The sequence below is a fragment of the Candidatus Nanopelagicales bacterium genome (genome assembly GCA_037045355.1).
Taxonomy (GTDB): domain Bacteria; phylum Actinomycetota; class Actinomycetes; order S36-B12.
The window spans coordinates 57,672-115,342 of the sequence record JBAOHO010000026.1; the positions used below are offsets into that span (position 1 = coordinate 57,672).

Genomic DNA, 57,671 nt, shown 5'->3' on the forward strand with positions numbered 1-57,671 from the left:
ATGCCTTGGGGTTGCGAATCGGATCGAACGCCCCCGGTTGCTGCACCGTGCCGGCCAGGGTGGCGGACTCGAGGAGGGTGAGGTCCTTCGCGTGCTTGCGGAAGTAGGTCTGGGCGGCGACCTCGACGCCGTAGGCACCGGATCCGAAGTAGGCGATGTTCAGGTACCCGTTGAGGATCTCCTGCTTGGTCTTCTTCTTCTCCATGGCGATCGCAAACCGTGCCTCGCGCAGCTTGCGCTCAGGACTGCGTTCGGTGGCCGCCAGCTGTTGGGCCTCGGTCTTGGCGTTGTTGAGCAGGATCATCTTCACGTACTGCTGCGTGATGGTCGATCCGCCCTGTTGGATCTCGCCCGAGCCCTGGTTGGTGAAGAACGCGCGGGCGGTACCGCGGACATCGACGCCGTTGTGCTCGTAGAAGCGCGAGTCCTCGATCGAGACGATGGCCTCTTGCATCCGTTTGGAGATCTTGTCGAGCGGCACGCTGACTCGGTTCTGCTCCCACAGATAGGCGATGGTGTCGCCCTTGGAGTCAGTGATGGTGGAGCGCTGCGGCAGGACCGGGTCGCCCAACTTGGTGGGGTAGGACTCGAAACTGTCGATGGCCGTATTGGTCAGTGCGGCCACACTGCCGATGGCGGGCATGGCCACGCCCGCAGCGACGACGCCGGCGACCAGCGCTGTGCCGGTGAAGGCAGCAAGCAGAGTCGTCTTGCCGCTCGGCGTGGAGTGCTTCGGAGCGGGCGGATCGGTGGGGTCAGAATGTGGCACAGACATACGACTCCAAGAGTACGTGCTGCGGTTCCATGCTCGGTGCACCATCGACTACAGCTCGGTCACAGTGCGTGGCCGCCAGGAGTCGTCGGCTGCCCATCTTTCGCGCCCTGTCGGTGCGTCCAAGGTCGCCCCCGAGGCATTGTCCACATGGTCAAATGGGGTCTAATCACCCGACTCTGCGGATCCAAATAGTCTTAATGGACTACGAGAGTTGGTCCCGATGGACCTGTGAGACTCATCACGCTCTGCGTATCGTCCGCTACATCCCGCGCTGCGGGCTTCGGTTCCGTATCCCACGGGATCGGGCTCCAGCGCCCGGCGGAAGGACCTGGACGGGCATGGTCTGGAGCAATGATTGGGCGTCCCACGCTGCCTGTAATGGGACGGATCCCGACGAGCTGTTCGTGCAGGGGGCCGCGCAGAACCGCGCGAAGCTCATCTGCATGGGGTGCGAGGTGCGCACCGAATGCCTTGCCGATGCGTTGGACAACCGCGTCGAGTTCGGCGTGTGGGGCGGAATGACGGAGCGCGAGCGTCGGGCCCTCCTGCGCCGGCGTCCCGAGGTGACGTCGTGGCGCCGCCTGCTGCAGACCGCCCGCGAAGAGCATCAGCGCGTCGCCGGGATCGACATGGAGCCGCTGGTTCCCCCGCAGTCCGAGCGCGCCTCGCTCGGCAATCTCACCTGACCTGCTGTATCTGACTTCCTGGCCCCCTCACCTGAGCGAGGCCAGCAGCCCTCCGATCTCACGGAGACCCTCGAGGTCGTGCACATCATCGGCGAGTGCCGGCACCACAGCCTGCGGCACCGTCGGATGGGCGGCCGTGAAGCGCTGTGCGATGTGTTGTTGGCGCGCTGCCGTGTGCATCGTGTCCGCATGCAGCCGGAGCAGAGCAGCCGTCGGCTCGTGTACGCCTTCGCGGTCCAACCGCTCCGCACCCACGATCGCCTCTTCGGCCGACAATGCGTGTTCCGGCGCGAGTGTCACGCGATTGAGGACCAACCCCGCCAGCGGCATACGTTCCGTCGTGAGCCGGTCCACGAAGTACGTCGCCTCACGGATCGCATCGGGTTCCGGAGCGGCCACCACCACGAATGACGTGCCGGGCTGCTGCAGGATCCGATAGGTCTCTTCGGCGCGAGCGCGAAAGCCTCCGAAGATGCTGTCCAGCGCTTGGACGAATGTGGACAGGTCGGTGAGTAGTTGGTTGCCGAGGACCTTCTTGATCGCCCCAGATGCCAGTCCGAGACCCGCCCCGAGCACCTTGCCGATTCCCCGTCCCGCGCCTCTGGCTCCACCTCCGAGGATGCGGATGAAACGACCGTCGAGGAACGACCCGAGGCGTTCCGGGGCATCGAGGAAGTCCAGCGCCGATCGGGACGGAGGCGTATCGACCACGATGAGGTCCCAGGTGTTCGACGTTTCCGCGGCGCGGGACAACTGGCCGAGTTTCTCCATGGCCATGTACTCCTGGGTGCCGGCGAAGGAACTCGACAGGGCCTGGTAGAAGGGATTGTTCAGTACCTGCTCAGCGCGGTCGGGATCGGAGTGAGCCTCGACCAGTTCGTCGAAGGTGCGCTTCATGTCGAGCATCATCGCGTCCAGCGAGCCACTGCCCTCGACACCGACCACCGCACGCGGTGTGTTGTCCAGTTCCGTGAGCCCCATCGACTGGGCGAGCCGGCGCGCGGGGTCGATGGTGAGCACCACGACTCGGCGTCCCTGCTCAGCTGCCCGCAGGGCCATCGCTGCTGCTGTTGTGGTCTTGCCGACTCCTCCGGAGCCGCAGCACACGATGATGCGAGATTCCGGGGCCTGAAGCAGGCCGTCGACATCGAAGTGGGCGGCGGTCATCGCGGAGCCCGATCGCTGATCGCGCCTGCCAGTTCGTAGAGGGATCCGAGGTCCACTCCACCGACATCGGGTAGTTCGATGAGAGTCCGGTCGGTGGCGACCAGACGGTCTCGCTCCCGTCGCTGCAGATGGACCCGGACGGCGTGGTCGACTGCCTCCTTGTGTAGGGCCGCGACCAGTCCGCGTTTGCGCTCGGGGATCCCCGCCGCGACCAGCCCTTCGCGGATCTCCTTCGTCGGAACCGGATCGGCGGAGTCCAGAGCCTCATCCGACAGTTCCTCGTGCTGGATCATGTTGACGAACACCGACCCGATGGGCAGTCCGGCCGACTCGAGTTCGGCCAACCCGTCGATGGTCTCCTGGACCGGCATCTCCTCGAGCAAGGTGACCATGTGCACGACCGTTTCGGACGAGCGGATCACGCGCATGACCGAGTCCGCCTGGTTCTTGATAGGACCGACGCGCGTGAGGCTGCTGACCTCGGTGTTGACGTTGAGGAATCGCGTGATGCGCCCGGTCGGAGGAGCATCCATCACGACGGCATCCCACAGGAACTTGTTGTGGCGGTCGCGTCGTCGGACTTGTTCGCCCGTCTTGCCTGTCAGCAGCACATCGCGCAGTCCCGGCGCGATGGTGGTCGCGAAGTCGATGGCGCCCACCTTCTTGAGCGCGATGCCCCCGCGTTTGATGTTGTAGAACATCTGCAGGTACTCCAGGACAGCCGCCTCGGGGTCGATGGCCTGGGCCACGATGTCCCCCCCGCCGCGTGCCACGGCGATCCGGGTCTCGGTATAGGGCAGCGGTGGTACGTCGAACAGTTGGGCGATCCCTTGGCGCCCCTCGACCTCTACGAGCAGAATCCGTCGGCCACCTGCCGCGAGTGCGAGCGCGAGGGCTCCTGCCACGGTGGTCTTGCCGGTGCCCCCCTTGCCGGTGACGACGTGCAGGCGCACGCCGGGCCAGAGTTCGGTCGCCATGATGTCCGAGCGTAGTGTCCCGCGCTGAGCCCTGACCCACCGGTCCTCGGTGTAGCGAGCGTCACCAGTGGGGTGTGATGGCAAGGCGCGGTCGCGAAGGCAGTGTGGGCTACTGGGGAGCGACTGCAACGCCGCCAGGGCACCCCGATGGTGGCGCGCAGTAGCCGAAGGATCGGTGGATCAGGGGTTAGCGGTGCTTGCCGGGCTGGGGTGATCTGGGACGCGTTCCCTCGGCAATGGCGCCCGGCTCGTCGAGAGACACGAACTCCTGACCTCCCAACCGCCGGATCAGGGCGGCGAGGGCGACCCGCAAGGCTCCCGCTTCGGGAAGGTCACGGAGCACCTCTTCGGCCAGATCGTGGCGCGTTGCGGCCCGGAAGGTGGACCGCCCATGCGCCGTGACCGTCACCAGGAAGCGGCGCCGGTCATGCGGGTCGTGCTCGCGGGTGACCATGCCCAGTCGTTGCAGCCGATCCACAGTTCTGCTGATGGTCTGCTCCTCGACCCGGGTGGCCGCCGCGATGTCTCGCTGAGCCAGGGGTGAGCGTTGGACGAGCGCCAGGACACCGAATCCGGCGTGGGTCAGCTCGTGCGGCCGCAACTGATCCGAGATGTCGTGTTCCACCAGGCGGGACGCGGTCACCAGGAGGCGGCTGAGCGCCCACTGCTCGACCGGATCTCGTTCGACCGGGTTCTCTTCGACGGGGTCGGGTTCGACCCGGTTATCGCGCGGCCGGGAGGTCATGGGATCACTGTAAGGACGGATAGTCAGTTTGCGGATTATCAGTAGGCGAATCATTATTGCCACATGCTTGCTCATCCCAGCGTGAAGCCGATCCCTCGGCCGCGCATCTCGGTGGCCCGGATGCAGGACGGCGCGATCCGTCCGGACGGGGAGATCCGATGAACCTGGCTCTGACCGAGATGCGGCGATCCAAGCTCAAGTTCGGGCTGTTGTGTGGTGCCGTGGCGCTTCTCGTCTTCCTCGTCTTGTTCCTCACAACCCTGTCCACCGCGCTGGTGTCCTCGATCACCGGCGCCCTCAGTGGAGTGCGGGGAGAGGTCCTCGTGTACTCGGAATCAGCGCGCGACAATCTGCAAGGGTCACGCCTGGAGCCGACCGTTGTCGACAAGGTGGCCAAAGTCGACGGCGTGGCCGAAGCGGGCAGCATCTCCTTGACCACCACATCAGCGGAACTGAAAGACGGTTCGTCGGATCTGCAACTGTTCGGCATGACCGCGGAAGCACCCGGGGCCCCCACTGGACTGGTCTCCGGGCGGTTGCCGGAGACACGCGATGAGATCGCCATGGACGGTGGGGGTTACTCCATCGGTGACGTCGTGACTCTGTCGGACACCGAGCAAGACCTCGAGGTCGTGGGGCTTCTCAAGGGAGCTCAGTTCAACGCATCTCCGACCGGTTACGTCGACGCCGCCACGTTCGAGAATGTCGTCAGAGCGGCCAACCCGAATGTGCCGTTCGTCCCCATCAACGGCGTGGCCGTGACGGTCGCCCCGGGCGCCGAGCCGAGCGCCGTGGCTGCGGCGGTCGCGGATGAGGTCAGCGGGACGACCGGCTACACCAAGGAAGATGCGGTTTCCAAGATCCCCGGTGTGGGGTCGATCTCCCAGACCTTCGGCATCCTCGTCGGGCTTACCTTCATCATCGGCATCGTGGTGATCGGCTTCTTCTTCCTGATTCTCACCGTGCAGAAGATGCGGGCATTCACGTTGCTCCGGGCCATCGGGTCGTCAACAGCCCAACTGTCCGGTGTGGTGGCAGTCCAGATCACCGCAGTGGTCGTGATCGCCGGCCTCATCGCCGTGCTCCTGACCTACGGGGCGGTGACGGGGCTGAGCACCGGAATCCCGGTCGCGTTGTCGCCGGTCCTGGTCGGCGGCACCCTCCTGGCGGTGCTGGCCTTCTCACTCATCGCCGGGCTGCTCAGTATCCGGCGCATCGCCCGAATCGACCCAGCTACCGCGGCAGGTGCCCGATGATGCTCGCACTCAACGAGATCCGCCGAGGCCGAGGCAGGTTCTTGTCGATCATCGCCGCACTGTCGTTGATCGTGTTCCTCGTTCTCACCCTCGCGGCACTCGGCGACGGCCTGTTCTTCGGATCCACGGGAGCGGTTCGCTCCACGACCGCCACCGCCTACGCATTCGACGAGAAAGCTGAGGGCTCGTTGATTCGCTCGAGCCTCAAGGAGAAACAGGTCGACAAGGTCGCCCAAGAGCCTGGAGTGAGTCAGGCGTCCCCCGTCGGCGTGCTGTTGACCGCGGGCGAGACTCCCGCTGGGGAGGCCGATATCGCCGTCTTCGGCATCGAAGCGGGCGGCGCGGGCAGTCCGTCGACCCTGATCGAGGGGCGCCTGCCGGGTCCCGACGAGGAGAATGCGGCGGCGATAGACAAAGCGCTGGCCGACACGGGTGTGGCTGTGGGCGACACGGTCTCGGTCGGGCCGGTCGACGCCGAAGTCGTAGGCGTCGTGTCCGACACTTCTTATCAGTTGCAGCCGACGGTGTGGACCTCGATCGACACGTGGCGAGAGATGCGAAACGCGGTCCGGCCGGAGTTCACCGGCGTCACCGATGACATCAGCGCGATCGCCATCGTGGGTGAACCCGGGCAGGCCCCGACCATCGCCGGACTGTCGGTGCTCACCGCCGATCAGACCGGGCTGAGCATCCCCGGTGTGGAACAGCAGAAGTCGACCCTCAATACGATCATCTACACGGCCCTGGCGGTCGCAGCCCTGGTGGTCGCACTGTTCTTCGCGCTCGTCGTGCTCGAGAAACGTGAGTTGTTCGCCGCCCTCAAAGCGCTCGGAACCCCGACCCGCAAACTGGGGTTCGGAGTCGTCGTTCAGGCCGTGATCGCTTCGGTCATCGGAATCGTGATCGGCGCGTTGGCTTCGCGCGGACTCGGGCTCATCGTGCCCGAAGAAGTTCCGACCCTTTTCCGCAACGACACCTTGGTGACCATCGCCATCTTCACCGTGGTGGCCGGGGTACTGGGGGCAGCGTTCTCCCTGCGCCGGATCGCCAAGATAGACCCAGCCACTGCCATCGGAGGAGCACTGTGAGCCCCATCGACGATTTCGTCCCCCCGCACCCGGATGATCCCGGTATGGACCCGGCGATCGACGCCGTCGCGCACGACAACGCCATCTTGTCCGTGCGTGATGTGAGCAAGGTTTATCGCTCGGGCGACACAGAGGTCCATGCGGTCGCGAACGCGACCATGGCCGTCGACGAAGGTGAGTTCGTCTCCCTTCTGGGCCCGTCTGGTTCGGGCAAGACCACCCTGATCTCCATGATCGGAGGACTGCTGTCCTCCTCCTCCGGATCCATCCGGGTGGGGGGCGTCGACGTCGGTTCACTCGGCAAACGCGATCTCACCCGGTTCCGGGCCGAACGTGTCGGGTTCGTGTTCCAGTCGGCCAACCTGGTGCCGTTCCTCACGGCAAAGGAGAATCTGCTGTACGTCGCCACCCTGCAGAAGCGGATCACTCGTAGCGAGGCCCATCAGCGGGCCGATCAACTGCTCGAGGAACTGGGTCTGGCGGCCCGCGCGAAGAACGTCCCCGAGCAACTGTCAGGCGGAGAACGCCAACGGGTGGCCATCGGACGGGCACTCATGAACGATCCGGATCTGATCCTGGTGGACGAGCCCACCGCAGCGCTGGACACGAAGCTGGGGCGTCAGGTCGTCGAACTACTGGCTCGCGAGGTCAAACAACGCGGCAAGACCGGGATCATGGTCACCCACGACCTGCGAATGGTCGAGTACACGGACCGGGTGTTCGAGATCCTCGATGGCCATCTCACGCATGTCGAGCAGCCGGCGGCGCTGCAACACTGACGAAGGCGACGCCCCGCTACGCGCAAGACCCGGGCATCAGGTCCAAGGTTGCTACGGGGCGCCGCCGTTGGTGTTGGTCAGCGCAAGCGGTCGAGGAGGTTCGCTCGTTTCTGCAGTTGGGCTTTGCCCACACCCAAGAACTTGGTGGGGTCGAAGGCGCGGTCCTTGTCCGTGCGGACCTCGAAGTGCAGATGGGGTCCGGTCGAGTATCCGGTGGAGCCAACGCGGCCGATCATCTCGCCCGCGGCGACCTGCTTGCCCTTCTTGACCAGGATTCTCGACTGGTGCGCATACAGCAGCCGTTTGCCGGTCGGTGTCTTGATGATCACGAGGTTGCCGTAACCGTAGTAGGAACGCGCCATGGCGACGGTGCCATCAGTCACTGAGTAGATCGGGGTTCCGGTGCGGGCGGACAGGTCCAGGCCCTTGTGATTGCGGCCGGCGTGCGGGCCACTGGAATGGCCCCACCCGGCGCCGACGTCGAAGTTGCGCAGGGGAAGTTTGCGATCACCCGGCAAAGTGTTGGCGCGGCGGATCATCTCGCGTCGACGGGCCTCTTTGGCGGCCTTCGAAGAGGCTGTCGCGGCGGTCGTTGATTGCCCGGAGTCGGCGGCAGGGGTGCCGGGTGCGGCGTTAGCGCTTCCAGCCAACCCCACGGCCAGGACGCCGGCTGCCGTCGCTGCGGCGATGGTGCTGGATGTCGTTGACATGTGGTGGTCTCTCCTCCTGCCGCACGGTGCGGCGATGGGGGCCGCTCGGTGCGGCGATGGGGGAGGGTGTGCCCGAGGAAATTTCATTGAACCTTCATCATCTGTGAGCAAGGTCATGAAATCGTGGCTGAAGTGGCACGTGACACACGGAATCCGTGGTGGCAGTGAGGTGGCTCACCAGATTCCGTCAGAATCCGAGCTCATCCAACAGGTCATCGGTCGACAGCCGGGCATCCAACGGTGCGACGAATTCGGCGAACGGTCGACTCGATCGGGCCGAATCCGATGGCCCCGATCCCGAGCGGGTTGCGACCAGCGCCGCGACAAGATCGGAGTCCGTGCGCACCAACGGTCCGGCGCTTCGTTCCGACAGGCTGAAATAGGTCGTCGGACTGACGTCTTCCACGAACTGTTGGTCCGGAACGTAGTGCACGACCGGGCGCCCGCTCAGCGCGTAGTCCGAGATCACCGAGGCGTAGTCGGACACGAGGACATCCGCCATGAGCAAGTAGTCCGTGACATCCACTCTGGAGCTCGCCCCGGTGGCGAACCAGCGCAGGTCATCGGGGATGGAGCCGGAGCGGCGCCCAGTGGCGTCATCGTCGTGTTCGCGGTGGAACCAGAACCATTCGGGTCCCAGTTGTCTCGCGATGCTGCGCAGGTCCGGGGTTCGGAAGTCAGGGGAAACATCGCCCGGGCGCAGCGCCGGTGAGAAGAACACCACCGTGCGGTCGTCCACTCCCCAGGAGCGACGCAACTCGGCCCGCCGACGGGTAGCCCCGGGGGCGATCAGGGGATCGGTGCGCGGAGCGCCGATGTCGAGGAAGGGCAACTCGTCTTGGGGGACGCTGCCCAGGAGGCAGTCGGCGAAGTAGTCACCCGATGAGGCGACGAGCGCCCAGGTGGGTCGACCCTTCTTCTCCGGCAGCCGCATCACAGGCGACCCGTGCCACAACTGGACGAAGCGACGACCTTTGCGCCCGTGGAAGATCAAGTAGCCGTTGTCGATCCACAACTGGGACTCGGCCATCGCGTTCAGGTACTTGATCGACAGGCGGGGGAGCGGGGTCGCGTAGTCGGGGACGTCCAACAGCGACCAGTCCGAACACGACCAGTATTGACGCGCCTTGCGCTTGCGTTCGTGCAGGCGCCGGGACACTGCCAGGGGCCCGTCGGCGATGCGGCGGCCGGCGAACGACTCGAAGAACACCGTCCCGGGTTGCGGCTCCGCCCCCAACTCTCGCAGGTAAATGCGTGCGTCCGACAGGGACAGGACTTCGGTGAGGTCCCTTCCCGGAGTACTCGGCCTCGGGGTCGGCGACTCCTGCGGCTCACGTATCAGCCGCACCTCCGACTCGTCGATGTGCGCCCTCCAGGGCCAACCCGTTCCAGTGACGTCGCCTTCATCAGCTCCTGGATGCACGGTGACCGACCATTGCCCCGGAGTGCCGCGCTGGAACTGGGCGATGAGTTGGATCGGCCCCGGGGTGGTTCCGAAGTTCTTGTCCAGGTCACGCAGGGAAACGTCGCCGCGCCACTGTGGGGTCTCGGAGTTGCGCACCCGCCGCAACTTGACGAACAGGCGCGTGCCGAGGCCGGCGTCCATCAGGACCAGTCGGCTGTCTTTGGTCCGGTCTCGATCCAGTGGGGCGTACGAAGCGACCGACAGCAGGAAACGGAACCCGCTGCGAGTGGTGGTCACGCTCAAGTCGCTGCGGTTGGCGCGGAAGCGCGTGGGGATGGAGGGAAGACGGGCGAAGGAGACGTCGAACACGGGGTCCGCCTGCTTCGGCAACCATGGTGGCACGACGTAGAGCCGGTCCCCCTCACTGATCCGTGCCCAGGTGGCGGTGATCCGGTTGAAGGGCGAGCTGGTGACCTGCTCGGCGTCGTCGAGCCGATCCGCCAACAGGCAGTTGAGCATCAGTCGCTTGTTCAGCGGCAGACCTTCGATGGATTCCGGGGGGAATGTCTCGACGTATGCCCGGGTCCGCTCCACCAGCGCCCTGCGGTACTCGGATGTGGCGTCCGCGAGATCGCGGACATGGATGCTCAGGTCGTGCGTCAGGAACTTGCGCTGCTTGAGGATGAGCAGGTCGGATCGATCCTGCGACCGCAGGAACTCGTCGATCCGCTCGTTGGCGGTGAATCGGTCGGACAAGTTCTCCACCGACGCCTTGCGTTGCGTCACTGACGGCCGACCAGATGGCCAATGGCGCCAATCGAGGACGAAGTGCGACGTGATCGCCACGGTGCCTGCCCGAGCGAAGTACTCGAGGGTGAAGACCTGGTCCTGGTAGAAGATGTCTTCGGGGAACGACAGCCCGTTGCGCCGCACGAACTCGGTGTTGAACAATTTGCCGCCGCCGGTCGTGTCGCGGATCAGCTCCGGCAACTGGTCGACATGAGTGATCACGCGGGATCGCAGCGAGACGCTGGGCATCCACCGGGTTGTCTCGCCGGTGTCCATGTTGACGCGGTTCAGGCTGCCGATCACGATGTCGGCGCCGTATTCAGTGGCGGTGCGCAGCATCGTGGCGCACGCTTTGGGGCGCAGCAGGTCGTCGCTGGCGAAGACGGTGACCCAAGGGGCACGCGCCGCGCTCATGCCCGCATTTATCGGACGCCCGGGCTTGCCGTCGTTGTCCGGCAACGCGATGACGCGGATCCGGGCATCGACGTCGGCCGCCGCCCGAGCGACAGCGACAGAGCCGTCCGTGCTGCCGTGGTCGACGATGACGATCTCGATGTCCTCGAGAGTCTGATCCCTGGCCGACGCGATGGCTTCAGGGAGCCGCTCAGCGTCGTTGAAACAGATCAGGACAACAGTGACCTGCGGTTCCCCCGCCGCCCCGATCTCGTCGGGGTCCTCCGTCATCCCCCTGCACCGATCCGATTGGCGCGTTCGAGGTCATCCTCGAAGTCGACCTCGACAGCGAACAGATCGCTGATGTCCACCGGCTCCACCTGCATGCCGGACTCCGCGATGGCGACCTCGATTCCCCGCTCGAAATAGTCGTTGTCCGCCACCGCCGCCAGCGCTTCGATCAGGACTGGCTTGTCCGCGGCGCTGACGAAGTTGATGCCGACGGCCTCACCCAGGGCGTCGGGCACCGTCTTGGACAGTTGGTCGATGAACCCAGTTCCGTCGACGGTGTACTTGACCTCCTCTTCGCCGACCGCGGCGGTGTTGACGCAGACGAAGCTCTGTTCGGCGTCGATACGATCCTGGATGCGTAGCAGGATGCGCTCGTCGAATACGACGTCGCCGTTCAGCCACAGGACCCCCGAGTCGTCGGACAGCCGCAAGGCCTTCAGCAGGCTCTTGGACGTGTTGGTCTGGTCGTACAACTCGTTGTAGGCGTAGGCCACGTCGGGAAAGGCCTCCATGATGAGGTCCCGCTTGAATCCGACGACGATCATGATGCGAACCCCGGGGAACGCATGCAGCAGTTTGCTCACCTGCTGGTTCATGATCGATTGGCCGTCGGCCAGTTCGGTCAACGGCTTGGGAAACGGTCGGCCGAGCCTGGTTCCCATGCCCGCCGCCAGGATCACCGCTTGTCTTGCCACAAGTCCTCCGCTCACATGTCCGGGTTGATGGCGCGCGCGGCGCGCCGGCGTACCCGCGCGATCGGGGAGGTCGAGTTGGCCCGGGGCGGCAATCCCGCCTCCACTTCCTTGCGATAGGCAGGACGGACCCGGCCCCCGGACATCCCCGCGGTGTAGGCCTTGCGCAACTCCTCGGCCATCGAGTCCACCGTGTACAGCCGGTTCTCGAAGGTGGCGTTGATGTTCACCCGACGCACCGGCTGGGCGTCGTTGTAGCGATCGAGCAGACCGGCGCCCGTGACCCCCACCAAGCCCGTGCCCGGCAGTCCGAGGGGTCCAGTGGGCAGCGGGTCGGCCGCGGTGTACCCGAAGATGCGGGCTTGGGAGTCGGCTCGTTTGACCAGCCGCTGCAACTGTTTGTCGGTGACCGCGCTACGCCATTTCGACATGCGCGCGGTGTCGACGGGATCGCTGGACTTGGTGCCACCCTCGGCGACACCTCCGCCCTGGACCTCGTGGTGGGCCATGACTTCGTCCTTCCATGGCTCCTGCAAGAAGTCCAGCACCTCGCGCAGCACCGGTTCGGTGTCCGTCACGAGGTCCTCGTAGCGGATCAGGTGGAACCGGTCCCCGAGTTTGATGCCGGCATCGACCATGTTCTGGTTGCTGTGGGTCCAGTGTTCGACACCCTTGTTCCAATCCCACTTGAAACGCCCGACGCTGTTGGCCACAGCACCGGGGTGCCGCACTGTCGCGATGAACTGGGCATCGGGGAACACGCGGGCCGCGAGGTCCATGTGGTGGACGTGATACGGCGTCTTGTCACCCCATCGGGTCGCCCCGCGCTTCGCCGCAGCCTGGCTGAAGATGTCGTCGTAGAAAGTCCGGCAGGACTCGTCGAGTTCCGCCTCCGTCATCCCGATCCGCGACAGCCACTCGCCCCCGAACTTCCAAAACGGGATGTAGTACTGGGCCATCACCGCCCGCAGGAACCCCGTCTCCTGGGCGATCATGATGTTGGGGTGGCTGTCCAGCATCAGTCGCAGAAGAGTCGTCCCCGACCCCATCGAACCGATGACGAAGATCGGCCTTTCCATGTCTCACACCATCCTCATCGAGCGGGGCGGCTCACCCGCGGCGCCGCTCAGTGTATGCGTCGTGTCCTGTCGTCAGCGGGCGGCGGCGGCCCGGGGCCCGCTGACCCCGATGGCGTCGTAGAACTGCCGCATGGCGTCGGCGTTGTACAACTCGGGGTCGAAGGTCGGAGGCGGAATCCGACCACCGAGGAACTCGCGCAGCCCTTGTTCGACGCCGTCGACGGTTCGGGGCACGATGATGCCGCATCCCGGGGGGATGGCTCCGCGCACGCTGGAGAACTCGGTCGCGATCACCGGCAGTCCGAGTGTCAGAGCCTCGAGGATGACCATCGGCTGACCCTCATGGTCGCTGGGCAGGACGAAACAGTCGCAGCGGGACATGGGCCGATACGGATTGGTCTGGAACCCGGCAAGCTCCACGCTGTCGGACAATGACAACTCGTCGATGACCGACTTGAGATGCTCCTCCAGCGGCCCGCCGCCCAACAGGATCAGCCGGGTCCGGGGGTGGTCGGCGTGGACCTTGGCGAAGGCCCGGATCAAGCGTTCGTGGTTCTTCTCGGTGGACAGTCGGCCGGCTGTCACGAAAGTCGTGACCCCCGGTGCATCGGACCACGTCCAGTCGTTGCTGCCGTCGGTCAGGCCGTCGGCCACCTCACCCAGGTCGCCGACCTCGTCGACGGTGGCATCGGAACGTTTGGGGGGGCGGTAGTCCTGGTCCTCGGACTGCACCGCCATGTCGCGAATGCGTTGGTAGTCGATCGTGTTGGCCGCGAAGGTGAACGAATCCTGAGGTGCGTAACTGGCCAATGTCCGGGAGTTGACCTTGGCGAGTTCGGCGGACACCGACACGAGGTGATCGAAGAACCGGTACGTCGTGAAGACGCTGTGCAACTTCTTGAACAGGTGCTGCTTGCCGTGGACTTCCCGTCGGGCGTCGGCGTACATGTCGTTGTGCAGCCAGATGCTCTTGTTCGGCGCCTTGCCCTGCAACAAGATGAAGTCCCACAACGGTCCATAGCCGCTGAAGTCGATGATGTAGTCGAACTCCGCATCTCCGAAACAGCGAATCCATTCGTCGTGGAAGAGCCCGACGATCGGGAGGGATTCGGCGTCGCGCACGGACTCCGGCAACCCGTTGCGGGCGATCTGCTCGCGGCGCAGGTGGCGGAACTTCGAGCCATTCATGCCACCGATGCGCGGCAGATGGCGAACTCGCGGATCGACAGCCGCGATATTGGCGGCCTGATCGCCCCTGCCCGTGAACGTGTAGAACACGGACACGTCGAATCGATCGTGGTCGAGGTTGGACAGTAGATTCAGTGCCGAGGTCGTGATGCCATTGGACTTCATCGAACCCAGGTAGATCAGCATGCGCTCCCGGCTGTCCCGGGACATGTCGACGAGAACCTCGCTGTCGTGCCGGCTGAACACGACGTCGATCAAGCGGCGCGTCGCACCACCGTCGTCGAGCGGCGCGTAGGTGGCGCGCCACTCCCGCCGCAGTGCGATGGAGTCGTCGGGAAGGTCGGCCGCCAGGTCGGTACACAATCGGGTCAGGTCGTCCAGAGTCACGGCCTTGCGCCCCGGCAGCCTTTGCGGAGGTTCGTACAGTCCCCGGGACTCGGAGTAGTCGGCCAGGTCGGGCAGGTAGAACAAGATCGGTCGGTCGAGGCTCAAGTAGTCGAAGAAGATGCTGGAGTAGTCGGTGACCAAGGCGTCCGCGGCCGCCAGGACGAGGTTCGTCGGGATGTCGTTGTCGACCAGAACCCCAGCCAGGTTGCCGGACTCACGGGCAGCGTCGTAGACGACCTGGTGCACCTTGGCGAGGACCACCCAATCGGGTCCGAGGCCGGACCGCAGCGAGCGCACCACCTCGGCGACCTCCGCCGAGGTGTCCGAGGGCCGGTAGAACGACTCGCCCTTCCACGTCGGCGCGTAGAGCATGACCTTCTTGCCGCGGACGGGAAGCCCTGTGTCCGCCAGGGCGGCGATGGCCGCCTCGCCCGCTCCCACCGCCAACTGCCGATCAGTGCGCGGCTGGCCGGCCTCGACCACCCGGCCGCGGAAGATGTTGCGCAGGCGGTAGTCGATCGCGTACATCTGCTCGGTCATGAAGGGCCCGGAACTGACGAGATAGTCCGCCGCGAGGAAGTTGCGAATGATGTTGCGGGTCCCGGTGGCGCCGTTGGGCATCCCGTAGCCCATCTTCTTCAGCGGTGTTCCGTGCCATGTGTTGATGTACACCTGCCCGGGCCGCTTGCTGAACGGAGGTGGGAAGGTCGCGTTGTTGACGAGGTAGCCCGCGGTGGCCAGGTGGCGGTAGTAGGTGGTGGATCGGTGCCGGACGAACTTCACGCGTGAGTTCCCCGAGAACTCGGAGGTCACCCGCGGATGTGCGGTCGGATCGTCGAGAACCCACACATGAGTAAGGTGCGCGAACGCCGGATCGGCGATGAGTTCGCGGAAGATCGCCTCCGGATTGCACAGCATGCCGTTGCCACCGAAGGATTCATAAAGCACGGTATTGGTCCGCACCGGGGTGCGCCGCCAGGCAGCGTGAACCTCGAATGGGAGCGCTCTCTTGAGTCGGCGGGCGGTGCGCCGAACCTTCGCGACGGGATGCACGCCACCTCCAGGCACTGAGACTGAAGCAGGATACCCACGGCCCTGCACGACAAACGCTCGGCGCGCGGGCCCGGTTGCCGCTCGACTTGCCGCTCGACGTGGTCGATCGGCGGCGCCGCATGGTGCCGGGGTCGCTGAACTCACAGCCGGGGCGACCGCCCGGGCAGCCCCGGCTCGGGGGCGGTGCCCGGCGCGATGGACAGAGCAGGGCCTTGCTGTGACCGCATTTCGGTCTCCCCAAGGCTTGACATAACCCGCGTGGAGCAATGGAACTCAAGATTCGACGTGGGTGCGCCGAGAGTCTGTCTATGGTGAGCAGCATGTTGCGCGAGGCTTGCGCGGTGACGGCCGCAGTGGCGCTGATGGGTGCCATCGTCGTGACGCCCGCGGCGGCCGAGTACAGCGCCACCGGAACTGTGGTCCGGGTGACCGACGGCGATACCTTCCTGGGCAAGATCGCCGCGGAGGCGGCTCCCGTGTCCAGGGTGAGGCTCGCCGGGATCCAGGCCATGGAGCGCGGCGAGTGCCACGCCGACGAGGCTGAAGCCGCATTGCGGCGCTTGCTGCCCCGCAAGACCAAGGTCACGGTCAAGGCCCGGTTCAAGAACGCGCACGTGCCGAATCAGAAGGGCTCCGAACCGCGTCCCCTGCGCTTGGCTTTCAACCACAGGGGCCAGGACGTTCAGACCGAACTGCTGCGCCAAGGGTTGGTTCTGCCCAACTCCGTCCGCAACGAGACCATGAACGAGAAGGACTACTCGCGCGCCGGCCAGGAGGCAGCGGCCGCTGGTGTGGGGCTGTTCGACACCGACGCGTGCCGCTCGGGGCCGTATCAGGAGGCCGTCCTGAACCTGTACGTGAACTACAACGCCGACGGCAACAACCGCACCAACAAGCAGGGCAAGTACGCGCGGTTGGTGAACGCAGGCGTAACTCCGGTGGACATCGGGGGTTGGAAGTTGCGCACGAGCAAGCATCAGTTCTTCAACTTCCCGGCGGGCACCGTGATCCAGCCGCAGGCCAGCATCCAGATCCACCAGGGTGCGGGCAGCAACGGCAACGGGCACTTCTACTTCGGCACCAAGGTCGACTTCGCCAACCCAGAAGCCTCCCGCTACGGCATCGGCGGCGCCTACCTTCAGGACCCCGATGGCGATCTGCGGGCATGGACCTTCTACCCCTGCCAGGTCAACTGCACCAGTCCGCTGACGGGCAAGGTGAGCGTCCGGGCGAACTACGATCCCGAGGGCAACGAGGCCGAGGATCCGAACCGTGAAACCGTCGACATCACCAACACGTCGGGTGAGATGGTCGACCTTTCGTTCCATGTGCTCACGGTCATGGCCGAGGTCTACGAGTTCCCCCAAGGCACGACATTGGCGCCCGGCGAGACCGCCTACGTGCATGTGGGGCGGGGCAGCACCGAGCGGCTGCATCACTACCTCGATCGCAACGAAACGATCCTTCCCAACAGCGGGAAAGGGTCGGTGGCACTGCTGCGCACCCACACATCGGTCAGGATCGCCTGCCACGCGTGGGGAAGCAGTAGTTGCTGATCCCACTGGGAATCAGCCCGACTTCAGGAGTTCCGGCCGACGGATGGCGCCTGCGACTTCTCTGACGCAGCGGTGAGGGTTCCCGGTGTCGTGTTTGGTCGCGTCTGACCACGCTTGGTAATTTGAGCCCGCTTCGGGCTGGTGACTCTGTCAGCCGGAGCGCGCACGAGCCACCAGCCCGGGAGGAACCGTGGACAGCACGACGACCGGACTAGCGGCCATCCCCGACAACGGCCTATTGCTCCACGTCGGGGTCTTCAAGACCGGGACCACCGCACTTCAGGAGGCCCTGAGGGCTGCCGGGCCAGCCCTCACCGAGGCTGGGGTCCTCTATCGCGGACCCGCATCGTGGGTGCCGCGGTGGAAATCACTGCTCGTGCTGGTCGCGGAGAACAAGCCCGGAGGGCAGTGGCAGCAGATGGTCGCGGCGGTAAACGGCCACGAGGGCCGGGCCATGGTCAGCAGTGAGAACCTGTGCGGTGCCACCCCGCGCGAGGCCGCGACTGTTGTCGGCAAGTTGGGTGCAGGCCGTCCCGTCAAAGTTCTGATCACCGTGCGGTCGCTGTCCGGGCTGCTGGCCTCCACGTGGCAGCAGCTGCTGAAGCGGGGCCTGACCCTGCCGTTCGAGGATTGGCTGCACAAGACATTCGACAACGTGGAGTCCGTCGAGGAGTTGTTCTGGCGCCGCAACAACTTCCCCTGGCAAGTCAGCAAATGGGGCGAACTCGTCGGCGAGGAGAACGTCATCCTGGCCGTCTCCGACAAGAAGTTCCCCACCCGCAACCTCGAAATCGTGGAGCAACTCCTCGGAGTGGCGCCGGGGACCGTCACGCTGAATCCGGACACTCGGTCGAACCGGTCGATGTCGTTCGCCGAGGCTGAACTGCTCCGCAGGCTCAACCTTCAGGTCGGTGAGAAGCTGCGACGTGAGTCCTACCGGCGCATGGTCCGCCTCGGTGCCTTCCCCGGCTTCTACCGTCTGGACACCGGACCTGGAGAGCCGATCCCCGTACCCCGCTGGGCGGCGGAGCGGGCCGCTGATCTCGGCAGCCGCCAAGCGGCGGAGTTGAGGCAGATGTCCGCCGTCATCGTGGGCGATATCGACGTCCTCGGCGACGCCAAGTGGGACATCGACGGCCCGATTGCGTCCCCCGAGATGGTGTCGATGGACACCGCGGTCGCCGCGTCCGCCGGAGCGCTGCTGGCCGCCGAGCGCTACCTGCGGTCGGCACAAAAGAGCGTTGCCGCTGAGCCGCCCCCGCCCACGAGTGCCCGTTCGACGGAACGGCGACTGCGCAGCCTGCTCAAGCGCTCCTGAGTCGTATGACGACACCGCCCGAGTCGCCGACTGTGGCCATCACGTCCGTGGCGGCGGACCGCGAGGACGTGCCCACGGAACTGGGGCGGCTGGCGGAGTTGCTTGCCTCAGATCCCTCCGAGGATGTCGTGGTGATGGCCCGCGGGCTGAGCCTGCCGGAGCAGGCGATGGCGGACTTCTCGGCTCCTGGACCCCGCGGCACCTTCGCGCTCACTGCCGGATCCGACCCCGGCACGGCGGTTAGAGTGGCGCACGGCAGGATCGTGGCCGTCGCGGCCGATGAGTTTCCCGAGCCGGGAACGGCATCCCGCTGCCCAGGACTGCTTCATGTGGCAGCGAACGATCGGACGGTTGCAGCTGATGCCGTCACCGCCGCCGCTCAGGAACTTCGGGCCCGGCAGCTGGGTGCGGCTGACGCGTTCACCTGGCTCCTGCGCGCCGTGGTCAGAGCCGGTGTCGTCGTGCGCGCCGAGCCGATCGCGCCCTGGCCGTGGGGGACTCAGGACGAGGTAGTCGCTGTCACAGCCGCGGACGCTGCTCGGATCCGGTTGACTCGAGCCAACCGTTCCGATGACGGCTGGTACTCCGTGTCAGTGCTGCGTCGCTTGAGCAAGCCCGTCACCGCACTGGCTGCTCGGCGGGGCTGGAGCCCCAACGCGATCACCGTCGCCTCATTGGTCATCGGCCTGGCGGCAGCAGGCCTGTTCTCGGTGGGTCAGTTCTGGGCAATGGTGATCGGGGCCGTTCTGCTGCAGCTGTCGCTCGTGGTCGATTGCGCCGACGGTGAGGTCGCCCGCCTGACCGGGCGGTTCAGTCGGACCGGGGCCTGGCTCGACGCGGTGACAGACCGCGTCAAGGAGTTCGCCGCCTATGCCGGCCTGGCCGCGGGTGCTGCTGTGGGCACGGATGGGCGCAGCTGGTGGCTGGCCGCGGCAGTCATGACCCTTCAGACAGCGCGGCATCTGTCCGATTACACGTTCACCGAAGTTCAGAAGGCCCACGACATCGCCGACGTCGCAGGGCCGCTGCTGTCCGGCGCTGCCGCCAGCGCCTCGCGTGTGACACCGGCCGCCGACCCCTCCGAGTCCTCAGGGCCGGCCGTCATGCTCCGCCGCACCCTGTTCCTGCCCATCGGGGAGCGCTGGCTGCTCCTGTCTGCCGGTGCGATCCTCCTGGGCGGCTGGTGGACCCTGATCCTCCTGTTCGGCGTTGGGGTGCTGTCCTGGGGTTACGCCACCATCGGCCGGATTCGGCGCACGTTGCGGTGGCACCGGGGACCGATCGCGGAGTCGGTCATCGCCGACCAGCTCGACACCGGGTTGTTCACGACAGCCAGACCTTGGGCGCGAATTCCACCGGTCGCCCCGCTTATCGGGGTCACCGTGGTGTGGCTGATTGCGCTGGTCGCCCTCCTGACAGGGTGGGGCCTCGGGTCCACCGTTCTGCTGTTGCTCGTCGTGGCACTGCTCCTGGCCACGCCCAGTGATGTCGCCTGGCTTCCTTTCGCGTGGGCGGTCCCGGCGGTGATTGCCGCGATCGAGATGACGATGTGGCTCGCGGCCGGGTTCGCGGCAACCGGGTTCGCGGGGCCGACGATGTTCATGTTGCTCTTCGCTATCGCATTCCACCGCTACGACCTGCTCTACCGTGCCATTGCTCGGCGGCCACCGCCGCTATGGCTGCAGGCCCTGTGCGGTGGTGTTCCGGTGCGGCTACTGATTCTGGTCGTCCTGCTCGTCACGGGGACGGTTGGTACCGGGAGCCTCGTGATTGGGGTCTACTTATTGATCGTGAGCGTCATCCTCGCCTCCGTGCAGTGGTTGGGACGCGCCGGATGAGTGCGTCCGAAAGGGTTTCGACCTCCGAGAACGCGATCGTGTTGCACATTGGGGTTCACAAGACCGGTTCGACCGCATTACAGACAGCGCTGGCCCGGGCCCGCCCCGAACTGCGGTCCCACGGGGTGCTCTACCCCGGGTCGGACATCGCTCACCACAGTGCGGCTTGGGCCGCGACGGGCTTCTCGATCGGGTTCGGCGACGAGGCGACGACGGTGCGCCCACGCAACTGGAGTCGGCTCGTGCGTCAGGCTGGCCGCCACAAGGGGCGCGTCATGATCAGCAGCGAGTTCTTCGGACGCATGAAACTCAAAGCCGTGCGCCGCGTCGTCGATGCCCTCGGTCCCGATCGGGTCCACGTCGTGTTCGCGGTGCGCCCACTGGCTGACCTTCTGCCCAGTTCCTGGCAGCAGTACCTCAAGACCGGTTTCACCGTGGGCTACGAGGACTGGCTGCATGATGTTCTGAACAACCGGAGGCCCACCACCACCAAGGGGTTCTGGCGCCGCGCCGATTTCGGTGCTCTGGTCACACGGTGGCGCAGAGTGCTTCCGCCCGAGCGCATCACCGCCGTGATGCTGGACCCGCAGAACCACGACCTGATCTACCGTGCGACCGAGGGCCTACTCGGCCTGCCGGACGGCCTGTTGGACCCCTACCGCGGTGGCGCCGCCAACCGCTCGATGACAGCTGCAGAAGCCGAGTTGATCCGTACGGTGAATCTGACTATTCGCGATCGGATGGGGTGGCGGGACTACAGCGAGAGAATCCGGCACGGCGCGATCCGCGCGATGGTCGAGGACCGGCATCCCGATGCCACCGAGCCACCGATCGGCACACCACAGTGGGCGTTGGTCAAGGCGCGCAAGCGCCAGCGACGGGACTATCGTCGTCTCACTCGCTCGGGGATCAACCTCGTGGGAGACCCAGACACGTTGTTGCGCCGTCGGACGGGCGCACCTGTCGTGATTCCCGAGAGTGTTCCGTTGAGTGCTGCGGCTCTGGGTATCGCAGTGGCCGCGGGCATGCCCCGGCAGCCGCGGGACTGATCCCGTTACCGATCACGTGCCCCTGGGGCGGTGCTCGAGCGCCGCGCCGGCAGCGGGATCGCCGGCAGTGACCACTACATCCCGATCGAATGCGCAACCAGTAGCGCAGCTGTCAGGATCGCGAGGCTGAGAAGGGTCACAGCGATGAGCTGGACATTGCCGGGACGAGCGGTCATCGCTGGCGTTGTCGCCGCCCCCGAGGGGCTCTCGACCGTCATGGCACTCATCGCACCGTCGCTCGACTCAGCCGACCCGGCCGGCCCCGATGTGTGCGACTCGTGCTCTCCTGCTGCCACCGGCCCAGGCTCTACCCCGTCCCGACGAACAGTCAACATGCCGTGCTTCAGATGATGGGCGACCAGCCACCAGTTCATCGGATAGGCAGCCATGAATCCCACAAGCAGGGACATGGACATCATGAACCAGAAACCCGGCTGCGACGGGTGATGGGTGTCGGCCGAGAGAGCCATGATCACCGCCATGGTCAACTGCATTCCGGCCATGAGCACATTCATGGACAGGAATTCGGGCAGGAAGGTCATGCGCAACGACGCGGAGTAGGACCCACCTGCCATGGAGCGCATGGCGAACGCCTGGAAGAACAGCCATCCGAATCCGAAACCCAGTACGTACTCGACCGCGAAGTCGCTCCAGAAGTTCAATGCCAGTACGGAACCCAAAGCGGCGCCCACGACGATGCCGAGCCCATCCCCGGCAGCGCAGTGCATGGTGGAGCCGAGTACCTGCCGCCAGCGCGCGGCGACGTACTGCTCATGCGTGCCACGCAGTGGTTCACGACATCCCAGGACATAGAAGAAGGCGCCGAAGGGGCCGGTGAAAATCGTCAGGATGACGAAGGCCCACTTGAGCGTGACAGCCTCTGGGGTCACGCGCCAGATATCCACGATCACGAACACGACGGAAGCTGCTGTGAGCGCCCACCAGAGGATCATGATGCCCTGGAACATTGCGGAAATCGTAGGCGCTGGTCGCACCGGATGCCCGCCGGATCGGCGGGCACGTCACTTCAGCCGACTGCTCGCCAGGATCGCGATCGCGTGACCCAGCGTCGACAAGGCTGCCAGCGGGAGCAGGGCTACCACGAGCACCCGGGTTGCCGTCAGGTCGCCCAGTAGTGCATCGCCGACGGCGGCCACAAGGATCAAGAGGGTCATCTCGACCGAGTGGTAGATCCGGTGGAAGGGTACGAAGCGGGCAGCGTTTCGCAGCGTGTTGAGGGCGCCGACCTGCGGAGCGGCTGCCTCGTCGGAATCAGCGATCTTGGGCAGTTGGGTCAGGTAGCGCGTGGACTCGGCCATGTCGTTCAGTGCCTTGTTCCACATCAGCAGTACTGCCAGCAGCGTCCCCGCGAGGATCCACCCGCTGTCCAGCGTGAATCCACCAGCAGCCCGCACCCCGAGTGCGATGGGGATCAGCCCTTCGGTGGTGTAGTGACCGATCTTGTCCAGGAATACGCCCGATGCCCCACTCGTGCCCCGCACGCGGGCAACCTCACCGTCCGATGCATCGACGAGCATCTGCAGTTGGGCCAGGAGGGCTGCAAGCACCGCCCCGGGGAGTCCGGGGATGAGCAGAGCGGCGGCGGTCGCCCAGCCGGTGAGGATCATGAGGCCGGTGACCCCGTTGGCGCTGATTCCGGTCGGCAACAGGGCTTTGGTGACGTAGGGCGAGAAGCGGCGCAGATACAGCGAGGCGGTCCAGTGCTCCGCACTGCGCCGACCGGTGATCGACGGGGGTTGGCCGATCGCGCGGATCTGCTCGATCGTGTAGCGCTCGGTCATGGGTCGATCCTGGCAGACCGTTGGACTCGGCGACGCTGACGGTAGGCCGCGACATTCGCCCTGTTACCGCAGTTGCCCACATCGCAGTAGCGCTTGGATCGGTTCTTGGACAGGTCGACGATCACTGCATCGCAGTCTTCTGCTGCGCAGACGCGCAACCGCGACATCTCCTTGGTGCGGATCACATCGATCATGGCCATTGCGGCCTCGACGGACATCCGGGTGGGCAGATCGGCTTCCGGGCCGGCGGCGTGCAGGTGCCAATCCCAGTCGTCGTGTTTGACGAGTTGGGGCAGGGCTCGCGCCTCCCGCAGTAGTCGATTGACAAGGTCTACGGCACCAGGTTCGTCGAGTTCCCAGAACTGCCGCAGGACGGGTCGCAGCTCCCGCACTCGGTCGAGTTCCTGGACGTCCCCGCTGCGCATGCCGCTCCATTTTTCGGCGACCACGAAACGATCCAAGGCGGGGGTGTCAGGGAGACCTTCGGCACGGCGGGCAGCGGTGTTCACCAGAGCCGCGGCACCGAGGATGGCGGACTCGGTGTCATAGGCAAAAATCAAGTTGACTCCTTACGCGACCCACCAGTAGTGTCATGGGCAACAGCATAGTTTGACCCTTACCAGTCTGAGAAGAGACCTATCCGAGAAGAGCCCTATCAGAGGAGAGACTTATCAGAGAAGAGCTCCAGCGCATGAGTGAGCTCCCGACAAGAGTCTCCCCGGTGAGGGAGGCAGAGGGATCCCGACAGGGGGACAGAGGGCCCCCGACGAGGGGAGACAAGGACCCCGATGAGGAGAGACAAGGGCCCCGATGGGGAGAGACAAGGAGTAGTGCGATGACCGCTGGACCCGACGTCCGCAGCACGGGACTGGTGATCGCGATCGTTTCGTCGCTGGCCTTCGCGTTGTCCGGTCCGCTGGCAAAGCCGCTGCTCGACGCCGGCTGGTCGTCCGGCGGTACCGCGATGGTGCGGATCGGGGGTGCGGCCGTGGTGCTGCTGGTTCCTACGGCGGTTCTGCTCGTGCGTTCGCGCGGACGTGCCCTGGTCGGCAATTCCCGATTCCTGATCGGATACGGCGTGTTTCCCATCGCCGGCGCTCAGCTGGGCTTCTTCAGTGCGATCCAGACTTTGCCCGTGGGGGTTGCATTGTTGATCGAGTACCTCGCCCCCGTGTTCGTCGTGCTGTGGTTGTGGGTGCGCCGCGGGCAGCGGCCCGGCCGCTTGACCATCCTGGGTGGCGCGGCGGCCATGGTCGGATTGTTCTTGGTGCTGGACCTCTCGGGTGGGGGTTCGATCGATCCGGTCGGGGTGGCTTGGGCGCTGATGGCCTCTGCCTGCGTGGTGGTCTATTTCCTCCTCTCGGCGACCGTGGCCGACGACTTGTCTCCGGTTCTGGTCATCGGTGCCGGAATGGTCATCGGCTGGGTGGTGCTGGCTGCCGTGGCGCTTCTGGGTGTATTGCCGGTCACCGTGGTCGCGACGTCAGCCTCGCTGGCGGGAGCGACGCTGCCTTGGTGGGTTTTCGCGACGGGTCTGGTGCTGGTCGCCACGGTGTTCGCCTACCTGACGGGGATCGTCGCTGTCGGGCGGCTCGGCGCGCGCTTGTCGTCCTTCGTCGCACTGTCCGAGGTCGTGTTCGCCGCAGGGTTGTCGTGGCTGCTGCTCGCGCAAGTTCCGAATGGCAGTCAGCTGCTCGGTGGTGCGTTGATCCTCGTCGGGGTCGTGTTCGTGCGCCTCGGTGAGCCCCCTGCCGACCCCCTCGCCGATTCGACGGGTCGCGAACTTGTGACGGAGGAACTCAGAGATCCAGTCCGGTGAGCACCAACACCCGGTCGTGCGTGAAGTCCACCATGGCCGAGCGCAGACCCTCGCGCCCGAAGCCGGAGGATTTCACCCCGCCGTACGGCATCTGATCGGCCCGGAACGACGGGACGTCGCCGATGATCACGCCGCCGACATGTAGCTCCCGATGGGCGCGGAAGGCCGTCTTGAGGTTGTGTGTGAAAATGCCGGCCTGCAGCCCGAATCGGGAGTTGTTGATCGTCGCGAAGGCGTCATCGGTATCCCGCACGGTCGTGATCGTCATCACGGGACCGAAGACCTCCTCACAGGCCACTGCCGAGTCCGCCGGCGCATCCGCGACCAGGGTGGGCGCGATCGTTGTGTCGGACCGGCTGCCGCCGGTCAGAATCTTGGCTCCGGCGGCCACGGCATCGGTGATCCATGATTCGATGCGGTCGGCGGCGGCGGTGTTGATCACGGGGCCGACCACCACCCCGTCGTCCAACGGAGAGCCCGTCGGTAAGGCCTGCATCTGGGCCACCAGGCGTGGCGTGAATGCGTCATACAGGGATTCGGCGACCAGGATGCGTTGGACGGACACGCACGATTGCCCCGCTTGGTAGTTGCCGAAGGTGGCGATGCGTTGGGCTGCCCAGTCGAGATCGTCGTCGGATGACCAGTCGGCGAGCACTGCGGCGGCAGCGTTCCCCCCGAGTTCGAGGACCACGTGTTTCGTCGGCTGCTCCGACTGGATATGGAATCCGACGGTCTCCGATCCTGTGAACGATATGACGGGCAGACGAGGGTCCGCGACGAGTTCGGCGGTGGCCTGGTTGTCGAGGGGCAGGACAGACCACATGCCCGGCGGCAGATCGGTCTCCGCCAGGATCTCGCCCAGGAGCAGTGCGGTCAGCGGTGTTGCGGGGGCCGGCTTGATGACGATCGGAGCCCCCACCGCGAGCGCCGGGGCGACCTTGTGGGCGACCAGATTGAGGGGGAAGTTGAACGGTGCGATGCCCAGGACAGGGCCATGCGGGAATCTGCGCACCAGTGCCATGCGTCCCACCGCGCTCGCCTCGGTATCGAGCCGCTGCAGCTCTCCGGACCAACGCCGCGCCTCTTCGGCCGCCCAGCGGAACGTGGACACGGCCCGGATGGCCTCGATCCGGGACCACATCAGCGGTTTGCCGTTCTCGGCGGTGATCAGGTGTGCGATCTCCTCCGATCGTTCACTGATCTGCTGCGAGACATGCATCAAGGCATCGGCCCGTTGAGCGGCGCTGGTGGCGTTCGCTGCGGCCTGACTGGTGTCGGCAGCGACCACAGCTGCCTCGATGTCCTCCGGCGCGGGAAGGTAATGCTCGGCGACAGGTGAACCGTCGTATGGGTTGTGGACCGTGTGCAGTTCCCCGCTTGTCCGAGGCCGCCCCGCAACCCAGAACGGGTGGGGGTCGGTCATCGAGCGGCCTCGGCGATGATCGCCGCGGACAAGACGTCCATCGCGTCGGACAACAACTCGTCACCGATCACCAGTGGTGGCAGCAGCCGGATGACGTTGCCGTAGGTGCCCGCGGTGAGGATGACCACACCCTGCTGGGCGCAGGACGCGGCGATCTTCTTGGGCAAGTCGGGCAGTGGTGTGAGCGTTCCTGGTTCGGTGAACTCGATGGCCATCATGGCTCCCCGCCCCCGCACTTCGGCGATCACGTCGACTTTGCCCTGAACGTCGGTCAGTCGCTGCAGCATGATGTCGCCGATGTGACGCGCACGGGCCGCCAGGTCCAGTTCGCGCATGGTCTGGATGGAGGCCATCGCGGCAGCGCAGGTGACCGGGTTACCTCCGTAGGTCCCACCGAGCCCACCGACGTGGACGCTGTCCATGATCTCGGCGCGGCCGGTGACCGCCGCCAGCGGTAGTCCACCGGCGATCCCCTTGGCGGTCGTGATCACATCCGGTACGACACCTTCGTGGTCGCTCGCGAACCATTCACCGGTGCGGCAGAAGCCGGTCTGGATCTCGTCAGCGATAAACACCGCGCCGTTGTCCGTGCACCACTGCTGAATCGCCGCCAGGAATCCTGGGGCGGGGACGACGAAGCCGCCCTCGCCCTTGATCGGTTCGATGATCACGGCTGCGACGTTGTGCCCGCCGACCTCGAACTCGATCCGCTGCAGTGATCGGGCAGCGGCAGCCTGGCCGTCGAGACCATCGCGCAGGGGATAGGACGTCGGGACGCGGTAGACCTCCGAGGCGAACGGACCGAACGACTCCTTGTAGGGCATGTTCTTGGCCGTCATGCCCATCGTGAGGTTGGTCCGACCGTGGTAGGCGTGCTCGAAAACGACCACCGCATGGCGGTGGGTGAAGGCCCGGGACACTTTCACGGCATTCTCGACGGCCTCCGCGCCGGAGTTGAACAGCGCCGAGTGCTTGTCGTGATCCCCGGGGGTGAGTTCGTTGAGCTGTTCGCACACCTCGATGTACGGCTCGTAGCCGGCCACCATGAAGCATGTGTGGGTCAGTTTGTGCACCTGCTCTGTCACGCCCTGGGCAACGAGCGGAGCCGCGTTACCTACGTTCGTCACAGCGATGCCGGACCCCATATCGATGAAGGAGTTGCCGTCCACATCGATGATCACGCCTCCGCCTGCACGGTCGGCGTAGATCGGCACCGCCGCTCCCAGCGCGGCGGACACCGACACTGCCCGGCGGGCGGCCAGTGCCTGGGACCGTGGTCCGGGGATCTCGGTCACGACCTTGCGGACCTGGGGGAGTTCGGGGCCGAAGGGTTCAGTCATGGTTTCTCGTCATCTCCGTGGGTGTGCGGGTGTGCGGGTGTGCGGTCTGCCTGTGTGCGGGTCTGCCTGTGTGCATCTGTGTCTGGTGGTGTTCGTCGGTGTCGTTCGTCGGTGTCGTTTCGCGGCACTCACGGCACTTCACGGCACTTCACGGCACTGCCGTGGGGGTGCGCTCCTGGAGCTGCCACTGCTGGCCGTAGCCGTTCGTCAGCAAGTCCAGGAAAGGCTCGCTCGGCATTGCCTCCGGACCGAGCACGCCGGCACCTGACCACTGGCCGGTCGCGAGGAGTTCCAGGGCGACCACCGGGTTCATGGCTGTCTGCCAGACCACGGCCTGGGCTCCGTATTCCGTCATGGTCCAGTCGTTGTCGGCCACGTGGTAGAGGTAAACCTCACGAGGATTACCGTCCTTGCCCGTGCCGGTGACCCACAGACCGGCGCAGGTCTTGCCGGACATCTTGTCGCCGAGGGTGAGGGGGTCGGGCAAGCATGCGGCCACGACATCGCGGGGGCTGACCTCGTGATGGCCGACCTTGACCGGTTCGGTGCGGTCCAGGCCGAGTTTGCGCAGTGTCTTCAGGACTTCGATGAACTCATCGCCCAGTCCGAACTTGAAGGTGACGCGTTGAGCGTCGATCCACCGCGGCATCAGGAGGACTTCTTCGTGTTCGACGTTCACGCACTCGACCGGTCCGATGCCTTCCGGAAAATCGAACACCTCCGGCTCGCTGAAGGGTTCGGTGGTGTACCAGCCGCGGTCCTTCTCCCAGATGACCGGTGGGTTCAGGCACTCCTCGATCACGGTCCAGATCGAGAACGACGGCGCGAAGTCGTAGCCGTGCACCACGAGGTCGGAGGCGTCGCGGACCCCGAGTTCGTCGATCTCGCTGAAGAGGTTGTCCGCGGCATACCGGGCGAACACATCCGCGAGCCCGGGTTCGACGCCGATGCCCACCAGGGCCAACCGGCCTTTCGCCCCCCAGGAGTCGGAGTGGGCGAACTGGTCATCGCCCAACTTCACCCCGGTCAACTCATAGGGCTTGTCCGGATGGCGGCTGGACAGACTCATGGCCGTATCCAGGTAGTCGGCGCCGGCCAGGAAGGCTCCCTCGAAGATGTCGACGACGAATCGAGGATCGACGGCGTTGAGGACATGCGTGACGCGCAACTCCCGGCATGCGTTCGCGACATGCTGCGGGTCGGAGGCGTCCAGCTGAATCGCGGAGAAACGGTCGTCGCCGATGCGGTCCACCAACGCTTGGGCACGCACTTGGTCGTAGTCGGCCACCACGAAGTGCTCGAAGAAGTCTCGTCGGGCTGCGATCAATGCGGCCGACGAGCCGACCCCGCCGGCGCCGATCATGAGGATGCGCATCTGTTCTCCTTCGTCAGTGGTGATGAGTTCTCGCTGGTGGGTGGATCTTCTCGCTGGTGGGTGGATCTTCTTGCTGGGTGGTGGATCTTCTTGCTGGGTGGTGGACCTTCTCCGTGTGTGAGGGGACCGCTCTCACCTCGTGAGTGGATCCCTGTCATCTCGTGAGTGGATCCCTGTCATCTCGTGAGTGGATCCCTGTCATCTCGTGAGTGGATCCCTGTCATCTCGTTAGTGGAATGGTGGCAGACTTCACCTGCACGATGCGATGCGGAGCCCGGTCACCTCGATCCACGGAATCGTTGTGGTGGATGGCCACCACAGTACGCTTTCCGTGTCGGCGGAGGGAAGGTCGCCGCGAAACCCATAGGGGGTGCGGTGGACGAAGCGCTGGAACCACAGATCGATGACCTCAAAGAGAAGGGGCTCGAGCAGGACGCCGTCGGCCTAGCCGGCAGCATCACGATAGGACTGGCATCAACGGCGCCGGCCTTCTCCCTGGCGGCCACGGTCGGCTATCTGGCCATCGAAGTCGGCAACTTCGCGCCGGCGGCGATCCTCGTGGCGTTCATCCCGATCATTTTCGTGGCGATCGCTTACCGCGAGCTGAACCGTGTCATCCCCGACTGCGGCACGACGTTCACCTGGGCCACCAAGGCGTTCACCCCCCGGATCGGTTGGCTGGGCGGTTGGGGCGTCGCCGTCGCCGGAGTCATTTTCATGGCCAACGCCGCCGATGTCGTCGGGATCTACGCGGTCGAACTCTACGGAGCGCTCACTGGGCACGAGGACCCATCGGCACTGGCGGACAGCCGACGCCTGGTCGTCCCGATCGGGGTCCTGTTCATCATCGTCATGAGTGTCATCAACTACCGGGGCATCGAGGGTGGCGCCCGGATGCAGTACTTCATGGTGGCCGTGCAGTTCCTGGCGCTCGGTGCCATCATCGTGGCCGCTTTCTGGCACGTGTCGCAGGGGACGCAGAACCCCGACGCCGACGCGTTCTCGTGGGAGTGGTTCAACCCCCTGGCGATCGATGGCTGGAGTTCGTTCGTCCAGGCGGCGTTGCTGGCGATCTTCATCTTCTGGGGCTTCGATACCACCCTGGCGATCAACGAGGAAACCAAGGACAGCGAGCGCACCCCCGGTCGCGCCGCGGTCATCAGTACCGTCATCCTCCTGGGGACCTACCTCCTGGTCACCATCGCGCTGCAGATGTATGCGGGTGTCGAGCGGTCCGGCCTTGGTGCCAAGAAGAGCGCCGACGACGTGTTCGCCAAGGTGGCCGATGGATTGCTCGGATCATGGGGGCTGCCGCTGCTGCTGCTTACGGTCCTGATCAGCGCCGCCGCTTCGATGCAGACCACGATCATGCCGACAGCTAGGGGCACCTTGGCCATGGGTGTGTACAAGGCACTGCCCGACCGCTTCGCCGCGGTCCACCCCAAGTACCTCTCCCCATGGTTCTCCACCCTGATCATGGCCGTGGTGGCCATCGTGTTCTACGTGGGGTTCAAGTGGATCAGCGAGGACATGTTGGCGGACACCATCCTGTCCATCGGACTGGCCATCGCGTTCTACTACGCGGTCACCGGATTCTCCGCTGCCTGGTACTTCCGCAAGGACATGTTCCTCGGCGTCCGGGAGTTCTTCTCCCTGTTCCTGCTGCCCCTGCTCGGCGCGCTGATCATGACCGGTGTGTTCCTGCAGAGCGCCTACGACATGTACGACCCGGACTACGGATACACCGTGCTGCTGGGTATCGGCGGGGTGTTCGTGATGGGGGTCGGGGCCCTGCTGGCGGGTGTCGTGCTGATGATCGTCTGGAACATCGTGGCCCCGCCCTTCTTCCGCGGCGAAACACTGCATCACGACACCCCGGTTCTCGTGCCCGACGTCTGAGACCGCCAGCGGCCCGCGACTGCGCAGTGTGTCCTGGGGTCCACCTGAGGGGTTCCCGACGATCCTCCCCGGGGCGGTCGCATACCGTGATGGCGAGCAGATCGGGAGGTTCGGGTGGCGCAATCCTCGCAGCCGGGTGTTCGCCTCGCTCGGCCCATCTTCGTGGGCGGTATGAGCCGCAGCGGAACGACGGTCATGGGCAAGGGGTTGCTCAACAAGCACCCCGTCATCTCGGTGACCCGTCCCGCCGAGATGTGGTTCCTCACCAACACCGGTGGTCTGTGCGACATCGTCGACTCGGCCGAATCAGGACGGGTCTCACTGCGACTGCGGGCCATGACCCTGAGGCGTGGCCACCTGTCACCGCAGGCTGCGTTCCGGGATCGGATGCAGGGCTTCTGGTATGCGCGCGAATGGTGGAAAGACGGGCGCAACATCGGGTTGATCAAAGCAGTTCAACGGGATCAGTTGGCGGCCGCCCTGAGCAGGTTCGAGTCCTCCCTGGCGGACGATCCGCGAGAGGCCGGGCGATGGCTGGCGGCCGATCTGATCGATCCCACCACGAGGGCCCGGGGCAAGTCGCGATGGGTCGACACCACGCCGGACAACAGCTACCGCATCGATGCCCTGTATCGCCTCTTCCCGGACCTGAAGCTGATCAACATGATCCGTGACGGTCGCGATGTCGCGGCGTCCGTAGTCAGCCGTGGGTGGGGCACATCGAACCATTTGCGGGCGCTGCGGGAATGGGGACGCCGCCTGGCAGCCGGACACCGGGCCATGACGTCGATCCCGGAGTCGGTGTCGCTGACGATTCAGTTGGAGGAACTCGTCGGTGAGCATCGCGAGCGGGACTATCGCAGGATCCTGGATCATCTCCACATCGACGATGCTCCCCGCATGCGCCGGTTCTTCGACACCGAGATGACACCGCAGGCCAGCAACAGTGGACGGTGGCGCCAGGACATGACTGCGGCGCAGGCGTCGCGGATCGACCGCGAGTACCGACGTATCCGACTTCGGCTCGCCGCTGAAGGGGTGCAAGTACCCGCGCTGTCGGATTGATCCTGAGAGTGGATCGACGGTTGGCCCTACGCTGGGCCCAGAGCTTGCAGGCGCTGGTGCGCAGGGAGCTGTCGCTGCGACTGGCCAGCGACGAGTTTCCATGGTGAGTGAACGTGGACCACCACGTGCGGCGAGAGAGCACGTGCGGCGAGAGAGCACGTGCGGCGAGAGAGGTTGCTGACCGATGAAGAAGACCGTGATCGCGGCCATAATGGGAGCGCTCCTTGTCGGCGGGGCTTTCTGGCCGACTGCATCGGCCTCGGCGGCCGAACCGAACTGCCGCAGTATCAAGTCGGACATCGTGCGGTTGAGCAAGAAGAAGGCGAAGGGCGGCGTCTATGCCACTTCGATCAAAGGTGGCAAGACCCTGAAGAACAAGGTCGCGAATCCACCGCTCAACGGAACGGTTCTCAAGTGCAAGGGCGCTGCTGCGCTGTCGAGCGGCTACCGACAGAACATCTACTACGGGGTCAAGGCCGTCAACGGCAAGTACTTCGGATTCATCACGCCGTCCGGCCCGCCGCGCGCCTGACTGATGTTCACAGTGGGAAACAGGGCGGCATAAGGCGATGGTTGTATTCGACGAGTTGGCCGATGGCTACGTGTGGGGGCTCGGCCCGCTCGATTGCTCGCCCGATCTCGCGGCCCGACTGCGCACCTGGCTGCGGGAGACCGAGACGACGTTACGGCTTCCTGGAGACGTGTCCGCGTCCCTCGACTGGGTGATCGGTACCGGCACCATGATCCCGGCGAGTGAACGCTTGTTGAATCTCCTCCTCGGGCCGGGCCGACTGATATCGGGGTTCGGCCCCGAGCAACTTCTCGGCATCTGGAATGCCTACCGGAAGCAGCCCCAACCAGCGCCCCCCCAGGTGCCCCCAGGGCTGTACCCCTTTGACCTCGTGTCGACCGGCGCGAACGTCCGGCTGTGGCAGAGTCGATTGGCGCTCCTGGGCGATTTCTATCTCGCCCTGTCCACCGTGCCCTCGCTGACTGAGCCCGCCAGATTGCTCGGAAGTGTCTGTCGGCTGCGGGCATTGGATCGCTCAGCGGCCGAGGCGGACGTGGCCGCGCCCACTCCTGATGCCCGCAAGCAGTTGTGGCTCGCAGACCACGCTCAGCTCGCTGTCGCGCTGCCCCTGCAGTTCGGTGACCCGAGGAATCGTGCGGCCGAGTTGCTCAAGGCGACGGACTCCGCGGCCTCCCGATTGGTATCCGCAGGGGTGCTGTCGGCAGGTCCCGCACCATCGCAGGTTCTGACCTCGGCAGTTCCTGAGCTCGCCCCGTCCACCGGTGCAGGTGCCTCATCGGACCTGTCCGGACTGCTGGATCGGATCGACACCCTGGGCAGGGTCAAGGACCCGGCGCTGGTCTCGGACGTCACCTCGGTTGTCTCGGGCATGGTGCTCGCCGTCTCCGCAGGCGCTGGCTGGTCAGGCCCCCTCGGATGCGGCCGAGCGCGTGTTCACCACCGCCATGCGGGTACGCGATGAGTGGACAGCGCTGGGCGCTCGCACCGCCCGACCAAGAACGGCAACGGCCGACTCCTCCGCGGCACCGAACACCCAGGCCGACGACAGTCCGGACGGCTCGGATGCCGAAGCCGACGACCCGGCGCCGGACGGTGCCACGCAAGTGGCCCGAGTCTCCAGCGTGGCGGAACCCGGGCCCGCCATCATCGGTCAGCCGGAACTGGTGGCCGCCGTCACCACGGCACGTTCGGCACTGCAGGCCGGCCGTTCGGTGCGACTGCTCATCGCGGGACCAGAAGGCGTGGGCGCCCGCCGTGCTGCGCGCTACTTGGCTGCTGCCGCTCAAGTTCCGAAGCTGCTGGACGTTCGCGCCGAACAGTGGGACACGCGGGAATCCGCGGCCGGCGACGTCGCCGCCATCGTCGAACAGGGTGACACGGGTGCGGTCATGGTCACCCGATTGGATGAAGCGATCGCCGGTGGGGGCGGCGCCTATGGCCTGGAACGGCTCGAACAGGCGCTGGAGTTGGTTTCTCCCCGCTTGGTCGTGGCGACCGTCTCAGCGGGACAACTCGAGGCAGCTGTCCTCGCCGCGCCCAACCTCTTGCGGCGATTCTCGCTCGTGCCCACCCACGAGTTGACCGAGCCGCAAATCGGTGAGGTCTTCGCGCTCTTGGCACGCGAGCGAAACGTCATGATCGAGCCGGAAGCGCAGCCGTTGGTCGACGAGATGATCGCTGCCGTGCGACCCATCGGCGACCTGCGTAACGCGCGCATTGCGGAGTACGCGTTGGAGCGGCTGATCGCTACCGCGCCGGTGACGGATTCAGGCACGAGCATCCGGGTCAACGTGCAGACGGTCAAGGCAGCGGAGGCATCCTCTCTCTTGACCATGGTGGGTGGCGGCCACACCCCCGTCAGCGATGTGCTGGCCCAGGTGGACGCACTCGCCGGGCAGCGGCAGATCAAGTCGAACATGCACCAGTTGGCCACGTCAGCCGCATTCTGGGCTGCGCGGGAAGCAGCAGGTGAGCCCTCCATGGAACCGTCTCGGCACATGCTGTTCGTCGGGCCGCCGGGGACTGGGAAGACCACGATCGCCCGGCTCACCGCCGAGCTGTACGCAGCGCTCGGGGTGTTGTCGTCTGGGCACCTGGTGGAGGTGACCCGTGCTGATCTCGTGGCCGAATATGTGGGCCAGACAGCGCCGCGGACTCGAGCCGTCGTCCAGCGGGCCTTGGGCGGTGTCCTGTTCATCGATGAGGCCTATGCGCTTGAGTCCGGATCGGACTCCGACTTCGGAGCCGAGGCATTGGCGGAACTGCTCAAGATGATGGAGGACCATCGCTCCGACCTCGTCGTCATCGCCGCGGGCTACACCGAGCCCATGCACGACTTGATGCGGTCCAATCCCGGACTTACCTCCCGGTTCGCGACGGAATGGGTATTCACGGACTTCACCGAGGACGAGTTACTGGCCATCTGGGAGTCGTTCGTCACCAAAGCCGGCGCGGCGGTGGGCGACGGGACGCGCGAACGGGTCCGTGAAGTGGCGATTGCCGCGCGGGCATTGCCGGACTTCGGGAATGCTCGAACGATGCGCAACTCGGCTGAAGCCAGCGTCACTTCCGCCATTTCCCGGGGTGAGCCGCTGACCGTTCTGCCCGAAGATGTCACGATCCCAGGTCGATGAGGGCAGGGCGCTCACTCGAATGCCACGCCTGAGGGCATTCACCGGCGGCGTAGCCGGATACGATGGAATTGACATGAAGAGGTGAGAGCGATGACCGCTGTGCTCGGATCGAATTTCTCCTCACCACTACGACTGCTCGCCATCGGCGGCGCCGCGACTGCCCTGTCCTTCTCCAGCCTTGGTTTCGCAGGTATGGCTCCGGCCGGGGCCGCGACACCGAATGCGCCCACAGTTGACACGGCGCTGGAACTGTCCGATCCCACCGGGTCGGACGGGTACATCGTCCAGTTGTCCCGGCGCGCAGATGCTGACGAGGTGCTGGCGGGTGAAGACTTCACCGACCTCACGGGTCCGGTGTTCAAGGGGGCGGTTGCGGACTTGACTCCCGCCGAGGCGGCGGCAGTCGCCGACGAGCCGGGTGTAGTCGCGGTCGAACCGAACCGGATGCTCAGCGTTCATTCCGACGATGTGGCCTCGCCAGGCGAACCGCTGCCCATGAAGTCGACTCGGGTCAACACTCAAGCCGCCACATCCGCCTGGGGACTGGACCGCATCGATCAGAGGTCGTTGCCGCTCGACGGTGACTACTCGCCCACGGCCACAGGTAGCGGGGTCAATGTCTACGTCATCGACTCGGGGATCGACGCGTCGAACCCGGAGTTCTCCGGACGCATCGGGAATGGGGCCTACGCCTACGGGTCCAGCGCCCAGGACTGTGACGGCCACGGCACTCACGTCTCCGGGACTATCGGGTCCACCTCGTACGGGGTCGCGCCTGGTGCGACCCTGCACCCGGTCAAGACCCTGGACTGCGACGGCAGTGGATCCGTCGAGGCCACTTTGAACGGGATCGAATGGGTGGCCAACAACGCGCCCGCCGGTTCCGTGGTCAACATGAGTCTGGGCGGTGAGTACAGCGCTGTCGTGAACTCCGCGGTCGCGGGTCTCGTGTCCCGCGGTCTGGCCGTCGCTGTCGCGTCAGGCAACGACGCAGCCAACGCGTGCGGCGATTCACCGGGCAGTGAGCCGGCAGTGCTGACGGTCAGCGCGACGAATCAGAGCGACAACGACGCGAGTTTCTCGAACTACGGTCCGTGCGTTGACATCTCCGCGCCCGGGGAAGAAATCCTCTCGGTGCGACTCGGTGGTGGTTCCACCATCATGAGCGGCACGTCCATGGCTTCTCCGCACGTTGCGGGTGCGTTGGCGCTCGTGCGCCAACTGAACCCCAGTGCGTCGGGGGCGGACATTCAGCAAGCACTGCTGGCCCAGGGAACGGCAAACGTCATCACGTTCCCGTACGGACAGGGTGGTTCGCCGAACCTACTGCTGTACGTCGATCATGGGACCGCCCCGGTGAATCCGGTTAACCCGGTCACCCCGGCTGCCCCGGCCGCAGTCGGCAGCATGAAGGCCAGCGTCGGCAAGCGCAAGGCCAAGTTGATGTGGAGCGCGGTGTCGGGTGCCACGTACTACGAGGTCAAGGTGGCGAAATCCAGCACCCACAGGTCCTGGGTGACGGTCACCGGGACGTCCACCAGGGTCCGTGGGCTTTCCCCCGGTCGCAAGTACACGGTCAAGATCTTCGCCGGGAACTCGGGCGGGGTCAGCCCCACGAGCGCGTTCGTCTTGCGCACCCGGCGCTGAACACGGCTTGCCCCCACTGAAGGCCGAAGTGGGCGGTGATTAAGCCCTGGCCGAGGATCCGGGCTCAGCTCTCGGGGAGTGGCCGCACCGGCTGGGGTGCGGGAGCGGGGCGGCCGGCGAGGCAGGCGGCGACTCGATCCGCGTGCTGGTGGCAGTTCTCGATGAACACCGTGAATCCGTCCTGAGATCCGGCAGTGGCCGTTCCGACCACGAAGACCCCGGGAACCTGGCTCTGCATGGTGGCAGGGTCATGGATCGGTGCCCGTTCGGGACCGGTCAGGCCGACACCCGCGAGCTCGAAGATGGAGCGGTCCTGTTCGAATCCGATCTGGAGGAGCACATCGTCGACCGGCACCCGGGCTTGGCCCTCGGGGGTTGTCAGAGTCACCGATCCCGCGGCGATCGATGAGACGGTACTCGGCAGTAGTCCTGTGATCTGTTGTTCGGCCATCAGGGAGACGACCTCCGGCCGAATCCAGAACTTGACCCGGGGATGAAGTTCACGTTGTCGGTAGGACAGCAACACCTCGGCTCCGATCCGGTAGAGCCGGAGCGCGGACTCTGCGGCTGAGTTGCGGCCACCCACGACCAGCACCCTGCGGCCGAAGAAGTCATGAGGTTGCCGCAGGTAGTGGTGAACGTGGGGCAGGTCCTCTCCGGGAACGCCCAGTCGCCGAGGCCGATCCGTGCCACCTGTCGCCAACACCACCGTCGCGCAGCGCACAGTCGAGGGCGTGGCGGCTGAGTCGCGCAGTCGGACTCGGAAATCCCCAGCGGACCCTTGGATGTCAGTGACTCGGCGGAAAGTCCGAACAGGTATGCCGGTGGTGGCGACGATCGCCCGGAGGTAGGCCAGGTACTGCTCACCCGTGAGTTTCTCTTGAGTGGTGGTCTGGATGTTGTGGCCCCGGATCACCAATCGCTCCGGTGACGTGAAGAACCGGGTGTCGGGTGGGAAGGTTCGCGCGATTGTGGCGCCGATGGCCCCGGCATCGACGGTCAGGACTCGGTACCCCTCACCGGCCAGGACGACAGCGGTCTCGATCCCGATCGGTCCGGCGCCGATCACCAGCACATCAACTCGGGTTTCGGCTGACGTCATCCGGACAGGCTACGACCCTTGCGTACTTGCCATCACCTCCTGGCCGACCTTGACCGATGGGTCTGTTCTGAACCTCGTGTGTGGGAGGGAGTCCGGGATGGGTGGACGTCATCCGGGACAGATGTGGGAGACGTCACGGACCTGCTCGTCGAGCGGCCGCCCGTCCTCCGCAAGCGCTTCGACCGTCATCAGCACCGTGGTCTGAGTCGGCATGCCGGTGACAGTCCCAGAAAACGTGTCGCCGCTCTTCGTGAGGTTCTGTCGCCCTGTTGCTGACGTGAAGGTGTCAGTCCAAACGGCCGTGGCTGTGGCAACGGCACCGCCGGCCACAGTGGCCGTGACCTCGCCGCTGAACACCGCCGGGCAAGTGCCCGCCGCGAGGTCGGTGAAGGTCCACGACAACGTCGGCAGGGGCCCGACTGTCACCGTCGGTGAGGCGCTGGGCGATGGCGCCGGGGTCGGACTCATGGTCTGAGTCGGTGACGCGGTGGGTGTCGGTTGCGGTGTTGCTGTGGGAGTCGGGCGCGGTTGTCTGGTTCCGGATGGGGATGGGCTCGGAGTCGGCTTGGGCGTCTTGACCGGTTGTGTCGGCGCGACAGGTGGCTTCTTGGGGTCACCGCCGCCTGCGGAGAGCGGTAGGGGCGCCGTCCCTTGGGCCGCTGCGTCGACCGGGGCCGGCTCGGCGACTCCGACTGGTGGGTCGTCAGCGGACGTCTGGGTCCCGTCGTCGAGCTCGGTCGCCGGCTCCTCCTTCGCTTGCGTCTGGCTCGGTTGGGGGGGTTGGGCACTCGCAGCGGGCGTGGTACCGGTGGCCGCCGCCCCAAGAGCCTGGTTGGTGCCGGCAGCGAGCTCGTCAGCCTCAGTTGATGTCCACCAGATCAGGCCACCAACGAGCATGGCGACGGCTGCGGCCGCCAGGACGATCAGGACTCCTCGACTTCTGCCCCCGAGAGCCGTCGTTGTCGGGAATCCATCTGCCCCGAATGGCGGTCGATCGCGGGACACTTCGGCTGCTCTGCGCGCCAATTCGGCGACGTCCGATGCTGCGACCGGCACCGGCGCCAGGGGCCCCCCATCGCCGGGCGGAGCTTCGGTACGCCGGGACGGTGGTCCGGTCTTGCTGGCTGCCGGGGCGGCCTGGCCTGCCGAGGGGTCGGGCGGACTGGTACCCGGGCCGTCGTGGGGGACGCGTTCAGACCCTGCCGTGTCCAGGGCTGATTCTTCGCCGCCGGGTCTTCCGCTGAACACGAGACGCCGCAGCGAGTCGGGTGCCGCCACCATCGGCAGAACTGCGAGCGATGGGATGGCTGCCACCATTCCCGGCTTTCGTCGTTCGCACTCGGCGCAGTTGTCCACGTGGCGTGTGACACGCTTGCGCAACAGTTTCGAGCCCTCGTCCGCCCCCGCGAGGATCTCCTCGAGTTGGCTGCAGTCGGCTCCCCGGGTGCGGACGAACATGGCGCTCAGCAGTGCTTTCTCCAACTGCTTGCGCGCCCGGCTGAGACGCGCGCCGACATGCGTGGCGCTGAGCCCCATGATCGAGGCGACCGCAGTGGCATCCAGGTCATGCCGCAGCGCAAGCTCGAGGACCTCTCGATCGGGATCGTTCAGGGTGCCCAGGGTCGTGGCGACCAACTCCCGGGCCTCGGAGCGTTCGAGGTCCTGGTCCACGGCGGCTGACGTGTCGATCACGTCATGCCCTTCGCCCAGAGCCACTGTCCGTGCGGCCGAGCGGTGCCGGCGCAGGCATTCACTACGGGTGATCGCGTACAGCCAGGCACGGAGACGATCGGGATCTCGTAGCTGGTCGATGCGGTCGTAGGCCAGGAGGAACGTGTCGCTGACAGCGTCGCCCGCGCGGTCACGATCTCCGCCCATCTGGCCGACCGCATAGGTGAACAAACGATCCGCGTAGCGGGCGTAGACCTCGCCGAGAGCGGAGGGATCCCGGTTGCGCAGTCGCGCAACGAGCTCGGAATCGGTCCCCATGCCCCGCTCCTCGCCTGTCGAACCGACTCTGACCTGTCCGCGTCGCGTGTTGACCCACAGAGTATGCGGCATTCATTCCTCACCTCAGCCCTTCTGAACGGCTCCCCATCCTCGCCAGGAAGCCTCGCCGTGAAGCTTCACGGGAAGCTTCACGGGGAAGCCTCACGGGGAAGCCTCACAAGAGGGAGGCACCAGCGAGTCCCGCTGCAACACTTTCTGTACGGTCTGTTCGACCTGTTCGACCTGTTCGACCTGTTCGACCTGTTCGCCTGTTCGGCCACTTCCGTCTCTTCGGCCTCGAACCGAACCCGGTTACTGAACCGGGACTGAGACACAGCAGGATCCAAGGGTTGCCTCTATACCCCCTGGGGTATACGATCTGGGAACCCGATAGATACCCCTGCGGGTACCCACTCAAATCTGTGAACAAGGAGCCACCACAATGTGCAGTCCCGCTGTCTGCCCGTCGTGCCGCAAGGTCACTTACGCCGGCTGCGGCAATCACGCCGCCCAGGTTCTCGCCTCCGTGCCGGCGGATCGCCGCTGCGACTGCCGCTGATGCCTGCGGAATGGCGGTTACATCCGACCGCCGTTTCGCTTGCACCGAAAGGACACCAATGATCGACCAGATATCGGTTGAGGACCTGAGGAACCTCATGGTCACAGCAGACCCCGTCGTGATCGACGTCCGGGAACAAGCGGAATACGACGGCGGTCACCTCCCTGGCGCCAAGTGGATCCCGATGGCGTTGGTGCCGCTACGCCAAGAGGCATTCAGTGCACAGGCGCCGGCATACGTCGTCTGCCGCACCGGGAACAGATCCGGTCAGGTCGTCATGTGGCTCGCCCAGCGCGGCATCCCGGCCGTCAACGTTGCCGGTGGCACCGAAGCGTGGCACCGCCTCGGCTTTCCCCTGCAATCAGGTTCGCAAGCAGGTTCGCTCGAAGGGACCCTCCAGTCATGACTGCACTGACCATTGAGACCATCGACACGCCAGAGTTGGGCGATCGCTCGTATGTCGTCGCCCACTCGGGGACGGCCGTCGTCGTTGATCCCCAACGAGACATCGATCGCATCCAAGAGGTTGTGGACCGGCACGGATGGACCGTCACCCATGTCGTCGAGACCCATGTCCACAACGACTACGTGTCCGGCGGACTGGTGCTGGCGCGCCAGACCGGAGCCGAGTACCTCGTGCCCAAGGGGCACGAGTATGACTTCGAGGACGCCCGTCTCGTCAGTGACGGTGATGTCTTCTTTGCGGGGGAGATGACCTGGCGAGTCATGCATACTCCCGGCCACACGCCGCACCATGTGTCCTACGCGGTCAGCGTCGAAGGATCGGACCAGGCCGTCTTCACCGGTGGTTCCCTTCTCTTCGGCAGTGTCGGACGGCCGGACCTCATCGGCCCGGAGGCCACCGAGGGTCTGGCACATGCGCAGTGGCACTCGGTGCGCAAACTGGTAACGGGTGTCGACGACTCCGCCGCAGTGATGCCCACGCACGGTTTCGGCTCTTTCTGCAGCGCCACCGCGACGGTCGGCATCGCCTCGACAGTCGGCGAGCAGGCGGCCACCAACCCCGCCGCGCTGCTCGACGAACACGAGTTCGTCACAGAACTTCTCGCAGGACTCGACGCCTTCCCCGCTTACTACAGCCACATGGGCCCGGCCAACGAGCGCGGCGCGCGGGAGATCGACCTCAGCCCGGCTGATGTCGCTGATCCCGAGGAGTTGCGGCGGCGGATCGATGCAGGCGAATGGGTGGTGGATCTGCGTCAACGACGGCTGTGGGCCGCCGAGCACCTCGCCGGAACGCTCAGTTTCGACACCGATGGCAATGCGATCACGTACTTGGGGTGGCTTGTTCCCTGGGGCACGCCGATCACGTTGCTCGGCGCCACCCAAGAACAGATCAGTGAGTTCCAGCGCAGCCTCACTCGGATCGGGATCGATCGACCCGCAGCCCAAAATGTCGGTGATCCTGGCACCTGGACCACAGGTCCCGCAGATCTGCGCAGCGTCGAGCGGGTCACGTTCATCGGCCTCGCCGAGGCGCTGAACGAGAACCCGCAGCGGATCCTCGTGGATGCTCGCCGCCGGACCGAATGGCAAGAGGGCCATATCGCGAGCGCCCGCCACATCCCGCTGCACGAAGTCCCCGACCACATGGGTCAGTTGCAGGCATGGTCGCAGGCTGCTGCACACGCCGGCGGTGACCCCCGGATTTGGATCTCGTGCGGTAGTGGGTTCCGGGCGATGGTCGCGGCATCTCTGCTTGCCCGGGCGGGAATCCCCGTCGTGGCAGTTGATGACGCCTTCACCAATGCTGCACCCGCGGGATTGGACATCGTGTTGAGTCACCACGAGCAGATGCTCGGTGAGGCGTACGCGGACTGATCGGACCCATCGTGATTCACCGCGTCGAAATCGCGGGCTCCCCGACGGCGAGGTGCCCGTGAGTCTGATCGTCTTCGCTCTCATCGGAGTGGCGTTGGGGCTGGCGCTTGGACTCTTCGGTGGTGGCGGCGGCATTCTCGCGATCCCGCTGCTGGTCGCTGCGGGAGTGCCCGCGGACGAGGCGGGCACGACCGCGCTCGTAGTCGTCGGAATCGGTGCTCTCGGCGGACTCATTCCCCATGCCCGAGCGGGACGGGTCGACTGGGCCGAAGGCCTGACTTTCGCTGCCATGGGCACGGCTGGCGCCGTTGGCGGTTCGGTCCTCGCCCTGCGCACCGACGACACCATCCAACTGGCGGCATTCGCCGTCCTTCTTGTCGTGGCCGGGGTTCTCATGCTGCGCCGCGCGATCTCCGAGACAGACTCCGCGGCATCAGCCCCTCCCAGAGATCGGGCGGCCTGGCCGCTGGTCGTGGGCACGGCGCTCGTCGTCGGCCTGATGACAGGGTTCTTCGGTGTAGGTGGGGGATTCCTCATCGTCCCGGCGTTGGTACTCGTCCTGGGAATGGAGATCCACCGGGCCACCGCCACCGCGCTGCTCGTGATTGCGGTCAACTCCGCCGCGGCGTTCGTCCCACGGGCCACTGAGGTGTTGGACGTTCCGGCCGCGATCACCGTCACCATCGGCGTCCTGATCGCGGCGGCGGCGGCCGCTCGATGGTCGACGAGTTGGTCACAACGCAGCCTCGGGGTCGGTTTCGCCGTGCTCGTGCTTGCGATGTCGGCGCTCACCATGGCCCAGGCAGCCGCAGGCTGAACGGCCCATGGCAGCCGCAGGCTGATCGGCCCATGGCAGCCGCAGGCTGATCGGCCCATGGCAGCCGCAGGCTGATCGGCCCATGGCAGCCGCAGGCTGAACGGCCGACACCACGCCGAATCTGTACGAGGTCCCGGTTGGTCTTGCCGCCACCCTGCCCCGAGGCGTACAAGGGAGCATGACGCGAACTCTCCTGGTGACCACAGGAAACGGCATGTTCGGCCGGGCCCTGATCGAGCAACTCCTGGACGACGATCAGGTCCAGATCAGGGCGATGGTCCGCGATCGGGCGGCTTTCACGCTCTCTGCGCCCAACCTCGAGGTCGTCGAGGCGGACATGGACAAACCGCAGACGCTGGTGGCTCCGGTGACTGGTGCCAGCCACATATTCCTTACGTCTCCCATGGACGACCACATCGCCGCTCGGGAGAAGGCAGTCATCGATGCTGCGCGCGCAGCGGGAACTCCCCACATCATCGATATCTCCGGTGCCGTCCAGCACCACGGTGATGCCCTGAGCCGGCAGCATGAGGAGGCCATCGACCACCTGAAGGCATCCGGACTGCCGTGGACCCTCGTGTCGCCCAACTCAGTGATGGAGACCAGCCTCAACAGCTTCGCTGACATGATCCCTATGGGCGTGTGGCTCGGGATGTCGGGGCACGGGAAGATCGGCATGGTCGCCTTGTCCGACGTCGCTCGGGTCCTTGCCACCGTTGTGACCACCGATGGCCACGATGGCATGGACTACAAGTGCACTGGTCCCGAGGCGTTGGACATGCCACAGGTGGTCGCCCAGTTCTCCGAAGTACTCCATCGATCCATCGAGTACTGCGACCTTCCCGAGGACGAGTTCGCTGGGTTGATGCTCAAGCACGCCGGCTTCACCGACCGCGAGACGCTCGACGTGCAGGTTCTCTGCCACCTACGCGCGTGGCGTGCCGGCGGGGCTGACCTGGTGACCGACACCGTGGCTCAGGTGACGGGTTCCCCGGCACTGCCACTGCGGGAATGGATCCAGCAGAATCGCGACCGGTTCTCCGCGCACCCCAGCCTCGGAGATCGTCTCGCGGGGGTGGCGCTGCGCGCCCAGTACCACCGCTACCGGATGGACCCCACGGACTGAGCACCGACGAACCTTCCCGACGCAGGTTGTTCGTCGCCTCTTCGGGTGGTGGCCGATGGTGTCCCGGCCATGCCGTGCCTGCCCGCATAGACTGCACATGTGGGCGTTCGGACGCGCAGCCCCGTCGTCGCCGCCGTGTGTGCACTGGCGGTGGTCCTCCTTGTCACGGTCCCGCCTCAGTCGGATGCCACGGTTGCTGCGCAGTTGGCTGCCGCCGCAGGCCAGGTGAAGGTCACAGCTCGGGTGGAAAGTGCTGTGGTCAGTTGGCGCACGCGAGCCCGCGCATACCGGGTTCAGCTCCGGACCCCCAATCGCAAGTGGCACACCGTTGTCACCACACCTCGGCGCCAAGTCCGGGTGTCCGAGCTGCAGCCCGACCTGCGCTACCGCGTACGGATCCTGGGCAAGCGGGACGGGAGATGGAGTCGAATCGCCGGCCCCTCAGCCTGGTTCGTCCCGCGTGCGGCCCCCTCATCCCCGAGTCCGACCCCGGCACCCACCCCGCAGCCGGACCCTTCGCAGAGCCCGCCGGAAGCGACGACCCCGAGCCCGTGGATCGAGCCCGGTGTCACCCCGCCGACGCAGGCCATCGTCTCCTGGGTGTCGCCCCTCGGCGATGACGCGGCTGTCGGCTCCGAGGACAGTCCGTTGCGCACCATCACCGAAGCTTGGCGCCGGATCCCGCAAGGTGCGTCGCTCACTGCCCCTCACTGGATCCAGGTTCAGCCGGGCACCTACTCGGCCACCGAAATCCCGAACTACTGGGAGGAGCGTCACGGGACCGCGGCGAACCCGATCGTCGTCAACGCCCCGAACGGTGGCGTGACCCTGACCGGCGATGTGAACGCCTTCGATGTGCGGTATCTGACGTGGCGCGGCATCGACATCGTGCGCTCCGGGGACACGTTCCACTGCGAACGTTGCTCGAACATCCAGATCCGCGATGTCCGTCTGGCCGGTGGAGGATCAGCCCACGAGACCGTCAAGATCAACCAGTCCGACCACATCCTGATCGACGGCAGTGACATCTCGGGCGCCTACGAGAACGCTATCGACTTCGTGGCTGTCCAGTACGCGACCATCTCCGATAACCGCATCCACCATTCCGAGGACTGGTGCGCCTACGTGAAAGGCGGCAGCGTCGGGGTGGTCGTCCAGGGGAACGAGATCCACGACTGTGGCACCGGAGGTTTCACCGCGGGACAAGGAACGGGTTTCGAGTTCATGGTGGCTCCTTGGCTGCGCTACGAGGCGTATGGCGTTTCGGTCATCGACAACGTCATCCACGACACTTACGGGGCGGGACTCGGTGTGAACGGTGGCGCGAACATCCTCATGGCGTACAACACCTTGTATCGGGTCGGAGCTCGCAGCCACACGGTCGAGTTCGTCCATGGATCCCGCAGCTGCGACGGGGACACGGCCACGTGTCGACGTCATCACGACTTGGGTGGGTGGGGCAACGCGGGTCTGGACGGCCAGTGGATCCCGAGCCGTCGGATCGCATTCGTCAACAACCTCGTGTTCAATCCGCCCGGAGTGTCGAGCCAGTGGTCTCATCTCCAGGTCGCCGATGCGACCGACCCGCCGGCGGGTTCCAATGTTCCCGCTCCCAGTCTGGCCGACGACGAACTCGTGATCCGAGGAAACGTCTTCCGGAACGGAACTGCCGAGATGGACTCCGGCTGGAGTGACGACGCCGAGTTCTGGGCTGCGAATCACGTCAACGACATGACCGTCGATCTTGTGGATCCCGCGGGCGGGGACTTCCGACCGGTCGCGGGTGGCCACATCGCGACCCTGGCATCGGTCCCGATACCCACGCACGCCTGGGTCGACTCCGCTGTCCCCTCCGTGGAACCGCCCGCCCTCGACACCGCTCGGCCGCCGGGCGCACGGCGGCCCTGAGCCCTTCCGGGTGGACTCGGTGTGGCGATCCGGAGTCAGCGGCTGACGGGCAGCCCCGCCCGCCGGATCGACATCGGAATCAGCATGTCCGCGTACTCCTGTTGCCCGGTGTCATTCGGATGCAGGAGGCCACTGGGGTTGGAGACCCCCTGCTGCTGGCCATTGGTGAATCCGTAGACCCAGGATCCTGGGGCGCAGATCCCGTATGGGTGACTGGCGCGGTACATGGAGAACCCGACGCTCCACCCATGCTTCGCGCGGTTCTGATGAAGCAGGGGCACCAGGCCATAGGCTCCGGCCACCACTGGGTTCGGGTCCGGCGTCTCGTACTGCGGGAGGTTCGTGGGCAGGTAGACCTTCTTGCCGGGGGTGCCGGTGTAGAGGGTGCCGTAGGCCCAGGTGTTGTCGATCTGGTTCAGTGGACTCTCCAGCGGAGGACCCGTGTTGCAGGGCTCGAGGCCGCCGACACCGTTGGACACCTGTGTCAGATCCGGGTACATCGCCTGGACGAGATCGCTCACCTGATCGAGCTTCATCGGCTTACTCGGGGTCGGTGCGTTCGCCGGTTGTCCGGACACGAGTTTGACGGTTTCGCAGTCAGCGGCTCCGCCCTCGGCTCCGAAGCACGGCGCCAAACGGGCGTAGCGGTCGTCCAGGACATCCAGGCTCTCATCCACCACCTGATAGAACGGTTTGCCCGACGAGCCCACGGGCGGCTCCATGTAGCAGTTGCCCTTGCCGAGAATCACGTCGTCGACGTAGCAGGTCTTCACGATCGGTGCCAGGCCGGCATCATTGCCACCGATGCTGAGCAGGGTGACGTCATAGGGTCGCCCGGCAGCGATCTTTCGCAACTGGTCGATCTGGGCGGGCATGTAGTCGCCGGGAATCCCGTTCGGGGCCAGCTTCTGCTGGGGCCACAGCATCCCTCCGCTGGCGGACGTCCCCACCTGGACGGCGTACTCCACCTGTGCCCCGGCGCACGCCACATCGATCAGCGTCACATTCGAGCGGGGATCCGATTCCTCGACCGCAAGGGCGGACCGGACGAAACCGCTCCACCGGCTGCGTTGGCAGGCGGGCTCATCCCAATCGATCTGCACCTGCCCGTCCACCACGGAACGGAAGGGGGGGAACCCCTCGCCGGAGGCGTACGAGTCGCCGGTGATGGCCATCAGGACGTTCTTCACGGTGATCGCGTCGGCACGGGTTTTGCTTCCGTTTCGGTCGCGCACGGTGAGCGTCATCGAATGAGTGCCCTCGGGGAGGCGCACCCGGACCGGCTTACGACAGGCGGTGCCACGCCGCACCACCCGCGGTTCGGTGTCGAAGCGCCACGTGCAGCGAAGTGGTCCGGCTCCCGACGAGCGGGACGCGTCGAGCACCACCAGGAATCGGTCATCGTCGGGCAGAGGTCCGTAGCGCGCGTTACCCGCCTCGGGGTAGCCCGGCACCGGGTTCATCGGGTCATCGGGGATCCCGTCGGCGCCGGGCTCGGGGGTGTAGTCCGGCGCGGCGGTGGTCGTGAGGTCCCGCATGGTCGCGGGCATGGTCCAGTCCCAGCGGACCTTGATGCGATCCGGGCGGGGCGGGTTCGGATCCGCGGGTTGGCTGGTGGGGCCAGGTGCGGCCTGCGCCGAAACGGCGGACATGACTGCTATGCCGCTGATCGCCAGGGCTGCAGCAGCGGCTGCGGCAGCGGTTCGTTCGAGTCGCATTGTTTCGATCCTCACGTCGGCATGATTCTGTGAATCTAGGGCAGGTCGATCGCGGTGTCAGCGCAACGGATCGACCTCACCACGCAGTTTCCGGGCTCTGGGTCTCTCAGCGGACAAGGCGTCACTCGGGGCGCCACGGCCTGCTTGACTGTCCACATGGAGTTCCCACCGACAGACGTGACCTCTCCACATCGGGAGAAGCACCGGATCACCTACGACGCTGATGTCGTGCTGCGCACACTCGACGAGGCGCTCATCTGTCACGTCGGATTCGACGCCGGGGGCCCGCTTGTCCTGCCGATGATCCACGCTCGAGTCGATGACGTGCTGTATGTGCATGCGTCCACCGGTTCTGGCCTCGGTCTGTCCGAGATGCCGGTCTCTGTGTGTGTGACGGTCTCCTTGGTGGACGGTCTTGTGCTGGCGAAGTCCCAGTTCAACCACTCGTTGAACTATCGGTGCGTCGTGATCCGCGGCGCGGCCGAGTTGGTGACCGATGAGGCCGAGAAGCAGTTGGCCCTGGCCGCTATCACTGAGCACGTCTCGCCCGGCAGGAGCACGTCCAGTCGACCCGCCAACGCGAGGGAATCGGCGGCCACAGCGGTGCTGCGGATCCCGTTGCGGGCGGTGTCGGCCAAGGTGCGCACAGGACCGCCCGAGGAGGAGCCAGAGGACATCGACTTGCCCTTCTGGAGTGGTGTCATCCCGACTCGATTGACGGCGGGTCCACCTCAAGCCGCAGATGCGGGGACCTGGCCGGAGCCCGATTCCGGAGCCCGATTCCGGCAGTAGTCCGCCCTTCTTACCGCGAGAACCTTTTCTGGTTCGCCGGCTGCCTGCTCCGGGGTTGCGCCGAGCTGTTCGGCTCCAACGGCGTTCCACGCCGTGGCCTGACACTCCGTCTCGGCCGATGGCTTTTCCGATGCACCTTCCGGCTGGATCAACGACCGGCCGAGTCGGCTACAACGCACGCAGATCATCGAGGGTGTATCCGTCGAGTCCGAGCCCGGCCATGGTGCGAGCTTGTTCGCTTTCATAGTCGCGACCCGTCACCACGGAGCTGAGTCGCAGCAGCGCGTCCATGTTGGGAGTCGCGACTCCGATCGCGCGCGCGAGGTCGGTCAGGAACACCAGACCGTAGCCGGCATCTTCGTTGAAGTAGCGGTAGTCGAGGCGGGGTTGGGCCTTGATCCCGCGGAAGCCGGGCGCCTCCGAGTAGCCGGTGCTGTAGTTGTTCACGGCCTGGTACCCCTGGGCGATGCCGAGTGCGGGATCTCGCAGGATGGAGACGTCGAGAGCGGCGGCGATGGCGAGGCGTTCGGTGTCGATCGCCTCGATGACTCTGCCGACGCCGTCCGTGACGCCTTCTTCGTAGAACAGGAAGTCTCCTCCGGTCCGCTCGATGAGTGCGACATTGCACAGGGAAACGGCGGGGTGGATAACCGGGTTTCCGTTCTGCAAGGTGGTCTGCAGGACATTGGTTGCCTTCTCGATCTCGCCGTGAACGGGCTTGAGCATTTCGTAGACCTGCTCGGTGATGGCACCAGGCAGACCGGCGACGTAGTAGCCGCCCTTGAGCCGGTTGTAGACCGTGATGTGCGCGGGTGCCGTGAGACGGACGGCGTAGGGCAGTGTCGAGGTTTCGGCAATCAGCACGGTGGCGTCGTCCAGGGGTAGCCCTAGCGCCTGCTTGAAGACAATCGCTCCGGCGCAAGAACTCGGGCACACGACGAATGTCTGGCCAGGGCGAAGGTGGGGCTTGCAGGCTTCTGCGAACGGCCGTGTGCTGTAGGCGGGGCCCACCGCGAAAACGAGGTCGGCATCCTGGACGACGGTGGCGATGTCGTGCCCGGCGTAGCTGATCGGCTGGAAGCCGTGAAGTTCGCCGTCGGCCGTTATCCCACCCCGATCGGCGACCGCGGCGATCGTGTCCGCGAACTGTTCGAAGTCGAACATGGAGACGTCGTGTCCAGCCTGAGCCCACTCAAATGCGATGGCGTGGGCGCCGTTGCCCGATCCCAGTACTGCGACCCTCATGGTGTCCCTTTCGCTGCTGCGGCAGTCACGTATGCCGACCGTCTTGACCTCATAGTGCGACACGGACTCGCCATGATTCGACTGGGACCAAGCTCGGCTCGGATCCACCACCACCGGAGTCCGCGACGCAGCGCTGCGGTTTGCCCCGCTGGTATGCCGGGTAAAGCGACAACAGAGAAGCTGGCCGAGCTTCCACCAATCCGATGGAGAGTCCCGCAGATGAGCATCACGACTTCGGTCCCCGCCGTCACCCCGGCGGCCGTACCTCCGAGCCTGGGTTTCTGGGCCGAGCGGTCGGCATGTCTCTCGGTCGCCGATCCCGAGATCTTCTTTCCCAGTGAGTCCGATTCCCAACGCGCCAACCGCGCCAAGCAGGTATGCGCCATGTGCCCGGTCATGGATGTGTGCCTGGAGTACGCGATGCAGGTGTCGACGCTGGACGGCGTCTGGGGTGGCACCACGGCGCAGGAGCGTAAGCGCATGCGTCGGGCCCGGCGTCGGCGTTCCATGATGGCCTGACCGTACGTCGGCCACCTCGTTCGTTTAGGCACCTCGTTCGTTCAGGCACATCGTTCGTTTTGGGCACATCGTTCGTTTTAGTAAGGTCCTCCCCTTCCTGTCTCGAGGGGGCTCGAGGGGGCTCGAGAGGGCTCGAGGAGGCTCGAGGGGCCTTCCTCCGTCCGACCCGGCGACCCGCGGCCCCCTCCTTCTCACCGGGAAGTTTCTGGTTCTTCTCACCGGGAAGTTACTGGTTCTTCTCACCGAGAAGTTTCTGGTTGCTGTCATCGACCCACCTCCCCGCGAAACTCTTGCCAGAAAAAACTAACACTGTTAGGGTTTCCGAACGATGTTAGGAAAAGTAACTGCCGATGAGGCCGCTGACTGGCGCGAGCAGCGCCGTGTCGTAGCGCGGCGGACGATCATCGAACAGGCCTGGCTTCTCGCGGACGAACGTGGCCTGGACAGCTGGACCATGCGCGAACTCGCTGAGGCCGTCGGGGTGCGTGCACCGTCCTTGTACGGACACTTCGACGGCAAGCCGGCAATCCTGGACGCGCTCTTCGCGGACGGATACCGAGCCATGGACCAACTGCTCGAGGACACGGATACCGAATTCCCGGCCGACCTGTCCCAGCGCGATCGTCTCGTGGCGATGCTGACCGCATGGCTGGGTTTCTGCCAAGAGAGCCCGGCGCGTTACCGACTGATGTTCACATCGGCGATACCCGGGTGGCGCCCGTCGGATGACGCCTACGCCGTGTCCCAGGCGTCCTACGCCACGATGGCTCGTCATCTGCAGGCAAACGGGATCACCCCCGGGGTCCGGTTGGATCTGTTCACCGCGGTGACATCAGGCATCGCTGCCCAACAGCTTGCGAACGATCCGGGCGGAGATCGTTGGGTGCGACTCATCGGCCACACCGTCGACATGTTCCTCAGTCACCTGTCAGCACTACCGGAGGAGAGATCATGACCGCATCGCGAGGAGACATCGTGGACTCGACGACAACACCACCGACAATCGTGCGCGGCAGCGACGCCGACGCTCTCGCGTTGGCCGCCTACGATCAACTGTCCACGCTGCTGTTGGAGTTGCGCCGACAGGACTGGGACGTGGTCACCGAGTGTCGCCCGTGGACGGTTCGGGACATGGTGGCCCATATGGTCGGCGCTGCCGAAGGCCATGCGTCGCTGCCCGTGATGATGCGCCAGACCGTCGGGGGTATGCGCCTCAAGAACGAGTTCGACGGCAACTCCCTGGACGCCATGAACGAGCTGCAGATCCGCAGTCAGAAGGATTCGAGCGGCCCCCAGTTGGCTGCCCGGATTCGTGACCTCGCGCCGCTTGCGGTGAGGGGTCGGCACCGGCGCGCGACATGGATGGGCTTCGTCCCGATCCCCATCGACCCCACCGGCTCGACAGCGGGGTTCCCCGCCAAGGTCAGCATGGGCCACCTGTGCGCTGTCGTGCTGACCCGCGATGTCTGGATGCACAAGTTCGACATCGCCCGAGCATTGGACATGACGCCGCCGATCGATGACACAGACACGAGAGTCGTCGCCGACGTCGCGGCGGAATGGCAGGGACAGCACAAACAGCCGGTGCGTCTGGAGTTGTCCGGACCCGCAGGCGGGAGTTACCAGTGGGGATCGGGCGGACCGATCCTGGACGTCGATGCCATCGACTTCTGTCGGGTGGTCGCCGGTCGCCGGCCCGACTCCACCGTGCCCGCCAGTCCTTTGCTGGACACCCGCATCCTCTTCTGAGATGTCGCGGGGGTGGGGCCCATCCCACCCGTTACCGGGAGTCCCGGCGAATCAGTGGCTCGTCGATCGTGCCGTCACCGTCGACGTCGATTCCGACGCGCAAGGGCTTGCCGGAGTCGCGCCACCGGCCGTAGGGGATGACGATGGCTTCGTTGGGCCGCACCGGGATGGGATCGCTGGTGGCGACGTCCGTTTGTGTTCGTCCGATGCGCTTGACACGGAAGTCGAGCGTCGCGCGACGAGACGATGGCGACGCGAATCTGACGGTCTCCGCTTCCTGGTCGAGAGCCACGTCGACGTCGCCGCCGCGTCGTGGCAACCGAAGTCCACCGAACCGGAACTCATATGAGGCGTCGGGATCCTCGAAGGTGAGGAACAGATCAGGGGACGCGCCGAGGTCCGTGCCGTATGAGACTTCGTTGCCCACAGGATCGAACCAGATGTCGTCGACGGACCCGGGCTGCATGTCGATGTTCCCGGCCGAGAAACTGTAGCCCGGACGCACGATCGTGACGTCGGTGTTCGCCGGCCGCCGCAGGTCACTTCCGTCGATGACGACAAGGAACGGTTCGTCGGCCGGCACGATCTCGACGGCCGGAACAGTCGCGTTGATGAAGTTGGTCGGCCGGAATGTCTCCTGGCCCGGGATCGGCCGACCCTTCTTGTCGGTCACACTCAACGCAACCCCGCGGTGATGGGCGCGTTGATTGACGGAGACCATGCTGACGGCGGGTGCGCTGCCGAACGTCGGGTCGTCCGATTCGCTGTCGTCGTCAGCGTCGGAGGCGCCTGGGCAGAACGGGCACTGCTGTTGTCGCAGAGTCAGATCAACCGGCGTGAGTTCGATGGGGTTGTTCGGACCGCCCTCGTACAGTTCGGCCCGCTCACCGGGTTTCGTCTGGGCCCGGTAGGACCATTCGCCGGTGACCGGGTCGACCAGAATCAGGTTCTCCTGTTGCGGGTAGTTGTTGTCGTAGATGGCGATGGCTTTGGTTCCGTCGTCCTGGTCGCGGATGGCGTAGGGGGTTACGGCGTGACCTCCGGTCTGTTCTCCCCCCTTCATGCGGAAGATGCCGAAGATGAAGCCCTGACCCTGGCCCCAGGCCCGCTCCAGTTGATCGAGCAGCGCCTGACCGGTCAGGGTGGTCGCTGCGGTCTTCGTCGGCGGAGTTGCCTGGGTCGCCCAGATCTTGGCGAGTTCCCGCTGCAAGTCCGGGTTGTCGTCGATCGTCAGGTCGGCAGCATCCGGTCCGCCGAACTGCTGGGGATCTTCCTCTTGATCGAACAGTGCCCAGCTGAGTCCCGCCATGCCGAAGCAGTGTCCGTCATCCATGGCATCGTTGATGCCCTCCATGTAGGTGCCGGCGGTGGCGCTCAGCACGCAACGCCCACCCTCATCGATCCGGGCGCAGACCTGATCGCCGAAGAGTTCGCGCATTGCCTGCGCATCGAGGTTCTCGTAGCCTTCCTCGTTGCCGTAGTTGGGGAAACTGAAGCTATTGGTCTGAATGTCGAATCCGCTGTCGGGCGTCGGCGTCGGCGACGAGTCGGGGCTTGTGCAGGCGGTCAAGGCCAGCAGAGTTGCCACCGCCAACAGCGCCGGTCCGCGCCTGCGGGTGGAGTCGGTCATGGCACCCATCATCCTCGGGCAGTCCTTCCGAGGCGAGTCACTCCTTGCGCAGCGTCTCCAAGGCGAGCGCCGATTCACACGGGTGCGGGCGACGGTGGGCCCGGGTTCTACGCTGACGGTATGACCCATGCGCGCCGGACCGTCGTGTCCTCACTCGTCGCCGGAATGCTTCTCGGCTCGTTGCTGCCAACCACGGGGGCCCACGCCGACGCCGAGTCCGGAGCCTTGGCGAGGTCGTCGGTCGAACCTGCCGCCAAGGGTCCGTGGGGGCATCGCCGATTCGCCATCGATCGCGGGAACATCGTCGACATCGGAGCACCCCACCGGGCGGAGTTCACGAGCGAGGCCACGCTTCCGACCAGCACGCGCGGGAATTCGGGCAAGACGAACTCGGGCAAGACACAGACGGGAAGGCGACCACTGCTCGTGTTCCTGCACGGCGCCCACCCCACGTGTTACAGCGCCACAGACAACGACACGATCTGGCCGTGTGCTCCGGGGTACGAGCCGATACCCAGCTACTGGGGATACCGCTACCTCGCTGATCGAATGGCGTCGCAGGGTTTCGCCTCGGTGAGCATCTCCGCCAATGGAGTCAATGGTCAAGAGGATTCGTTTTCCGACGGCGGCACCACGGCCCGAGCGCAATTGGTGGATCTGCATCTGCGGGCGATCAGACGTTCTGCGAAAGGCGAGTCGGACAGGTATCCCCGGCGGTTCGCGCAGTCGGTCGATCTGTCGCAGGTAATGGTGATCGGCCACTCCCGGGGTGCCGCGGGAGTCGCCCAAGCCGGTGCGCAGGCGGCCCAGGAACAGCGCAGTTACCGCATCCGGGCGGCTGTCTCCTTGGCCGGGACAACGCAGGTCAAGCAGGCGGTCCCGGGTTTGCCGATCGTTGCCGTGCTCCCACAATGTGATGGCGATGTCATCGACCTCGAGGGGCAGTTGTTCGTCGATGTCGGCGCCCGAATCCCCGGTGACAATGCGTTGCGCAGCGCCATCTGGGTCCCGGGGGGGAACCACAACTTCCTGAACACGCAGTGGACCCCCGGACGATCAGTTGCGTTCGCCTGGAACGACGCTGCCAAGCTGAACGACGAGCCCGGACCCTGTCACCAGAACCACCGGATCAACAGTGCCCAGGAAAGGCGGATCGCGCAATCGTATGTCGCGGCGACCGCGCGCCTGTACCTTGCCGGGGATCAGCAGATGCTGCAGTTCCTCGACGGATCCGCGATTCGGCCAGGAGACGTCGGGAGAGTCGCCACCAGGAGCAGTGCCACAGGTGGTTCGGCGCTGCTGTTGGAACGGCGCTGGAACGGCCGAGTGCAGGCCTCCGGAGTGCGCGCCAGCACCGGACTGGGCCTGAAATCGGCCGAGAAGGTCGGCTGGAACGACGTCCAGACTCCGCATTGGCTGCCGGCGTTGCGGTTCCCGCAGCGATCCACCCGGCAGCGCGCGTTCGAGGTCAGTTGGCAACGCCGCGGGACCGCGCTGCACCGACTGAGCCGGGTCACCGACCTGCGCGGCTACGACCGGCTCCAGGCGAGAGTCGCTGCCGACAGCCTGGCGTGGCGCTCTGGCAGGGTCAGTCTGGCGCTGCGCGACTCGGCCGGAGTGACAGCCCGGGTGCCGGTCCCACACCGCCAACTGACGCGGTTCTCGCCCAAGATCCCTATGCATCTGTGGGGGCAGTCGGTGTCAATACCGCTGCGGTCATTCACCGCGCAACAGCCCAAGCTCGATCTGCGCGAGGTGCGCTGGATCGGGTTGGCGCCGCGTTCGGGATCGGGGCGTGTCTGGGTGCTCGACGCGTGGGCGCGACACGCCGCGCCGTCCACGCCCCGAGCCGGGACGGCAGCCACCGTCCTCGCTGGTGGCGAGGCCAAGTGGTTGGGGGACGGATACCGTGTCACTCTGCGCCTGACCAGCGCGCGGTCGGCGCCGCACGCGACCAGGATCGATTACCACTTGTCCGGGTATGAGCACAGCGGCACGCTGTCGCGGGGCCATCTCACGTTGCCCGCGGGGCGTCGGATCGTGTCGCGCACATTCGTTGTCGCGGCGCGCAAGCCCGATAACCGTTTGGTCGTGGCGACGTACCCCGACGAGTGGGGCCTGAATCTGACCGACTACGTCTGGCTGCCCGTCACGAATCCCCCCGGGACGGTCGGGGGCGGATCCTGACCGAGCCCGCCAACCGGTGCGGATCAGGACTTGGCGGACCTGGTCGCTAGCGTTCCTTCATGGATGTTGAACAGTTCCTTGCCGGGCTGAACGACCAACAGCGCGCCGCGGCGCAACTCGTGAGTGGACCGGTTGCCATCCACGCCGGGGCCGGCACCGGTAAGACACGGGTCATCACCCACCGGACTGCCTACGCCGCAGGCGTCGCTGCCATGCAGCCACAGACGGCTCTGCTCCTCACCTTCACCGACAAGGCGGCGACCGAGATGTCCCAGCGCCTCGCCGGGCTGGGCTTCCCCGGCGTCGCCGCCATGACCTTCCACAAGGCGGCCTGGCGTCAACTGCGCCACTTCTGGCCGCAGATCCACGGCGAGCAGTTGGGGGTCGTCGATCAGCCGTGGCGCATCGTTGCTCCGGCGATCCGGCAACTGCCCGGTCACTACCGCTTCACGGCCACCAAGGATGTCCTGGACACCATTTCCTGGATCACCAACTCCCGACTCAACGAATCCCGACTCAACGCAACGAATCCCGACTCAACGAATCGCGCCCCGAGAGCATGGACCTGTCACAGGCAGCGCAAGATGCAGACCGGGTCCTGCCGCTGCCGGCCGATCTGATGCAGCGCGTCTTCGACCACTACACGCGCAGCAAGTCGAAGCAGAACGTCGTCGATTTCGACGACATGATCTTGCGCACCACCGATCTGCTCCGCGCGCATCCCGACATCCTGGAACAGGTCCGGGCCAGATATCGGTGGTTCAGTGTGGATGAGTTCCAGGACACCAATCCCGCCCAGTTCGAACTGCTGCGGCTGTGGCTCGGTGATCGGCAGGACATCTGCGTCGTCGGTGATCCGCAACAGACGATCTACTCGTTCACGGGCGCGACGGATCGGTTCCTGACCCGGTTCTCCGGCTGGTACGAGTCAGCGCGCACCGTCGATCTCACCAGCAACTATCGATCGAGCCCTCAGATCCTGGCGCTGGCCAATCGACTCATCCCCGCGGAATCCGTGCTGACGGCGGTCGGCCCCGCCGGCCCGAGCCCCCGCATCGAGGAGTTCCCCGATGGCGACGCCGAGTTGGTGGCCATCAGGCAGGCGCTGCGGTCATGGCACGACGAGGGCGTTGCTTTTCAGGAGATGGCGGTGTTGGTCCGACTCAACGAAGACATACCGCCCATCGAGTCGGAACTCACCCGCGCGGGGGTCCCGTTCGTCGTGCGGGGGACGGCGTTCTTCCAGCGGCGCGAAATCAGGGCTGCGGTCCGCTCACTGGCGGGCGTGCCCCAAGACGCGGATCCCATCGAGAGTGTGGATGACACTTCTGGCCGATCAGTTCGGCTACGACCCCGACGACGACCCCGACACCCCCGCGGCGCGAGACCGGCACGCCGCACTGGGCACTCTGCGCGCGCTCGTCGTGGCGAGCGCCGACCAGGGTCTGCCGGCCGTGATCGCAGATCTCGAGCAACGAGCGGCCGCGGAACGTACCCATAGCGGTGCCGGGGTCACGTTGGCCACGCTGCATGGTGCCAAAGGCCTGGAGTGGGATGCCGTTGTCCTGCCAGGCCTGGAACAGGGCAAACTGCCGGTCAAACAGGCGCAGAAGTCAGCTGACCGCGTGGCGGAGGAACGGCGCCTGCTCTATGTCGGGATCACCCGAGCTCGCCGGCACCTGCTCCTGACTCGAGCCTCGCGCCGACCCGGCTCGCAAGGCAAACCGGTGTC

At 65.7% G+C, this 57,671-nt stretch carries 48 protein-coding genes (2 of these 48 cut by a window edge); 28 read left to right on the forward strand and 20 right to left on the reverse strand.

Translation table 11 applies throughout. The features are described 5' to 3' along the window. Positions 1-775 carry the start of a transglycosylase domain-containing protein gene (locus V9E98_12975; protein MEI2717875.1) on the reverse strand. It extends 1,472 nt beyond the left edge of the window, so only the first 775 of its 2,247 coding nucleotides appear in the window; the start codon lies at positions 773-775; the stop codon falls past the left edge of the window. A 338-nt stretch (positions 776-1,113) separates the two neighbouring features. On the opposite strand from V9E98_12975, the gene V9E98_12980 reads away from it, so the two are divergent. After that, a complete protein-coding gene (locus V9E98_12980) occupies positions 1,114-1,461 on the forward strand; it encodes a WhiB family transcriptional regulator (GenBank protein ID MEI2717876.1) in 348 nt (115 codons plus the stop codon). 27 nt (positions 1,462-1,488) lie between these two features. Here V9E98_12980 and V9E98_12985 read toward each other — a convergent pair whose 3' ends face one another. From V9E98_12985 to V9E98_12995, 3 genes are all read right to left on the reverse strand, one after another. Beyond that, positions 1,489-2,628, reverse strand: a complete 1,140-nt coding sequence (locus V9E98_12985) for an ArsA-related P-loop ATPase (GenBank protein ID MEI2717877.1) — start codon at positions 2,626-2,628, stop codon at positions 1,489-1,491. Then, on the reverse strand, positions 2,625-3,605 hold the full coding sequence (locus V9E98_12990; GenBank protein ID MEI2717878.1) for an ArsA-related P-loop ATPase: 981 nt from the start codon (positions 3,603-3,605) through the stop codon (positions 2,625-2,627). Before V9E98_12990 ends, V9E98_12985 begins: the two co-directional genes overlap by 4 nt. 187 nt (positions 3,606-3,792) lie before the next feature. Further along, positions 3,793-4,350: a MarR family transcriptional regulator gene (locus V9E98_12995; GenBank protein ID MEI2717879.1), complete on the reverse strand. Its 558-nt coding sequence runs from the start codon at positions 4,348-4,350 to the stop codon at positions 3,793-3,795. A 158-nt stretch (positions 4,351-4,508) separates the two neighbouring features. On the opposite strand from V9E98_12995, the gene V9E98_13000 reads away from it, so the two are divergent. From V9E98_13000 to V9E98_13010, 3 genes are read left to right on the forward strand one after another with little or no spacing between them, the layout of a single operon-like run. After that, the gene (locus tag V9E98_13000) at positions 4,509-5,606 is read left to right on the forward strand and encodes an ABC transporter permease (GenBank protein MEI2717880.1); all 1,098 of its coding nucleotides are present in this window, start codon (positions 4,509-4,511) and stop codon (positions 5,604-5,606) included. After that, entirely contained in the window at positions 5,603-6,694 is a 1,092-nt protein-coding gene (locus V9E98_13005) for an ABC transporter permease (protein ID MEI2717881.1), read from the forward strand. The genes V9E98_13000 and V9E98_13005 overlap by 4 nt, the downstream gene beginning before the upstream one ends. Further along, the gene (locus V9E98_13010) at positions 6,691-7,473 is read left to right on the forward strand and encodes an ABC transporter ATP-binding protein (protein MEI2717882.1); all 783 of its coding nucleotides are present in this window, start codon (positions 6,691-6,693) and stop codon (positions 7,471-7,473) included. The genes V9E98_13005 and V9E98_13010 overlap by 4 nt, the downstream gene beginning before the upstream one ends. Positions 7,474-7,550: 77 nt before the next feature. Here the strand turns inward: V9E98_13010 and V9E98_13015 are convergent, their stop codons facing one another. The 5 genes from V9E98_13015 to V9E98_13035 form a co-directional block, all read right to left on the reverse strand. After that, positions 7,551-8,183 (reverse strand): M23 family metallopeptidase, encoded by a 633-nt coding sequence (locus tag V9E98_13015; GenBank protein MEI2717883.1) that lies wholly within the window; start codon positions 8,181-8,183, stop codon positions 7,551-7,553. 187 nt (positions 8,184-8,370) lie between these two features. Beyond that, on the reverse strand, positions 8,371-11,061 hold the full coding sequence (locus V9E98_13020; GenBank protein MEI2717884.1) for a CDP-glycerol glycerophosphotransferase family protein: 2,691 nt from the start codon (positions 11,059-11,061) through the stop codon (positions 8,371-8,373). Next, the gene (locus tag V9E98_13025; GenBank protein MEI2717885.1) at positions 11,058-11,756 is read right to left on the reverse strand and encodes a phosphocholine cytidylyltransferase family protein; all 699 of its coding nucleotides are present in this window, start codon (positions 11,754-11,756) and stop codon (positions 11,058-11,060) included. Before V9E98_13025 ends, V9E98_13020 begins: the two co-directional genes overlap by 4 nt. A gap of 11 nt (positions 11,757-11,767) precedes the next feature. Further along, positions 11,768-12,832: a sulfotransferase gene (locus V9E98_13030; GenBank protein ID MEI2717886.1), complete on the reverse strand. Its 1,065-nt coding sequence runs from the start codon at positions 12,830-12,832 to the stop codon at positions 11,768-11,770. 72 nt (positions 12,833-12,904) lie between these two features. After that, complete coding sequence (locus V9E98_13035; GenBank protein MEI2717887.1) at positions 12,905-15,460, reverse strand: glycosyltransferase; 2,556 nt, start codon at positions 15,458-15,460, stop codon at positions 12,905-12,907. A 308-nt stretch (positions 15,461-15,768) separates the two neighbouring features. On the opposite strand from V9E98_13035, the gene V9E98_13040 reads away from it, so the two are divergent. The 4 genes from V9E98_13040 to V9E98_13055 all read left to right on the forward strand — a co-directional run bounded on the left by V9E98_13040 (position 15,769) and on the right by V9E98_13055 (position 21,221). Continuing rightward, positions 15,769-17,016 carry a lamin tail domain-containing protein gene (locus V9E98_13040; protein MEI2717888.1) on the forward strand — a complete coding sequence of 416 codons (1,248 nt, stop codon included), beginning with the start codon at positions 15,769-15,771 and terminating at the stop codon, positions 17,014-17,016. Between the two features lie 190 nt (positions 17,017-17,206). After that, positions 17,207-18,334: a hypothetical protein gene (locus V9E98_13045; protein ID MEI2717889.1), complete on the forward strand. Its 1,128-nt coding sequence runs from the start codon at positions 17,207-17,209 to the stop codon at positions 18,332-18,334. A gap of 5 nt (positions 18,335-18,339) precedes the next feature. Continuing rightward, positions 18,340-20,172, forward strand: a complete 1,833-nt coding sequence (locus V9E98_13050) for a CDP-alcohol phosphatidyltransferase family protein (protein MEI2717890.1) — start codon at positions 18,340-18,342, stop codon at positions 20,170-20,172. After that, positions 20,169-21,221 (forward strand): hypothetical protein, encoded by a 1,053-nt coding sequence (locus tag V9E98_13055; GenBank protein ID MEI2717891.1) that lies wholly within the window; start codon positions 20,169-20,171, stop codon positions 21,219-21,221. Before V9E98_13050 ends, V9E98_13055 begins: the two co-directional genes overlap by 4 nt. A 74-nt stretch (positions 21,222-21,295) precedes the next feature. Here V9E98_13055 and V9E98_13060 read toward each other — a convergent pair whose 3' ends face one another. Genes V9E98_13060 through V9E98_13070 form a run of 3 tightly spaced genes read right to left on the reverse strand, consistent with a single transcriptional unit; the run spans position 21,296 to position 23,583 of the window. Next, a complete protein-coding gene (locus V9E98_13060; GenBank protein MEI2717892.1) occupies positions 21,296-22,189 on the reverse strand; it encodes a DUF4396 domain-containing protein in 894 nt (297 codons plus the stop codon). A 54-nt stretch (positions 22,190-22,243) separates the two neighbouring features. Beyond that, positions 22,244-23,023, reverse strand: coding sequence for a CDP-alcohol phosphatidyltransferase family protein (locus V9E98_13065; GenBank protein MEI2717893.1), 780 nt, complete (start codon positions 23,021-23,023; stop codon positions 22,244-22,246). Continuing rightward, the gene (locus V9E98_13070) at positions 23,020-23,583 is read right to left on the reverse strand and encodes a CGNR zinc finger domain-containing protein (GenBank protein ID MEI2717894.1); all 564 of its coding nucleotides are present in this window, start codon (positions 23,581-23,583) and stop codon (positions 23,020-23,022) included. The genes V9E98_13065 and V9E98_13070 overlap by 4 nt, the downstream gene beginning before the upstream one ends. Positions 23,584-23,858: 275 nt before the next feature. Between V9E98_13070 and V9E98_13075 the strand changes: the two genes are divergently transcribed. Then, positions 23,859-24,842 carry an EamA family transporter gene (locus V9E98_13075; GenBank protein ID MEI2717895.1) on the forward strand — a complete coding sequence of 328 codons (984 nt, stop codon included), beginning with the start codon at positions 23,859-23,861 and terminating at the stop codon, positions 24,840-24,842. Here the strand turns inward: V9E98_13075 and V9E98_13080 are convergent. From V9E98_13080 to V9E98_13090, 3 genes are all read right to left on the reverse strand, one after another. After that, positions 24,823-26,265, reverse strand: coding sequence for an aldehyde dehydrogenase family protein (locus V9E98_13080; protein MEI2717896.1), 1,443 nt, complete (start codon positions 26,263-26,265; stop codon positions 24,823-24,825). The genes V9E98_13075 and V9E98_13080 overlap by 20 nt on opposite strands. Continuing rightward, positions 26,262-27,605: a 4-aminobutyrate--2-oxoglutarate transaminase gene (gene gabT, locus V9E98_13085; protein ID MEI2717897.1), complete on the reverse strand. Its 1,344-nt coding sequence runs from the start codon at positions 27,603-27,605 to the stop codon at positions 26,262-26,264. Before gabT ends, V9E98_13080 begins: the two co-directional genes overlap by 4 nt. Before the next feature lie 148 nt (positions 27,606-27,753). After that, positions 27,754-28,980, reverse strand: coding sequence for a saccharopine dehydrogenase C-terminal domain-containing protein (locus V9E98_13090; protein MEI2717898.1), 1,227 nt, complete (start codon positions 28,978-28,980; stop codon positions 27,754-27,756). Between the two features lie 375 nt (positions 28,981-29,355). Here V9E98_13090 and V9E98_13095 point away from each other — a divergent pair, with 375 nt between their 5' ends. The 6 genes from V9E98_13095 to V9E98_13120 all read left to right on the forward strand — a co-directional run bounded on the left by V9E98_13095 (position 29,356) and on the right by V9E98_13120 (position 36,756). Then, the gene (locus V9E98_13095) at positions 29,356-30,879 is read left to right on the forward strand and encodes an APC family permease (GenBank protein ID MEI2717899.1); all 1,524 of its coding nucleotides are present in this window, start codon (positions 29,356-29,358) and stop codon (positions 30,877-30,879) included. 114 nt (positions 30,880-30,993) lie between these two features. Beyond that, positions 30,994-31,944 (forward strand): sulfotransferase, encoded by a 951-nt coding sequence (locus V9E98_13100; GenBank protein MEI2717900.1) that lies wholly within the window; start codon positions 30,994-30,996, stop codon positions 31,942-31,944. A gap of 184 nt (positions 31,945-32,128) precedes the next feature. Further along, positions 32,129-32,476 (forward strand): hypothetical protein, encoded by a 348-nt coding sequence (locus tag V9E98_13105; GenBank protein ID MEI2717901.1) that lies wholly within the window; start codon positions 32,129-32,131, stop codon positions 32,474-32,476. Positions 32,477-32,513: 37 nt separating this feature from the next. Then, positions 32,514-33,437 carry a hypothetical protein gene (locus V9E98_13110; protein ID MEI2717902.1) on the forward strand — a complete coding sequence of 308 codons (924 nt, stop codon included), beginning with the start codon at positions 32,514-32,516 and terminating at the stop codon, positions 33,435-33,437. After that, positions 33,406-35,109 carry an AAA family ATPase gene (locus V9E98_13115; protein ID MEI2717903.1) on the forward strand — a complete coding sequence of 568 codons (1,704 nt, stop codon included), beginning with the start codon at positions 33,406-33,408 and terminating at the stop codon, positions 35,107-35,109. The genes V9E98_13110 and V9E98_13115 overlap by 32 nt, the downstream gene beginning before the upstream one ends. Positions 35,110-35,199: 90 nt before the next feature. Continuing rightward, positions 35,200-36,756 carry a S8 family serine peptidase gene (locus tag V9E98_13120; protein MEI2717904.1) on the forward strand — a complete coding sequence of 519 codons (1,557 nt, stop codon included), beginning with the start codon at positions 35,200-35,202 and terminating at the stop codon, positions 36,754-36,756. A 64-nt stretch (positions 36,757-36,820) separates the two neighbouring features. Here the strand turns inward: V9E98_13120 and V9E98_13125 are convergent, their stop codons facing one another. Continuing rightward, a complete protein-coding gene (locus V9E98_13125; protein MEI2717905.1) occupies positions 36,821-37,858 on the reverse strand; it encodes an NAD(P)-binding domain-containing protein in 1,038 nt (345 codons plus the stop codon). A gap of 108 nt (positions 37,859-37,966) precedes the next feature. Continuing rightward, positions 37,967-39,847: a sigma-70 family RNA polymerase sigma factor gene (locus V9E98_13130; GenBank protein ID MEI2717906.1), complete on the reverse strand. Its 1,881-nt coding sequence runs from the start codon at positions 39,845-39,847 to the stop codon at positions 37,967-37,969. A 617-nt stretch (positions 39,848-40,464) separates the two neighbouring features. Here V9E98_13130 and V9E98_13135 point away from each other — a divergent pair. From V9E98_13135 to V9E98_13155, 5 genes are all read left to right on the forward strand, one after another. Continuing rightward, complete coding sequence (locus V9E98_13135) at positions 40,465-40,812, forward strand: rhodanese-like domain-containing protein (GenBank protein ID MEI2717907.1); 348 nt, start codon at positions 40,465-40,467, stop codon at positions 40,810-40,812. Further along, entirely contained in the window at positions 40,809-42,248 is a 1,440-nt protein-coding gene (locus V9E98_13140) for a rhodanese-like domain-containing protein (GenBank protein MEI2717908.1), read from the forward strand. Before V9E98_13135 ends, V9E98_13140 begins: the two co-directional genes overlap by 4 nt. A gap of 58 nt (positions 42,249-42,306) precedes the next feature. Continuing rightward, positions 42,307-43,065: a sulfite exporter TauE/SafE family protein gene (locus V9E98_13145; protein MEI2717909.1), complete on the forward strand. Its 759-nt coding sequence runs from the start codon at positions 42,307-42,309 to the stop codon at positions 43,063-43,065. A gap of 178 nt (positions 43,066-43,243) precedes the next feature. Beyond that, the gene (locus V9E98_13150) at positions 43,244-44,191 is read left to right on the forward strand and encodes an NAD(P)H-binding protein (GenBank protein MEI2717910.1); all 948 of its coding nucleotides are present in this window, start codon (positions 43,244-43,246) and stop codon (positions 44,189-44,191) included. A 99-nt stretch (positions 44,192-44,290) separates the two neighbouring features. Beyond that, the gene (locus V9E98_13155) at positions 44,291-46,099 is read left to right on the forward strand and encodes a right-handed parallel beta-helix repeat-containing protein (GenBank protein ID MEI2717911.1); all 1,809 of its coding nucleotides are present in this window, start codon (positions 44,291-44,293) and stop codon (positions 46,097-46,099) included. Positions 46,100-46,134: 35 nt separating this feature from the next. Here the strand turns inward: V9E98_13155 and V9E98_13160 are convergent, their stop codons facing one another. Beyond that, a complete protein-coding gene (locus V9E98_13160; GenBank protein ID MEI2717912.1) occupies positions 46,135-47,832 on the reverse strand; it encodes a hypothetical protein in 1,698 nt (565 codons plus the stop codon). Positions 47,833-47,973: 141 nt separating this feature from the next. Between V9E98_13160 and V9E98_13165 the strand changes: the two genes are divergently transcribed. Continuing rightward, complete coding sequence (locus tag V9E98_13165) at positions 47,974-48,609, forward strand: pyridoxamine 5'-phosphate oxidase family protein (GenBank protein MEI2717913.1); 636 nt, start codon at positions 47,974-47,976, stop codon at positions 48,607-48,609. A gap of 168 nt (positions 48,610-48,777) precedes the next feature. On the opposite strand, the gene V9E98_13170 is transcribed toward V9E98_13165, so the two are convergent. Further along, positions 48,778-49,917 (reverse strand): NAD/NADP octopine/nopaline dehydrogenase family protein, encoded by a 1,140-nt coding sequence (locus V9E98_13170; GenBank protein ID MEI2717914.1) that lies wholly within the window; start codon positions 49,915-49,917, stop codon positions 48,778-48,780. Between the two features lie 156 nt (positions 49,918-50,073). Here V9E98_13170 and V9E98_13175 point away from each other — a divergent pair, with 156 nt between their 5' ends. From V9E98_13175 to V9E98_13185, 3 genes are all read left to right on the forward strand, one after another. After that, on the forward strand, positions 50,074-50,373 hold the full coding sequence (locus V9E98_13175) for a WhiB family transcriptional regulator (GenBank protein MEI2717915.1): 300 nt from the start codon (positions 50,074-50,076) through the stop codon (positions 50,371-50,373). A gap of 328 nt (positions 50,374-50,701) precedes the next feature. Next, entirely contained in the window at positions 50,702-51,328 is a 627-nt protein-coding gene (locus V9E98_13180) for a TetR/AcrR family transcriptional regulator (protein MEI2717916.1), read from the forward strand. After that, positions 51,325-52,122 carry a maleylpyruvate isomerase family mycothiol-dependent enzyme gene (locus V9E98_13185; protein MEI2717917.1) on the forward strand — a complete coding sequence of 266 codons (798 nt, stop codon included), beginning with the start codon at positions 51,325-51,327 and terminating at the stop codon, positions 52,120-52,122. Before V9E98_13180 ends, V9E98_13185 begins: the two co-directional genes overlap by 4 nt. A 31-nt stretch (positions 52,123-52,153) precedes the next feature. On the opposite strand, the gene V9E98_13190 is transcribed toward V9E98_13185, so the two are convergent. Further along, positions 52,154-53,752 (reverse strand): hypothetical protein, encoded by a 1,599-nt coding sequence (locus V9E98_13190; protein ID MEI2717918.1) that lies wholly within the window; start codon positions 53,750-53,752, stop codon positions 52,154-52,156. A gap of 120 nt (positions 53,753-53,872) precedes the next feature. Here V9E98_13190 and V9E98_13195 point away from each other — a divergent pair, with 120 nt between their 5' ends. The 4 genes in view from V9E98_13195 to V9E98_13210 are tightly spaced (at most 59 nt apart) and all read left to right on the forward strand, a layout consistent with a single transcriptional unit that may run on beyond the window. Beyond that, positions 53,873-55,939, forward strand: coding sequence for a hypothetical protein (locus V9E98_13195; protein ID MEI2717919.1), 2,067 nt, complete (start codon positions 53,873-53,875; stop codon positions 55,937-55,939). Between the two features lie 59 nt (positions 55,940-55,998). Further along, on the forward strand, positions 55,999-56,559 hold the full coding sequence (locus V9E98_13200; protein ID MEI2717920.1) for a UvrD-helicase domain-containing protein: 561 nt from the start codon (positions 55,999-56,001) through the stop codon (positions 56,557-56,559). After that, positions 56,499-57,440: an ATP-dependent helicase gene (locus V9E98_13205; GenBank protein MEI2717921.1), complete on the forward strand. Its 942-nt coding sequence runs from the start codon at positions 56,499-56,501 to the stop codon at positions 57,438-57,440. Before V9E98_13200 ends, V9E98_13205 begins: the two co-directional genes overlap by 61 nt. Further along, positions 57,394-57,671: the start of a 3'-5' exonuclease gene (locus tag V9E98_13210; protein ID MEI2717922.1), read on the forward strand. 397 nt of this gene lie beyond the right edge of the window; the window shows 278 of its 675 coding nt (coding positions 1-278); the start codon lies at positions 57,394-57,396; its stop codon lies beyond the right edge, outside the window. The genes V9E98_13205 and V9E98_13210 overlap by 47 nt, the downstream gene beginning before the upstream one ends.

What these genes read in the sequence shown, in the direction of transcription:
- V9E98_12980 (MEI2717876.1), top strand. Translation starts at nt 1,114, where the DNA reads ATGGTCTGGAGCAATGATTGGGCGTCCCACGCTGCCTGTAATGGGACG.
- V9E98_12985 (MEI2717877.1), bottom strand. Translation starts at nt 2,628, where the DNA reads ATGACCGCCGCCCACTTCGATGTCGACGGCCTGCTTCAGGCCCCGGAA.
- V9E98_12990 (MEI2717878.1), bottom strand. Translation starts at nt 3,605, where the DNA reads ATGGCGACCGAACTCTGGCCCGGCGTGCGCCTGCACGTCGTCACCGGC.
- V9E98_12995 (MEI2717879.1), bottom strand. Translation starts at nt 4,350, where the DNA reads ATGACCTCCCGGCCGCGCGATAACCGGGTCGAACCCGACCCCGTCGAA.
- V9E98_13000 (MEI2717880.1), top strand. Translation starts at nt 4,509, where the DNA reads ATGAACCTGGCTCTGACCGAGATGCGGCGATCCAAGCTCAAGTTCGGG.
- V9E98_13005 (MEI2717881.1), top strand. Translation starts at nt 5,603, where the DNA reads ATGATGCTCGCACTCAACGAGATCCGCCGAGGCCGAGGCAGGTTCTTG.
- V9E98_13015 (MEI2717883.1), bottom strand. Translation starts at nt 8,183, where the DNA reads ATGTCAACGACATCCAGCACCATCGCCGCAGCGACGGCAGCCGGCGTC.
- V9E98_13020 (MEI2717884.1), bottom strand. Translation starts at nt 11,061, where the DNA reads ATGACGGAGGACCCCGACGAGATCGGGGCGGCGGGGGAACCGCAGGTC.
- V9E98_13030 (MEI2717886.1), bottom strand. Translation starts at nt 12,832, where the DNA reads ATGGAAAGGCCGATCTTCGTCATCGGTTCGATGGGGTCGGGGACGACT.
- V9E98_13040 (MEI2717888.1), top strand. Translation starts at nt 15,769, where the DNA reads ATGGTGAGCAGCATGTTGCGCGAGGCTTGCGCGGTGACGGCCGCAGTG.
- V9E98_13050 (MEI2717890.1), top strand. Translation starts at nt 18,340, where the DNA reads ATGACGACACCGCCCGAGTCGCCGACTGTGGCCATCACGTCCGTGGCG.
- V9E98_13055 (MEI2717891.1), top strand. Translation starts at nt 20,169, where the DNA reads ATGAGTGCGTCCGAAAGGGTTTCGACCTCCGAGAACGCGATCGTGTTG.
- V9E98_13060 (MEI2717892.1), bottom strand. Translation starts at nt 22,189, where the DNA reads ATGTTCCAGGGCATCATGATCCTCTGGTGGGCGCTCACAGCAGCTTCC.
- V9E98_13065 (MEI2717893.1), bottom strand. Translation starts at nt 23,023, where the DNA reads ATGACCGAGCGCTACACGATCGAGCAGATCCGCGCGATCGGCCAACCC.
- V9E98_13075 (MEI2717895.1), top strand. Translation starts at nt 23,859, where the DNA reads ATGACCGCTGGACCCGACGTCCGCAGCACGGGACTGGTGATCGCGATC.
- V9E98_13080 (MEI2717896.1), bottom strand. Translation starts at nt 26,265, where the DNA reads ATGACCGACCCCCACCCGTTCTGGGTTGCGGGGCGGCCTCGGACAAGC.
- gabT (MEI2717897.1), bottom strand. Translation starts at nt 27,605, where the DNA reads ATGACTGAACCCTTCGGCCCCGAACTCCCCCAGGTCCGCAAGGTCGTG.
- V9E98_13090 (MEI2717898.1), bottom strand. Translation starts at nt 28,980, where the DNA reads ATGCGCATCCTCATGATCGGCGCCGGCGGGGTCGGCTCGTCGGCCGCA.
- V9E98_13105 (MEI2717901.1), top strand. Translation starts at nt 32,129, where the DNA reads ATGAAGAAGACCGTGATCGCGGCCATAATGGGAGCGCTCCTTGTCGGC.
- V9E98_13110 (MEI2717902.1), top strand. Translation starts at nt 32,514, where the DNA reads ATGGTTGTATTCGACGAGTTGGCCGATGGCTACGTGTGGGGGCTCGGC.
- V9E98_13120 (MEI2717904.1), top strand. Translation starts at nt 35,200, where the DNA reads ATGACCGCTGTGCTCGGATCGAATTTCTCCTCACCACTACGACTGCTC.
- V9E98_13125 (MEI2717905.1), bottom strand. Translation starts at nt 37,858, where the DNA reads ATGACGTCAGCCGAAACCCGAGTTGATGTGCTGGTGATCGGCGCCGGA.
- V9E98_13130 (MEI2717906.1), bottom strand. Translation starts at nt 39,847, where the DNA reads ATGGGGACCGATTCCGAGCTCGTTGCGCGACTGCGCAACCGGGATCCC.
- V9E98_13135 (MEI2717907.1), top strand. Translation starts at nt 40,465, where the DNA reads ATGATCGACCAGATATCGGTTGAGGACCTGAGGAACCTCATGGTCACA.
- V9E98_13140 (MEI2717908.1), top strand. Translation starts at nt 40,809, where the DNA reads ATGACTGCACTGACCATTGAGACCATCGACACGCCAGAGTTGGGCGAT.
- V9E98_13150 (MEI2717910.1), top strand. Translation starts at nt 43,244, where the DNA reads ATGACGCGAACTCTCCTGGTGACCACAGGAAACGGCATGTTCGGCCGG.
- V9E98_13165 (MEI2717913.1), top strand. Translation starts at nt 47,974, where the DNA reads ATGGAGTTCCCACCGACAGACGTGACCTCTCCACATCGGGAGAAGCAC.
- V9E98_13175 (MEI2717915.1), top strand. Translation starts at nt 50,074, where the DNA reads ATGAGCATCACGACTTCGGTCCCCGCCGTCACCCCGGCGGCCGTACCT.
- V9E98_13180 (MEI2717916.1), top strand. Translation starts at nt 50,702, where the DNA reads ATGTTAGGAAAAGTAACTGCCGATGAGGCCGCTGACTGGCGCGAGCAG.
- V9E98_13185 (MEI2717917.1), top strand. Translation starts at nt 51,325, where the DNA reads ATGACCGCATCGCGAGGAGACATCGTGGACTCGACGACAACACCACCG.
- V9E98_13190 (MEI2717918.1), bottom strand. Translation starts at nt 53,752, where the DNA reads ATGACCGACTCCACCCGCAGGCGCGGACCGGCGCTGTTGGCGGTGGCA.
- V9E98_13195 (MEI2717919.1), top strand. Translation starts at nt 53,873, where the DNA reads ATGACCCATGCGCGCCGGACCGTCGTGTCCTCACTCGTCGCCGGAATG.
- V9E98_13200 (MEI2717920.1), top strand. Translation starts at nt 55,999, where the DNA reads ATGGATGTTGAACAGTTCCTTGCCGGGCTGAACGACCAACAGCGCGCC.
- V9E98_13205 (MEI2717921.1), top strand. Translation starts at nt 56,499, where the DNA reads ATGGACCTGTCACAGGCAGCGCAAGATGCAGACCGGGTCCTGCCGCTG.